The sequence below is a fragment of the Gilliamella sp. B3023 genome (genome assembly GCF_026536845.1).
GTDB classification, from domain to species: domain Bacteria; phylum Pseudomonadota; class Gammaproteobacteria; order Enterobacterales; family Orbaceae; genus Gilliamella; species Gilliamella apicola_E.
In genome coordinates, this window is the sequence record NZ_JAFNNH010000018.1 from 1 (window position 1) to 57,671 (window position 57,671).

Here is a 57,671-nt window from a genome sequence, read left to right on the forward strand (position 1 = left end):
AAATCTAAGGCTACAATTTTTTCATAGTAATTATTTATCTGATCCCAATCATCTGGATAAAAACTTGGGTCATCTTTATATTTTTCATAAATGTATGACATTAATTCATTGAGTTCTTGTAAATATTTATCATACTGTTCTTGAGTAATTAAGTTAAACTTCAATGCATATCTAAACTCAGCTTTTGTCAATCTTTCAATACTATAAATTCTTTCTTTTTGGTCCCGCATATTGCGCTCCTTAGGTAGTTTTGGTGATATTGACGGCTGAATTATAAATAATTTTTAAAAGGGGTCCAAGCGGAAAAGAAAGCATAGGGAGCCTTTTGATTTGTACGCCATTAAAAATATATTCTATAATCTAAACTGTTTATTAATTTAATACAGAAAAGGAAAAATTTATGGCGACTTTTGACGAAAAAGAGTTTTTATGGGAAGAAATGTATAACAGTGTTCGAATTTGCATTTCAAAAGCAAAGGGCTATGGCAATGAATATACATCAGATATGTTAGAAGATATTAAAAAATTAAGAGAATTTAGAAAAAAAATTGCAGATACTTCTTATGAAGAAATTGATTATGAAGCTGCATTAAAATTTTTCCAGTTAATCGAAAATAAATATAATTAACTAATATGAAAAACAATGAACAATTATCCCATGTATCTAATCAATAAAAGAATCATATCGTTAATGACATATGGATTGATATTCATATAGAACAGCCCGAATGAATAGACATCACAACAAAACCCAAAGCTTATGTTGTAGGCGGACAACCAGGAGCTGGTAAATCTACCTTTACAAATAAACTTCAAACTGAATTCAGTAATAATAGTCTAATTATTGAATTAAATTCTTATCGAAAACGTATCCCGCGCTATGTTCCCAAAAATGTGCATGATCAAGTTATTGAAGCAAACTAAGTCAATCAACGCAAATTGAATCATTAACCGTTTATAATCGATAAGAAAAAATTTATGATTCCAAGATTGATAAAGGTTTACCATCTGTATCTATTCAATATGAAATTAATAAAGATGAAAATAAACTATCACAAGATTAGAGCCTTGCTAAACTACTTCAAACTGCTAAGCAGAATGTGGCAAATAAAAAATCGATCAGACAAATAAAGATAACGATATGGAAAGATAGTGTAGATACATTTTTAAGTAAATTAAGTTTATTTAAAATAAACCATCAATCTATTGATATTTTTTAGTTAAATTAATTTAGTATACATAATGTGAAATGCGTTATGTTGAGTAGCTCAGTATATTAATTTGTAATGAGATTTATCACTTATTTTCAATTATTACGCGCCTAATTAATTATATTTAATAAAATCATAACATTAAAGTTCCAATAATGTATATTATGTTAAATAATAACATTATTACGAACTAAAATAACACCTTTTGCATTACTATTTATCGCTAATATTTTTTATTAATTAGATATAAACCCATAATAATCAACATGTTAATTATTATTTGTCAGTAAAATAACTTCACTACCAAGCACTGGGATTTTTAAAATATGTTTTTTGATTTTGCCCCAAACCTGCATTTCACAAGCTTTACAGTTGAATTTTAAAATTAATTCTTCATTATTATTTTGAATTAATTTCATTGGTGTTACTTTAGTTTTAACTCCTTGAATCCCTTTAGCTTGTTTTGGACATAAATTAAATGCAAATCTTAGACAATGCTTTGTAGTCATTAAAGGAACGTCATCTTTAACTTCGTGAGCTTCAAATGCACTCTCGATTAGTTTTACACCATGTTGAGCATAAAATTCACGAGCTTTGTGATTATAAACATTAGCTAAAAAACTTAATTGTTGTTCAGGATATATCGGTATTGGATTTACTTGAGGTTTACGAATATTTCTTCGATAATTATTTAATCGCTCTAGAGTTAATTTATCAATAATATCTCGTCTTAACTGATTTAATTGACTGTTGGGAACAAAATAAGCTTGGTTTAAATCTATAATTAACTCCGCTAAATAATAGGTTGTCTGACCTAACTTAGATAAACTATCTCTTATATTATTGAGAGCTTTATCCTGTTGCTTAGCTAACTCAAATGGGCCTTTCAATTCAATTTTAACGCAACTACCCTCTTCACTCGATGCAATTAACTCCAAACCGTTTGCTATATTTTTAAGCCTAAATGTTACACCGATACGACGGCAACAAGATTCTTTTAATAAAATTTGTTGCCAATTATGATCTAAATTGCGATTAATTTGATAAGGTAATTTTATCGAATATAATGCTTTAGGTATTTCATTAGGAAATACTTGATAATGATTATTATCAATTTTTTCTACTTTATCAGCTCTAAAACCTATAATTTCCCTTTTGATTAAAACATTTAATCCATCACCATTAGTTAACGCTTGTTCTGATTTTATTACGATAGATTGTTTAGTAATTTTTATAACTTCACCAATTGTTAAGCCAATAAATTTGGGTGAATCAAATGCACCAATATTGGCTTGTCTACCTCGAACAAAATAATCGGTAGATCCTCTGTGGAATGTTCTATTTGGATCTGGGGTAAAAAAGTGTTCAGTTTTACCACTCGATGCAGCAACAAAATCTGTGTTTTTTTCTAAAATATTATCTAATTTTTTACGATAAAATGCGGTTATATTTTTAACATAACTCAAATCTTTGTATCTGCCTTCAATCTTGAAAGATCTCACTCCGGCTTGTATCAACTCTATTAAATTATCAGACTGATTATTATCCTTCATTGATAAAAGATGTTTTTCATAAGCGACGATGCGACCTTGTTCGTCTTTTAATGTAAATGGCAATCGACAAGCTTGAGAACAGTCGCCTCGATTAGCGCTTCGACCCGTTTGTGCATGAGAAATATAACATTGACCAGAAAATGCAACACATAATGCGCCATGAATAAAAAATTCAATATTTGCATCAATTTGTTGATGTATGTTTGCTATTTCGGTTAAATTTAATTCTCTCGCTAAAACTATTTGAGAAAAACCTACATCGGAAAGAAATTTAGCTTTTTCTGACGTTCTAATATCCATTTGGGTACTAGCATGTAAATCGATTGGTGGGATATCCATAGCTAATATTCCCATATCTTGAACTATCAAAGCATCCACACCAGCATTATATAATTGCCAAATTAGTTGTCTTGCAGCTTCAAGCTCATTGTCATGAAGAATTGTGTTTAAAGTTACAAAAACCTTAGCGTAAAAATGATGAGCAAATTCTACTAGTTTAGCAATATCACTTACTGAATTACCAGCATTATGACGAGCACCAAATTGAGGACCGCCAATATAAATAGCATCAGCTCCATGTAAGATAGCTTCTTTTGCAATTTCTATATTTTTTGCGGGGCTAAGTAATTCTAATTTAGTAGTGTGTTGCCTATACATGAGAGATTCTCTGAGAAAAAATTAGGATGGTATATTAAATTTTAATTAAAAAATGGCAAATACAATTAATATTTGCCATTGAAGTTTTTAAATATTATTTATTAAAGAATATTAGATTGATTACGCAATGCTTCAATACGTTTATCTAAAGGTGGATGAGATAAGAATAGTTGAGAAAATCTTGCTTTCTTCTCACCATTAATACAGAATGCCAAAATTGATGCTTCTTCACTTGGCTCATGACTCAATTTTAATTTTTCTAAAGCAGCAATCATTTTAGTAGACCCTACTAATTTCGCTGAGCCTGCATCAGCATGGAACTCTCGATAACGTGAAAACCACATAGCAATGATGCTTGCTAAAATACCAAATACAGTTTCAAAAATCATTACGATGAAATAATAAGCAAAAGTAGATAATCCTTCACTTCTATCTTCCAAAGCTTTTGTTACGATTGAAGCAAAAATTCGTGAAATGAAAATAACAAAAGTATTAAGTACACCTTGTAAAAGTGCCATTGTCACCATATCACCATTTGCAACGTGACTCATTTCATGTCCAATTACAGCTTCCGCTTCATCTTGAGTCATAGCGGCTAAAAGACCCGAGCTAACAGCTACTAGAGAATTATTTTTAGTTGCTCCTGTTGCAAAAGCATTAATATCTTCTGCTTGATAAATCGCAACTTGTGGTGTTTTTAATTTCAATTCATTTGCTTGACGATTAACTACATCTAAAAGCCATTGCTCTTGAGCGTTGCGAGGATGAGTAATTATTTTCCCACCAACAGAGCTTAAAGCCATTCTTTTAGATAAAAGAAGTGAAATAAAAGACCCTCCAAAACCAAATATAGCCGCAAATATAAGCAATCCTAATGTACTATGAGCATCAACGCCACAAATACTTAAAATAATACCAAATACAAACATAACAGCTAAGTTAGTTAGGATAAATAATCCAACTCGCATCATAAATAATTCCTCATTACTGTTTTTCTAATATGAATAATTTTACTTAAGAAGATAAATAAAATTTGATATATGATCGCAAAAATGTTGCATCTCTACAACCTCTTTAATATGAAATTTTGAAAGGATAAATTAAGTGACTATTTAATAGCCATTAAAGACAATGGTAAGTTAATAGCAATATTAATTTAGAGAATTTTGGAGGAGACCCTATCAGCCACATCCCACACACATATTTTTTACTTTGGCTGCTTCCTTCCGGACCTGACCTGATGAGCAAAAAAATGTTGCAAGAGGACCCATAGAGCCTCCATTGAAGAGGCGTTATTATGCTTTAATTAGCAAATTATTACAATATTTATAACGAAAAAAGAACTAACCTTCCTGTCTTGTAATAACAACAGAAAGGCTATTACATATCAAACGAAATTTAAAAATGTTTAACTATAGAGTTAAATTTTTCTCAATTCGTTCTCTAAATTTAATACCTGGTCTAAATGTGACAACTCGACGAGCTGAGATATCAACACTTTCGCCTGTTTTTGGATTGCGACCTGGTCGTGAATTTTTATCACGAACAGCGAAATTACCAAATCCAGACAGTTTAACAGGTTCACCTTTTTCTAAAGCAACACGAATTTCTTCGAAAAAAAGTTCAACTAGGACTTTAGCTTCTTGACGATCAATATCAAATTTATCGGCAAGACGATCTGCAATATCAGCTTTAGTTAATGTCATAATTATTATTCTCTTAATAGGGCATTGAAACGGTTTTGTAAAGCAATAACACACTTGCTTACAATGTTTGTTATATCTTCTTCTTCTAGTGTACGTGATTTGTCTTGTAAAATCAAACTGATAGCAAGGCTTTTCTGATCTTTATCTATGTTTTCACCTTGATATACATCAAATAAATTAACTCTTACAAGTTGTTCACCACCAGCATGTTTACACTCAGAAATAATATCTGCTGCTGGTATTGTGTTAGATACAACTACAGCAATATCTCGCTTATTAGACGGATATTTAGATAACTCATGAGCAACTGGTACTCTTTTATCATTAATTTTATCTAAATTTATTTCAAAAACAAGCGTTTTACTATTTAAAGATAATTTTTTTTCAATTTCTGGATGTAAAACACCAAAATTACCAATAAGCTCGCCATTCAAGTAAATAGCAGCACTTTGTCCAGGATGTAATGCATCAAGCTCTGATTTCTGATATACAATTTTTTCATTACAACCTAAAAGAGAAAATAGTAACTCTAAGTCCCCTTTCAAATCATAAAAATCAATATTTTGTTTAGGTAATGACCAATGCTCTTCATAAAGAGTGCCAGTAAGAACACCAGCAAGCATCAATTCCTGGCGAACACCAAATTCACATGAATCATCTGGAATAAAACGTAAGCCAGTTTCAAATAATCTCATCCGAGATTGTTGACGATTTTGATTATATATTACAGCATCTAATAACCCTGACCATAATGATAAACGCATAACAGACATTTCACTCGAAATAGGATTAGGTAATGTAATATGATGCTGCTCTGGGTGGAGAAGTTGTTGAATTTTAGGATCAACAAAACTATAAGTAACCGCCTCTTGATAACCTTTATCTACTAATAAATTTTTTACTCTAGACAAAGGGACTATATTTTCAGGTTTTGGCTTCATTACAGATTCTATTTTCAGATTCACATTAGGAATATTGTTATAGCCATAAATTCGAGCAACTTCCTCAATTAAATCCTCTTCGATTTGCAAATCAAATCGCCAACTTGGTGATTTAACAGTCCAAACATTTTCATTATAAGAAACTTCACAGCCCAATCTAACTAAAATGTCTGTAATTTTTTGAGTTTCAATTACATAACCTATAATTTGATCCACTTTATGTCTACGTAGTTGAATTGTAGCTTGAGAAGGAAGCTCTTTTTCGTTTGTAATTTCAGAGATAGGACCTACATCACCACCACAAATATCAACAATTAATTGAGTTGCTCTTTGCATAGCAGATAATTGTAAATAAGGATCAACACCACGTTCATAACGGTGAGAAGCTTCAGTGTGTAAACCATATTCACGAGCTTTACCAGTTATTGCCAATGGTGCAAAAAAAGCTGATTCAAGGAAGATATCTTTTGTGGAAGTTGTTACGCCAGATTTTTCTCCCCCCATAATACCAGCCATTGCTAATACTTTTTGATGATCTGCAATAACGAGTGTTTTATCGTTTAGTTTGACTTCATTCCCGTTTAATAAAACAAGTTTTTCATCTTGATGAGCATAACGAACAATGATTCCTGAATCGATTTGCGCCAAATCAAATGCGTGCATCGGATGACCTAATTCTAATAACACATAATTAGTAATATCGACAATGGCATCAATTGAACGAATACCACCACGGCGTAATTTCTCTTTCATCCAAAGTGGTGTTGTTGCATTAACATCAATATTTTTTATTACTCGACCAAGATAACGTGGCGCGGCTTTAGGTTCATTTATTTCAATTGACACAGTATCAGCAATAGTTGCTGGAACACTTTCAATATTAAGTTGTTTCATTGGAATATTGTTAACTGCAGAGATATCTCGGGCAACACCAATGATACCAAAACAATCAGCCCGATTAGGCGTAACACTAATCTCAATCATAACATCATTAAGATTTAGATATTCTCGGATATCTTGCCCTAAAGGTGCATCATCAGGCAATTCAATAATGCCACTATGATCTTCAGATATTCCTAATTCAGAGTAAGAACAAAGCATACCTTCTGAAGGTTCACCACGTAATTTAGCGGCTTTAATTTTAAAATCACCTGGTAGAACAGCCCCAATTGTTGCACAAGCAACAGTTAAACCCTGACGACAATTTGGTGCACCACAAACAATATCCAGTAATTCAGGCTTGCCAATATCGACTTTAGTTACACGGAGCTTATCGGCATTAGGATGTTGTTTACACTCAACTACCCTTCCAACAACGACACCTGAAAAATCACCAGCAACTTTTTCAACATCATCGACTTCTAGTCCAGCCATGGTTAATTGATCGGCTAACATTTCGCTACTAATTTCTGGATTGATCCATTCACGTAGCCAACTTTCACTAAATTTCATGTTTTGATCTCCAGAATTAATTAAATTGTTTTAAAAAACGTAAATCATTTTCAAAGAAAGAACGCAAATCAGTGACACCGTAACGCAACATAGTTAACCTTTCAATTCCCATACCAAAGGCAAAACCATTATATATTTCAGGATCTATTCCAACATTACGTAATACATTAGGATGAACCATACCGCATCCTAAAACTTCTAACCATTTGCCATTCTTAGCCTTGATGTCCACTTCTGCTGAAGGTTCTGTAAATGGAAAATATGCAGGTCTAAATCTAATTTCCATATTATCCTCAAAAAAACAATGAAGAAAATCATGCAATAACCCCTTCAAATGGGTAAAACTTACATTTTTATCTATCAATAACCCTTCCATTTGGTGAAACATTGGCGTATGCGTTTGATCATAATCATTACGATAAGTTCTACCTGGAGCAATGATTCGGATTGGCGGTTTTTGATTTTCCATTGTTCTTATTTGAACTGTAGAAGTTTGTGTGCGTAATAAACGTTTTGCATCAAACCAAAATGTATCGTGATCAGCACGTGCAGGATGATGAGCAGGAATATTTAATGCATCAAAGTTATGATAATCGTCCTCGATTTCTGGTCCAGTCTCAACAACAAAGCCCAGTTCTCCAAAAAATTCAACTAAACGATTAATTGTCTTAGTAACTGGATGTAAACCACCTAATTCTAGCGACTTACCTGGTAATGTAATGTCAATTGTTTCATTTGCTAATTTTGCATTAAGAGCCTGACGCTCTAAAAAGTTACGCTTCTGATTTAATAACTCAACAACTTGTTGCTTAGCATCATTAATTTTCTGACCTACAGCGGGGCGTTCATCAGCGGGAACATCACGTAAAGAAGCCATCTGCATTGTAAAATAGCCTTTTTTACCAAAATATTCCACTCGAATTTGTTCTATGGCATTAATATCATTAGCATTTTCAATAGCGGATTTGGCATTGCTTACCAGTTCAACTAATTGAGACATACAGTTCTCCTGCTTATTGTTTATTACATAAAAAAAGCCTCTTCTGAGGCTTTTATAATTATTTTTCGTTTTTTATTTGCCTCACGAACGAATAGCATTATTGAAGCTAAAAAAGAAACGAAAAATAACTAAATTCATAATTAACTCTTAAATAATCTTTTTATAAAACATAAAAGCCGAGATAACTCGGCTCTTATAAAGCTATTAAAGTGCAGCTTTTGCCTTTTCAACTAATGCAGCGAATGCATTTTTATCAAATACAGCAATATCTGCAAGGATCTTACGATCGATTTCAATTGAAGCTTTCTTTAAACCGTTGATGAAACGACTATAAGAAAGACCACATTGACGAGCAGCAGCATTGATACGTACAATCCATAATTGACGGAATTGACGTTTACGTTGACGACGGTCACGATAAGCATATTGTCCTGCTTTAATTACTGCTTGGAAAGCAACACGATATACACGTGAACGAGCACCATAATACCCTTTTGCTTGTTTTAAAATTTTCTTGTGACGTGCACGAGCAATAACACCACGTTTAACACGAGCCATAAACTATATCCTCTAAAAAATTAATCAATAATTAAGCGTATGGAACACACGCCACTACTAAACCTAAATCGCCTTTTGACACAGTAGTCAAACCACGTAAATGACGTTTACGCTTAGTTGATTTTTTAGTTAGGATATGGCTCTTGTTAGCTTGTTTATGCTTAAAGCCACCAGAAGCTGTTTTTTTAAAGCGCTTTGCTGCGCCTCTTACAGTTTTAATTTTAGGCATTTTATAAATTTCCACTTCGCATTGTTAATAAAAATAAAATAATGGTGTAATTTTCAGAAACTAAAAATTAACTTGGAAAACCATTACTTTTTCTTCGGCGCTAACACCATAATCATTTGACGACCTTCAATCTTAGTTGGATAAGATTCAATAACCGCCAAATCAGCTAAGTCTTCTTTAATGCGGTCAAGCATTTCAATACCTAACTGTTGGTGAGCCATTTCACGTCCACGAAAACGCAACGTAACTTTGGCTTTATCGCCATCTTCAAGAAAGCGTATCAGGCTGCGGAGTTTTACCTGATAGTCGCCTTCGTCTGTACCAGGTCGGAATTTAATTTCCTTAACCTGAACAACCTTTTGCTTCTTCTTCTGTTCTTTTGTTGCTTTACTCTTTTCATAGAGGAATTTGCCATAATCCATAATTCGACAAACAGGTGGCTCTGCATTAGGACTTATTTCAACTAAATCCAACGTTGCTTCTTCAGCTTGTTTTAAAGCTTCATCTAAGCTAACAATACCGAGCTGTTCACCATCGACGCCGGTTAACCTCACCTCGCGAGCTGTAATCTCATCGTTAATTTTGTGCGCGCGTGTTGACTGAATTCGCTTACTGACTTTAATATCTCATTCCTCCAAAGTAATTTATCATTAATTCATCTGTTCTAATGAACGACTATGAATTTCATTAAGCAATAATTCTATAACATGTTTCACTTCAAAGCTACCAAGATCTTTACCTTGGCGTGTTCTAACTGAAATTGTTCCTGATTCCATTTCTTTGTCTCCACAAACAAACATATAAGGAACACGTTTTAGAGTATGCTCACGAATTTTAAACCCTATTTTCTCATTTCTCAAGTCTGCTTTTGCTCTAATACCAACTTTTTGTAATTGGCTGGTTAATTGTTTCGCATAATCAGCTTGATTATCGGTAATATTGATAACGGCAACTTGTAATGGTGCTAACCAAGTTGGGAAGAATCCTGCACAATCTTCAGTCAAAATTCCCATAAAACGTTCCATCGAACCTAAAATCGCTCGGTGAATCATAACTGGAACATGACGTTCATTATCTTCACCTACATAAGTTGCATCTAATCTTTCTGGTAACATAAAGTCGAGCTGGACTGTACCACATTGCCATGCACGACCTAAGCAATCATGAAGCGTAAATTCAATTTTTGGCCCATAAAATGCACCTTCGCCAGGTAAATACTCAAATTCAATACCATTTTCAGTTAAACATTCTGCTAAATCTTTCTCGGCTAAGTCCCAAGTTTCATCTTTACCAATACGTTTTTCAGGACGAGTTGATAATTTAACAGTAATGTCTTTGAAACCAAATGTGCTATACATGTCATAAACCATTTTGATACAGTTATTAACTTCACTGCGGATTTGGTTCTCAGTACAAAAGATATGTGCATCATCTTGGGTAAAACCGCGAACACGCATTAAACCGTGTAATGAGCCTGACGGTTCGTTTCGGTGACAACTACCAAACTCAGCCATTCTTAGTGGTAAATCGCGATAAGATTTTAAACCTTGATTGAAAATTTGAACGTGCCCTGGGCAGTTCATCGGTTTAATACAGTATTCACGATTTTCAGATGAAGTAACAAACATCAACTCTTTATAGTTACCCCAGTGACCTGTTTTTTCCCATAAAACCCGATCCATCATAAATGGACCTTTCACTTCTTGATAATCGTATTCTTTTAGTTTAGTGCGAACAAAAACCTCAAGTTCACGGAAAATAATCCAACCATCGTTATGCCAAAACACCATACCAGGTGCTTCTTCCTGCATATGATACAAATCTAGCTGTTTACCAATTTTACGATGGTCTCGCTTAGCTGCTTCTTCTAAAAATTGTAAGTAACTATCAAGTTGTTTTTTATCAGCCCAGGCTGTGCCATAAATACGTTGTAACATTTTATTATCACTATTACCCCGCCAATATGCTCCAGCAATTTTTTGTAATTTAAAATGATGGCAAAAACGCATATTCGGCACATGTGGCCCGCGGCACATGTCAATATATTCTTCATGGTGATAAAGTGCAGGAGTAGAATCTTTTGGAATATTCTCATCTAAAATAGCAATTTTATATGGTTCATGACGCTCCCAGAATACTTCTCTAGCACGTTCCCAACTTACTACTTCTTTTATAACTTCATAATCTTTCTTAGCCAATTCATGCATACGCTTTTCTAGAGCGTCAAGATCTTCCTGAGTTAGAGAGTGATCTAAATCGACATCGTAATAAAAGCCGTTATCAATCGTTGGACCAATTGCCATTTGCGTATTTGGCCAAAGTTGTTTAATTGCATGCCCCAACAAATGAGCGCAAGAGTGACGAATTATTTCAAGCCCATCTTCATCTTTTGATGTAATAATAGATAAAGTTGAATCTTGCTCAATTAAATCACAAGCATCTTTACGTTCACCATTTACTCGCCCAGCAATACATGCTTTGGCAAGACCAGCTCCAATACTTTGAGCAACTTCTAAAACAGTAACAGGCTTATCAAATTGACGTTGACTTCCGTCAGGAAGAGTAATAATTGGCATAATAAATCCTTATAACAGTGGTGCGCCACACGAAAGCGCACATGCGTACATAAAAAATAGTTGTGTATACTACCACTTATCTTAAGGATTTTAAATAGAATATCGAGGGTTTATCACAGATTTTATTATAATAATTTACTAACACTTAATTAGTCATAATTAATTATAAATAGCTGAAATAAAACATAGCCAGCAAAAAAATATTATATATAATAATATAATGTATTAAGATAAATATGTTTAACTACATAATATATAAAGGAATATGAAAGTAATGCATACAAAATATTTTATCGCTATTTTATCTTTATTAACTTTAATTGTAACTGGATGCCAATCTTATCGTAATAGTGATGTTGCATCATCAAATACTGTTACAGAAAGTGCTAATAAAAGCTTAGGGACTCAATGGGGAGATGGCATTGAATCGCATGTTCAACAAGTAAGTATGAAACGTACCGGTTTTTACCCTATTGATGTTATTACTATCAATTATTCAGCACATCAATATAATGGAAAAGCAATTTCAGAAGTTATGTTGAATAATGGTAGAGTTGGTATGGCTTTCCTTGATGATCGTGGCAAAAAATGGCCATTAACTAAGCAAAATAACAACGTTAAGTTACAAGGTAAAGTAGGACAAAGCTACCGATTATTCTATCGTAATTACTCTTCTAATACCTATGAAATTGTAGCAACTATTGATGGATTAGACGTTATTAATGGTAAAGCTGGTTCATTCTCAAACAATGGCTATATTTTAAGACCACATGACACACTTGTGATTGAAGGCTTCCGTAAAAGTAATAATGAAGTAGCTGCTTTTACTTTTTCTGACAGCTCTAGTGCTTATGCTAATCATAATAGTGAAGGTTCAGCAACAAATATAGGTGTAATAGGCACGGCAATATTTCAGTTAGAAGATAATAGTAGAAACTATCAAAAATTAAGTCCAAATGCTTTTCCTGCTGATAATGGTAATTATGCCAAACCTCCGGTTTATTAATTTATGATTAATCATCTTTCCGTCAACATTGTTGACGGAATAGATCTGATACATTTTACATAAAGTCCCTTTTAAATTAAGTTAAAAGACAAATTATATTTTTAAAAATAATTCTCTACTTTTAAATGGTTTTGCACCAACATAAGGTTTTAACGCCATCCTGGTAAAACGTTTTGCCGCTTTAAGTGTATCGATATTGTGAAATTGCCTTTTCCCTAAAGCTAAGACTTCTTCACCAGTGAAAGCGGTACTATTTTGTAACAAACTACAAATAAAACCTTTTTCTGAAATATATTGATAATGCATAGATTCAACAATATCGTCACCTGTTGCACTGCAATGAAAAAAATCAACGTGATAGCCCAAATTTTCAAGTAAGGCCAATTCAAATGCTCGTAACACGTTTTCAGCAGGAACTTGTTGGGCTAATTGTTGTATACTTGCTAGATAATCATCAAACAACGTAGTTATTTCGGTTTCGGCGACTAAAACACGGTGTAATAGTTCATTTAAATAAAAGGCGCTATATAAATAAACAGAAACAAGAGGTAAAGTAAGGGAAACAGCCTCAACTTGACGTAAAGTTTTTATTTCTCCATGACCTGAATATTGAACAATTAGTGGAGTAAAAGGTTGTAAAACACCTTTTAATGCAGAGCGTTTACGCCTAGCACCTTTTGCTAAAATGGTTACTTTCCCAACATTTTCAACGAATAAATCGACTAGCAAACTGCTTTCACTGTATGTTCTGGTATGTAATACAAATGCTCTTCGCCAATTTTCCATCTAACCTGCCCATCAATTAAATTATTACTTTTTTTGATCAATAATAGAGATTGCTTAAAATTTGAGTGATTTTATACAATTTTAACCTGAAATATTCTTAAAAATCCTATATAATAGATAACTATATATGGGATAACTAAAAGAGTAGCTATGGAACTATTTTCAACAATATTACTAATAGTATTAATTGTATCACTTTCTGGTGTCATTATAAAAATGTTACCAATACAGATCCCATTGCCTCTAATGCAAATACTACTAGGTAGTATTCTTGCCGCATTAGGTATTTATTTAGAGTTTAACTCAGACCTATTTCTTGTACTGTTCATTCCTCCTTTACTATTTGCTGATGGACGTAAAACTTCTGTAAAAGATTTTGTCCATAATGTACGAGAAATTGTAGGGCTAGCCTTGGTTCTAGTGGTTATATCAATTGTTGCTCTGGGTTACTTACTACATTGGATGCTACCAGATATTTCAATGCCAGCCGTATTTGCATTAGCAGCAGTATTATCACCTACCGATGCCGTCGCACTTAGTGGTATTGTCGGTAAAGGACGAATTGAAAAAGAGAAGATGGAAATCATTGAAGGTGAAGCCTTAATGAATGACGCTTCTGGCCTTGTTTCCTTAAAATTTGCACTTGCAATTGCAGCGGGTGCATTTGAATTCAACTTATTACAAATCAGTATATCCTTCTTCGTGGTTGCTTTAGGTGGATTAGCTGTTGGGGTGATATTCACTTGGTTATATGCTCGTATTTTGCGTAAAATAAACCAACTAACAAACAATGATCCCGCAATCCAAATCGTACTATTATTCTTACTACCATTTGCCGCTTATATCATTGCTGAAGAATGTCACTGTTCCGGTATTTTAGCTGCAGTAAGTGCTGGTATGACAGTTAACCACTCAGGAATGATGCGTAATGCCCCTTTAACAACTCGCTTACAATCTGATAGTGCATGGTCAATGTTAACGTTCGTATTCAATGGATTTGTTTTTGTTCTATTAGGTATTCAGCTTCCAAGTATTTTAAAAAATACATTTGCTGAAAACCAAACCGATGCATCAATTGAATTATGGCAACTATGCTTAATTGTATTGTTCGTTTTTATAGTATTAATGGGCACTCGATTTGCTTGGCTTTGGGCTATGAAAAAAATGCCAACAATGCCATTTGGCACAAAGCGTCCATTAGCATTTAATTCATATACCACACGTGATTTATGGATATCTACTTTTGCTGGTGTCCGCGGAGCGATAACACTAGCCGGTGTATTATCTATTCCAATAACCATTGCGGGCAGATATCAACTCGTATTTATTGCTGCTGGTATTATATTAGTATCATTAATATCCGCTATTATCATGTTACCAATTTTATTACGAGGTAGTGTGATCTTGGATAACTCCGAACAAGACAACGAAATATTAACCGTAAAAGGACAAATGGCTGAAGAAGCTATCGTTAGTCTTGAAAAAATGCAAACTAGCCTTTTACAAGAAACGTCTGAAGAAGGCCTAGATCAAGAAATTATCCACGAAGTTGGTTCACGTGTTATAGGTTCATTAAGACGTCGAACTGGCTTAAAAGATTTAGAACAAAAAGCTCTTGAAGCTGAAAATCTAGAAAGACGTATGCGTTTAGTCGCAATTGGGGCGGAGCGCACCGCATTACTTCAAATGAAAGTTCGTGATGAAGTTAGTGAAGAAGTTTTCGAGCATCTAAATACCGATTTAGATATTTATGAGAAGATGATCTCTGGAGATGCGTAAATGATTGGCAATAAACACCAATTTCTAGGAAAAATTCATTCACAATTTGTCGATAAAGCGCCACAAATGTTGGGTATGACATTACAATGTATACCCTTTAGCGTTAAAAAAAGAGCTATTGAACAATTATTACAATTGCAATTCAAACATTCACTTGAAGATGGCGAGCTAGATTTTTTAGAAAATCGTTGGCTCAAAATCCAAGTTATCGATCTTCAATTAGTCTGGTTTGTCAGCTTAATTGATAACAAACTTGTGGTTAGCCGTGAAGAAATACCTGATGTAAGCTTCATCGGCAATGCCAATGACTTAATAATGATAGCAACTAGACGGCAAGATCCTGATACATTATTCTTTCAACGTCGACTCATTGTTGAAGGCGATACTGAATTAGGTCTCTATGTAAAAAACTTAATGGACTCGATTGAAATCGAAGCTATGCCAAGGTTCTTAAGATTAACTCTCGAAAAGCTAGCTGATATCATCGAAAGCGCACCCAAAGACTAAAAATTCTATTAAATAACTTCAAGAAAGGGAATTGATAATTCCCTTTTTACTAACTTAAAGAACTTTCCGTTTATACTTAAAATTCATATTCAAATTTAATTATTTAATGTAAATAAACGTATTTTTATTGGATGACTATCATTTAATAAATTATTATAGAAACTAACGTTGGAAAAAATTGATTCAACGTAAATATTACCTTCCTACCCTATCTCTTACACATATGATTCATAACGTAATTATGAAGGAGAGAGCCACATATGAATAATATAAAAAAAGCGCTACTATTTTTTATTTTTCTTGTTTTCGCATCGCAAGGATATTGTTCCGAGTTCTATAACCGAAAAGAAGGTGATTATATTATTGAAAAATTTAAATTTAATGATGGTAACACAATTCAAAATTTGAAAATTCATTATGTCACTATCGGCGATCCTAAAGGAAAGCCAGTATTAGTTTTACATGGCACAACTGGCAATGGAGATTCAATGCTTAATGACAGTTTTGGTCATGCCTTATTCGATAAAGGAATGCCGTTGGATGCTGAAAAATATTTCATAATATTGCCTGATGCTATTGGTACAGGCCAATCTTCGAAACCCTCTGACGGTTTGAAAGGAAACTTTCCTCATTATGATTATACAGACATGGTTAATGCTCAATACCTACTTTTGAAAAAAGGTTTAAATATAGATCATCTTGAACTTATTATTGGTAACTCGATGGGTGGAATGAATACATGGCAATGGGTAACTATGTATCCTAATTACATGAAAGCAGCAATTGCAATGGCAGCAACCCCTGCGCCAATGTCTAGTCGAAATTGGATAATGAGAAAGATGATAATTAATTCAATTAAAGACGATCCTGATTGGAATAATGGCTTTTATAGCAAACAACCTGAAAAATTCCAAACTGTTTATAATTACTACGATATCGCGACTAACGGAGGTGATATTGCCTGGCAAAATAACGCTTATAACACCCAGAAAACAGAAGAAATATTAGCAAATAAGTTAAAAGAACGAACAACAATGGACGCGAATGATTTTTTATATCAATGGGATGCAGCCAGAAACTTTGATCCAACAAAAGAGCTAACAAAAATTAAAGCATTTATGTTAGTTATCAATTCAGAAGATGATGAAAGAAACCCACCAAACACAGGTTTAATGGAAAAAGCCCTCAAGGATGTTGTTGCTGCTAAATATTATCTAATTCCAGCAAGTGATAAGACCCGAGGCCATGGTACAACCATGAATGCTGAATTATGGATAGAAGAGTTAAAAATATTTCTAAAAGAACTCGATAATTATTACTAATTTAGGAGGATTAGAAAAGTGAATATATTATTATATTCACTATTTTATTTGAGCTTATCTTTCAATAATTTTATTTTATCCCACATTACTCTCATTAAATCTGATATAATATAAAATATATAACTATCGATATTTAGTTAATATTTTTCAATATCAGACTTAAATATAATCCTAAAGCCGATAAACAAAACAGCTTGATTTAATAAATTAAAATACAAAAAATTATAAAATAATGAAAAATAATTCACAGCAGATAACCTTTTATTTTCACGATTATGAAACTTTTGGCATAAATCCAGCTTTAGATCGCCCTGCTCAGTTTGCTGGTGTTCGAACTGACAGTGATTTTAATATTATTGAAGAACCTTTAGTCATCTATTGTCAAATAGCCCAAGATTATCTTCCCAACCCTGAAGCTGTGCTAATAACTGGAATAACACCACAAAAAGCAAATCAACAAGGTATATGTGAAGCCGAATTCACCAAACAAATACATGAAGCATTTAGCCAACCTAACACGTGTATCTTAGGCTATAATAATATTCGTTTTGATGATGAAGTGACTCGCAACATCTTATACCGTAACTTTTATGACCCTTATGCTTATAGTTGGCGAAACGGTAATTCAAGATGGGACCTACTAGATGTCGTCCGAGCTTGTTATGCATTAAGACCGGAAGGGATTAATTGGCCAATAAATGAATCTGGTTTCCCTAGTTTTCGATTAGAAGATCTCACTAAAGCTAATAATATTAAACATGAACATGCGCATGATGCTATGTCTGATGTCTACGCCACCATTGCGATGGCAAAATTAATTAAGCAAGTACAACCAAAGTTATTCAATTACTTCTTCACACTACGTAATAAAAATAAAGTTGTCGAGCTTATCGATATTGCCAACATGACGCCAATAATTCACGTTTCTGGCATGTTAGGTAGTTATCGCGGTAACATGTCATTAGTTAGCCCTATTGCATGGCACGCAAATCAAAAAAATGCAGTGATTGTTTGTGATCTTACTGGAGATATCGATTCACTGATTAATTTACCAGTCGAAACTATTCGAGAGAAACTCTACACTAAAACTGAAGATCTTGATGTTGATGAACAACGTATCCCATTAAAACTAATTCATATTAACAAATGCCCAATCATTGCGCCATTGAGTACACTATTACCCGATAATGCAAAGCGTTTTGATCTTGATAAACAAAAATGCTTAGAAAATCAACAAAAACTACTGGAAAATCAAAGTTTATTACAAAGTAAAATGCGTGAACTATTTGTCATGGATAATGAATACTCAAATAACAATAGTGATGTCGATGCGCAAATATATGCAGGCTTTTTAAATGGAAATGATTTATTAAATTGTGAAACGATTCGAACTACTCCCCCCCAATTATTAGATAGTTTATCGTTAACTTTTGATGATCCAAGATTAGCAAAATTACTGTTTCGTTATAAAGCTAGAAACTATCCAGAAACGTTAACTGAACAAGAGTTACGAATCTGGCAAGATCATTGTCGTGATAAACTAGATGCAACTAAAGTTCAAGATTATATGCAAACCCTTGAACAACTTGCTGAGATTTATATACAAAAACCTGAAAAGCTGGCATTACTAAAACAACTATATCAATATTGTCATTATTTAGTTGGATAATTAAATGTTACGGGCGTATCATATACGCCTGTTCAAAGTACAATGCCATCTCTTACTATAGAATTGGTAATCATAATTTAAGTTTTAAACAATTAGCATTTAATTTATGAAACACTTTTTAGCCAAACATGCAACCATTAAGCATCGACTTTATTCTTTATACTACACACTATTTAGCTACGGTCGAGGCTTGATTATCCTAACCATTTGCTTATGGGCAGGAAATGTCGTATCTGCAATCTTACCAATCATGATCCCTGGAAGTATTATTGGTTTATTGATTTTGTTCATTTTATTAACTTTTCAATTAATACCAACGTGTTGGATAAAAAATAGTTGTAATCTTTTCATGCGATACATGACGGTACTCTTTATTCCTGCGGCGATGGGGATAATGGATAATTATTCATTACTCTTAGATAATTGGATACCGATAATTTTTGCTAGTGTTGGTGGTTCAGTTATTGTCTTATATTTAACCGCTTTTTTAACTGAACATCTGCATAAAAAAGTCGTTAAAACCTCCGATAATAGGGAGAACCAATCATGATATGGATGCTACCATTAACCGTTTTGGTTTTTTTAATTATTAGAAGAATTTCATTTAAAATTAAAAATCCGTTATTTAACCCATTAGTCATTTCGGTTATTGTATTAATCCCTATTTTATTAATTACAAATACCGAGTATGTTGAATATGTTAAAAACGTAAAAATTATTAACGATCTACTCCCTTACTCTGTCGTTGCTTTAGCTTATCCTTTATATGAACTCATTCCACAAATAAAAGCCCGTTGGAAGTCAATCATGATTATCACCTTCACAGCCTCCATAGCGTCTATGGTAACCGGTGTGTTTATTGCATTATGGTTAGGGGGTAGTAAAGAAATTGCTGCATCAGTATTACCTAAATCAGTGACAACAGCCATCGCGGTCACCATCGCTGGTAATGAGGGTGGCGTTCAATCAATCGCTGCATTATGCGTAATACTTGTTGGAACACTAGGTGGTATTTTCGGTCATCAATTACTGAACGTTGCTAGAATAAAAACACCTTCAGCAAGGGGGTTATCAATTGGCGCAGTATCTCATGCTGTAGGTACAGCGCGTTGTATTGAAGTCAATTATAACGAAGGGGCTTATAGCTCCCTATCTCTAGTTTTATGTGGTATTATGACCTCATTAACAGCACCATTTTTATTCCCAATAATGGTATTTATTTTTGATTGGTTTTAGTATGAAGTTAAAAAAACTTATTGCTTATTTTATTGCTTTTTTTTCATTACTACTTGCCTTAGTAATTGGACTCGACTTTTGGATAAGCTATAAGACAGCACCTTACATTTATCACGATGAAAACAAACTTCCCTACCGAACAATTGGTGTTGTATTAGGAACATCTAAATATGTAAAAAATGGCGGAATCAATGGTTTTTATCGCAGCCGAATAGATGGTGCGATTGATCTCTATTGGCAAGGTAAAGTTGATTATTTATTGCTTAGTGGAGACAATGCGCAATTAAATTATAACGAACCCATTATGATGCAGAAAGATCTCATAAAAGCAGGCATCCCTAAAGATGCCATTGTGTTAGATTTTGCTGGATTTAGAACCTTCGATTCAATTGTTCGTGCAAATAAAGTCTTTGACGCAGATGAATTTACTATTATTACTCAAGAATTCCATTGTGAACGAGCAATGTTTATTGCGTTAGCGCAAGGTATTCAAGCTCAATGTTTTGCTGTCCCTGCGCCCAAAAGTATGAAGTTAGTTCGAATTAGAGAGATGTTTGCACGAGTAAGTGCTTTTATTGATCTTTACATCCTGAACAAAGAACCTAAATTTCTTGGTCCTACCATTCCAATCATTAATAATCAAAATTAATAACATTATATAAATCTAAAAAAAGTTGAGGAACGGGGTTTTTGAACTAAGTATATGGTCATATATCTCACATTAGTATTTAATCTTCATGTTTTTTATAATTCTAAGTACTGATGATTATACAAACAACTTGATACAACACTAAAATAACGACAATAAAAAAAGTTGAGGAGCCGGGTTTTTAGCTTAAAAATCAAGCTAAAATATCGTTGTCTAATAATTTAGATTGCATTTTTATGCAAAAAAAAGTAATATTTAGTCAATTAAAATTTAAATAGTTTATCTAATACTAATGAATATCGAATTAAACCATATTAACTGTTTTTATGGTAAACATCAGGCATTAAATGATGTCTCTTTATGTTACCCTTTAGGTGAAACAATTGTTTTACTTGGTCAGAGCGGTGCAGGTAAAAGTTCTTTACTGAAAGTGTTTAACTTACTTGAAATACCAACGTCTGGTGAAATGACAATTGCGGATTCACATTTTGATTTTTCCAAAAAAATAAGTGAATCAACTATTCGAACTTTGCGCAAAAATGTTGGCATGGTTTTTCAAAATTACAACTTATGGCCACATTTAACTGTTTTAGAGAACTTAATTGAAGCCCCTTGCCAAGTTTTGAAACTATCGAAAAAAGAAGCAAGTGAAAAAGCCATGTCAATTTTGGCTCGCTTACAAATTGATGAAATGGCCCATCGTTACCCTCTTCACCTTTCAGGTGGTCAACAGCAACGAGTGGCTATTGCGAGAGCCTTAATGATGGAACCTAAAATTTTGCTATTTGATGAGCCAACCGCAGCTTTAGATCCTGCAATCACATCTCAAATTGCAGAAATCATTAATGAACTGTCACAGACAGGAATTACACAGATTATTGTTACGCATGAAGTCGATTTTGCACGTAAAGTTGCTTCACAAGTGATTTACATGGAACATGGTAAGATTGTTGAACAAGGTCAAATTGAGTGTTTTGCTCATCCAAAAACTGAAGAGTTCAAAGCTTATCTATCGCATTAATATTAATAAAAATCTGATTGGGTGGATATATGAAAAAAACATTACTAGCTATTATACTTGCAGGATCTGCATTTGCAGCTCAAGCAACTGAAACGTTAACCATTGGTACCGAAGCGACTTATGCACCTTTCGAATTTACTAATGATAAAAACGAAATCATCGGTTTTGATATTGACGTCATGAATAAACTTTGTGATGAAATGAAAGTAACTTGTAACATTGTAAATCAATCATTTGATGGATTAATTCCTAGTTTAAAAACTCGTCGAATCGATGCGGCTATTGCTGGTATAGATGTTACGCCTGAACGTCAAAAGCAAGTTGCATTTACTAAAATCTATTATGATGATAGCTCAATCCAATTTGTTACATTAAAAGATTCCTTAACAAGTCTTGATCAGCTAAAAGGTAAGAAAGTTGGTATTCAAAAAGGTACAACTTATTTAAAATATTTAAATGAAAAATATCCTGATGTTAAAGCAGTAAGCTATGATAGCTACCAATTTGCTTTCTTAGATTTAAAAGCTAAACGTATTGATGCTATTGTTTCAAGCTCTTTTGTTGCTGGTGAATGGTTAGGTAAAGATGCTGATATCGTTGCTTTAGGCGATAAAATTACCGATCATGAATTTTTTGGTGAAGGTTTAGGTATTGCTTTACGCCAAGGCAATGATCAATTACTTGAACAATTTAATCAAGCAATCGATAAACTAAAAGCAAATGGCGAATTAGATGCTATTTATAAAAAATGGTTTAGTAAATAATTATTAATAACAAAATCAGTTCTTATTTATCTCGCCGCATATTCTGCGGCGAGTTTATTTTTTAAATTTAACTACGGTTCTTTTATGTCAGAATTTTTTGCACACGGTATAGACTTGTTACTCTCTTCTATGGATGGGTATATTTTGCCGCTTACGAAAGCTACCGCGATTACGTTATCATTAGCATTTGTATCGTTAGTCGTTGGAATGTTTTTTGCGTTCATTTTTACTATTTTAGAATCAGTACCATTCAAACCCGTTGCATGGCTAATGTCGCTATTCAATTTAACCATTCGAGCTTTACCCGAATTATTAATTGTGGTTGCGATTTATACTGGTTTACCACTGCTATTGATGGCATTAGATGATGGCTTTACCGTTCCTCTCGGCTTTACATCGTTTACCGTAAAAATGAGTATTCATAATACCCAACCAGACCCATTTTTATGCGGTGTTTTTGCTTTATCATTACTCTACGCTGTTTATGCCTCACAAACGTTACGCGGTGCATTTAAAGCGATTTCAAGCGGACAAAAACAGGCAGCTCAAGTTTTAGGATTAAGCAAATCTCGAACTTTCTTTCGTATTATCATGCCACAAATGTGGCGACACGCATTACCCGGTTTGAGTAACCAATGGTTAATCTTATTAAAAGATACTGCCCTTGTTTCAGCAATCGCGATAGATGATTTAATGATGCAAACCAAAACAATAGTTGCCCGAACCAATCAGCCTTTTTTATGGTACTTTGTTGCGATGATTATTTATTTAGTGATATCAATTTTAAGTCAAAAAATTATTTCACGTATTGAAAAACGTGCAACCCATTTTGAACCATCAGCCAATAGTCAGTAAGGTTATTTTATGTCTGATAATTTTATTTTTTATCTAAAAATCATTCTTCAAGGTCTACCTGATACATTAAGTCTAAGTATATTCGGTATATTAACGGCTGGTATTTTGGCTATTGTTTTTTCATGTCTTTTATCGTTAAATTCTAAGCTATTAACGAAAACAATTCGCGCTTATATCATTATTTTTACTGGTTCACCATTATTAGTACAGCTGTTTTTAATCTATTATGGACCATCACAATTTGGTGAATATTTAAGTAAATTTCCTGCTTTTTATGATTTTATTTCTTCACCTTGGTTTTGTGCTTATTTAGCTTTAACGCTTAATAGTGCCGCTTATACTACACAAATATTTTATGGTGCATTAAAATCTGTTCCACAAGGACAGTGGCAAGCATGTAGCGCTTTAGGTATGAACAAAAGACAAACTCTTAAAATTGTCATGCCATATGCATTAAAACGTGCTCTTTCTACTTATTCTAACGAAGTCGTTTTTGTGGTAAAAGGAACAGCCTTAGCTTCAATGATTCCTGTTATGGATTTAATGGGATATAGTAATGCATTAAATGGTGAATACTATGACTTCTCAATTTTTATGGTTGCAGGGCTCATTTACCTCTTGATAAATGGTATTTTAAGCACCATTATGAGGATAATAGAGAAAAAAGCCCTCACCTTTGAAAACTAATATGAGCCAATTTGATACAGCATCTTTTCTAAAAACAGTCCCACATAAACCAGGTATCTATCAAATGTTTAATGATAAAGATACCATTATTTATGTGGGAAAAGCGAAAGATCTCAATAATCGCTTAAAAAGCTATTTCAATAGCAGTAAAAAAACGATCAAAACCGATCGATTGGTAAGTCATATTCATCGAGTTGAATTTACCATCACCAATACAGAGACTGAAGCATTATTACTCGAACAAACTTATATCAAAAAATATCAACCAAAATACAATGTATTGCTCAAAGATGATAAAAGCTACCCGTTTATCAAATTAAGTAAAGAAAGACATCCTCAATTGTCTTTGTATCGAGGTGCAATTAATCGAAAAAAAGATGAGTTTTTTGGCCCTTATCCGAGTGGATATGCGGTAAAACAAATTCTTGCCTTATTACAAAAAACATTTCCAATAAGACAATGTTTAAATAGCACTTATCGTAATCGAACTCGTCCTTGTTTACAGTACCAAATCAAACGCTGTTTAGGGCCTTGTGTACCAGGCTTAGTTAGCGACGAAGATTATAATGAACAAGTTAATTATGTAAGGTTATTTCTCTCCGGACAATCAGACCAAATATTGCAAAAAATTACTGCGGATATGCAAAAAGCCAGTAGTGAACTTAATTTTGAAAAAGCAGCCGCATTACGAGATCAGCTACAAGCGATCAAACACATAAATGAAAAACAAGCTATCTATAACAATAATGATAATTTAGATGTGATTGGTTTCCATTACGAACTCGGCTTAGCTTGTATCTATGTACTCTTTATTCGAAATGGTCAAACATTTGGACATCGTTCTTATTTTCCAAAAGTGCCATCTAATACTGAACTAGAAGAAGTGATCGAGACATTTTTAGGGCAATTTTATTTACAAGGAAATCAAAATAGAAATATTCCGAAGAAAATTCTTCTCAATTTTTCATTATCTGATAAGCAAGCAATGGAAGATACTTTATCTATTGTCGCTGAACATCAAGTAAAAATAGTTGATGAACCAAAAGGTGATAACCTTAAACTATTAAATATTGCAACAGTTAATGCTCAAACTGAAGTAAAAAATAAACTACTCGAAAACTCAACCATTAAACAACGATATGATGCACTAAAAGAGTTTTTGGGCATTGATAAAATCAATCGAATGGAATGTTTTGATATAAGCCATTTTATGGGTAAAAACACAATTGCATCTTGTGTCGTTTTTGATGATAAAGGTCCCGTTAAATCTGAGTTTCGTCGCTACAATATAAATGGTATCACACCTGGAGACGATTATGCGGCAATGGAGCAAGTCTTAACCCGTCGTTATAGTAAGAAAGATCTTCCTGAAGATAAGATCCCAGACATCATCTTTATAGATGGAGGAAAAGGTCAACTTAACCAAGCGTTAAGGGTTTTTGATAATTTAGACGTAAACTGGGATAAAAACCACCCTATTTTAATTGGTGTGGCCAAAGGTGCTGAACGTAAAGAAGGATTAGAAACACTATTCTTTGAAGCTCATGGAAAAGGATATTATCTGGATTATCATTCCCCTGCTTTACTGCTTATTCAACAAATTCGAAATGCATCGCACGATCATGCAATTGTTGGTCAACGTAAAAAAGGCGTTAAGCAGTTAACTGACAGCGCTTTAGAGCATATTGAAGGCGTTGGTGGAAAAAGACGGCAAGCATTACTCAAGCATTTTGGTGGGCTTAGAGAGTTGAAAAATGCCAGTATAGACGAAATTGCACAAGTTCAAGGTATTTCAAAATCATTAGCTGAAAAAATTTATCTAAATTTACAGCAATAACACATTGAAAAATTAACATTTTTCAGGCAACATAATCAATGAGAAAACCCTGTTTTTTTAATTGTCGCTAACCATTTGATTAATAAAACAATATGAGCTAATGTCACATGAAAATTAACTTACCTACATTCTTAACATTATTTCGAGTAATACTGATCCCATTTTTTGTGTTGGCATTTTATTTAATCCCTCATGAATGGTCAGGCTTTTTTTCGGCATTAATCTTCCTAATAGCCGCAGTTACAGATGTTTTTGACGGTTACCTTGCCCGCCGATTAGGTCAAACAACTAAATTTGGTGCTTTTTTAGATCCTGTTGCCGACAAAATAATGGTAACAATCGCATTGGTACTTATAACGCAATATTATCAAGCGTGGTGGATTTCTATTCCTGCAATAATAATCGTCTCTCGTGAACTTATTATCTCTGCATTACGAGAATGGATGGCTGAAATTGGCAAACGAGGAAATGTTGCAGTATCTTCAATTGGCAAAATTAAAACAATTGCTCAAATGACAGCATTAACTTGGTTACTTTGGCGTCCTTGCGATCTTGTTATATATGCGGGGCTAGCTGCACTTTTTTTAGCCACAATTTTAACGTTATTATCCATGTTCCAATATTTATGGATAGCGCAAAGTGACTTATTAGATGAAGAATAATTTATCAAAAACTCGATAACCGTTACTTTTAGTGTAATTTTGTTATCTTCTGTAAGTTCACAAAATTACACTTCTCAATCCCCAAAAACTCAATATTAAACCAACAATAAGCTAAACATTGAGCAATTAAACAATTAATCCAAAATTTATGTTGACTGAAATCTCAAGATAGGTAAAATGCACTGCATTCAAAGCGGATTACCTTACGTAATAAGTTTTGAGCCCGGGTGGTGAAATCGGTAGACACAAGGGATTTAAAATCCCTCGGCCTTTTTGGCCGTGCGAGTTCAAGTCTCGCCCCGGGCACCATTTAAAACACTTCTCTTATGCGGGAATAGCTCAGTTGGTAGAGCGCAACCTTGCCAAGGTTGAGGTCGCGAGTTCGAACCTCGTTTCCCGCTCCAATATTGAATCAACTACAAACCATTGAAGCCCAAAAAGATCAAATTTTGATTAATGCCTAACTAGTTCTAAACTTGAATGAAATTTGAGAAATATACTTGTTTAAATACAATTAATTTATTAATGTTTATTGCAACTGAAATTATCACCGCAAGCTCAATCAGATTCTTCCTATACGAAATCAAATCCACGAGATGCTCGGGTGCTCCCCCCCTATCTTTTATGAAGTTAATTCCTCATAAACAATGGCTACATAATAAAACACCAATTGTCTTAATTTCTTAAAACATTATTTCACTCAAATTTTGAAGTGTCGGTAGCACAAACACGGAGTCGATGACCATCAGGATCTTTTCCTACAAATGTGTATCCGAAATCGAGCATTTGAGGTTCGAGTTCAATTTTGACGTTTAGTTCTTTCCATGTCGCATAAATCTCATCTACTTCATTTTTTGTTACATCACTAAATGACAGCTCAAAACCACCGTAATGATTAGGTGCCTTTGGTGTTATTTTATCGGCCTCTTGAAGTCCCAAAATAAAACCATCATTCAATAAAAATACAGCAAAGCCAGGATAAGTTTTAGCTGGTGGACGCCCTAGTATTTTTGTGTAAAACTCTGTGCTAGCATCGACATCTTTGACATAAACAATAACGCTATTAGGTTTAAACATTTTTCTTTCCTTTTAGTGATAAAAATTAGTTCAATTAATTTTAGTTATCTCTATTTTGATGTAGCATTGATGACAACTGTATGTCATATTTAAAATTCAATCTAAATTATTTTGCAAACATAAAGCATGAAAATTAATCGTATAATTACTACCATCATGGTATTGCTACAAAGAGAAAAAATAACTGGTAAAGAATTAGCAGAAAAATTAAATGTATCATTGCGTACTATTTACCGAGATATACAAGTTATAGAGGGAGCGGGAATACCCATTATTACCTATCAAGGAAGTGCCGGTGGAATAAGTATTTTAAAAAATTATAAAATTAGTAAAGGTCTATTCACTAAAGAAGATGTCATTGTTTTATTAAAAGGCCTCAACTTATTATCCTCACCGGTTTTAAAAGAAAGTGAAAATTCAATAATACTCGAGAAAATAAAGAGTTTTTTATCAGAACAAGAACTTGATGAAGTGACAAATAACTTAAATCAACTTATTGTTGATTTATCGCCTTGGTTTTCTAAACAAAATATTGATAACAAAATATCTATTATAAGACTGGCACTGAAAGAGCAAATGCTTTTATCGTTTGATTATTTAAGTGTTAGGAATAAACAAGCCTCACGTTTAATTGAGCCATATAAACTTATTTTTAAGGAAAAAGAATGGTATTTACAAGCTTTTTGTCTAACTAAAAATGACTTTCGTGTTTTTAAATTGTCAAAAATGTCAAACATTAGAAAAACAAACACTAAATTTATTAAGCAGACAACGCCTGAAGCATTCTCTTTATTCCAAGCGGATATGAAAAAAAAGATTTTTAAAATAAAATTGCTAATAGATGAATCGCTTTTGGAACGTATTTTAGATTTTTGTGATGAAAAAGATATTAAGAAATTAAATGGACAACAGTATCTTGTAGATTTTAACTTTATTGATGATGACTACAGTTATGGCATTTTACTAAGCTTAGGTCATAAATGTATTTGTTTAGAGCCTGAGCATATACGTCAAAAACTCGTTGAACGAGCGGAAAAATTAGTTAAATCTTACAAAGAAACTGTCAATCAATTTATGTCAAATTAGCCTCAATAACTAAAAATTTAAACATTTAATCTCCGGCTGGTTAACCATTTTACTTTTTGCGGATCTCGATGATCAAAAAATTGACTTGTATTTGTATCAAGCGCTGCTATTTGTTGCATATCTTTATCCGAAAGCTCAAAATCCCAGATATCTTGATTTTCAATTATACGCTCTTTACGCACAGATTTAGCCAAGCTTGCAATACCCCGTTGTGCTAACCAACGTAATACCACTTGCCCTATTGTTTTACCATATTTAACGGCAATTTGACCTAACACCGGATGGGTAAATAAACCATTTTTCCCTTCAGCAAACGGTGCCCAGGCTTGAGGAGTTATGCTCTCTTTTTGCATATAAGGCACGGCTTCAAGCTGTTGTTGGAATGGGTTAACTTCAATCTGATTTACGGCAGGAATAATGGAATGAAATGCAGTTAAATCAGCTAATCTATCAGGTTGAAAATTACTTACGCCAATAGCACGAGTTTTACCTGCTGAATAAAGCTCTTGCATTGCTTGCCAAGCACCATGAACATCACCATAAGGTTGATGAATTAAATATAAGTCAACATAGTCTAATTGCAAACGATTTAATGAACGTTCAAATTGAGCCTTAGCACCATTGTAATTGGCATCTTGCAACCATAACTTAGTCGTAATAAATAATTCTGCTCGATCAATCCCATGTGCACGAATAGCATTACCAACTTTAGTTTCATTTTGGTAACTTGCAGCTGTATCAATCAACCGATAACCAGAATCAATTGCATCATGTACGGCTGTTTCACACTCTTTCTTATCGGTCATTTGAAAAACACCAAACCCTAAGATAGGCATTTCGATACCATTATTTAATGTTATTGTTTTTTTCATAGCCCATACCTCAGTTATTGTAGTTAGCCTATTATTAAACAGCTTACTACAATGATAAAGTAGGTAAAACAACATGCACTAATGAAAAATTTTCATTAATTAGCTTAGGTTTTTTATTAAAATATCACGATATTCAAGCTTGATGAAAAGCCCGATAAGGTCATTAAAAAAAATGACAAGTAATTTCAATATCGAAAATTATTTAATTTGAGATATGTATGAAGCTAATATAATTCATATATCAATCAGCACTCACACCCCTCTTTTAATCGTTTAATGCAGATTCAATCGGATGTGGCGGATCATATTAGATCTTTTTGAAATGCTTATTATGTGTTTAACAACTCAGTGATTTTTATTGATGCCTTATTTATATAAGGCATCAATACTATTTTTTTAATAGTTTAACCTGCAAGACTTTTTAACTGTTTAAACTTATCAACTTAACGCTAGATAAGTATTAAAATTTATATGAAAAACTTGCTTTAAAGTTGCGTGCTAAACCATAAGTATTTTCACCTAAATATAGTCGATAATCTTTGTTAAAGATATTATCAACGGCCAGTTTAACTTCAGCTTTTGGCAAAAATGTTGGCTGCCAGGTTGCAAATAAATTATGTAATGAATAACCTGATGAACGACCTAAACCATACGCGCCAAGATCAGCAAGTCCATCATGATTTCTATCTTCTGACCCTGTTCGATCTTGTTTTCTGACAAATTGAGCATTCCAACCTGCTCTTAAATTCCATTGAGGAATTTTAAAACCGGTAGTTAAAGTTGCTGTACGAGGTGAAATTGTCGCAACATAAGTTTTGTTATGCATCCATGGAGCTTGTGGCGCGGTGTCTCGCTCTCCTTTTTGAATTGAGTACGTTGCACTGGCAAACCAATATTTACTATCATAAAAGGTTTCTAGTTCAAATCCTTTTACCACTAACTTACCGGGCAGATTTCGATAATTAGATTGGCCAACCGGACACAATTTACCCGGTCCACAAATAGAGCCATTAAAACCACGAGTAACAAAAATTTCGTTAGTAACACGCTGTCTAAATAATGTGCTTCGAACTTGTAATTTATCATCATTTAACATTAGATTATTGAAATCGAGGATATTTCCCAATCGGATTGATAAATCACGCTCTTTTTTCAAATTGCGACTGGTTGCAGAGATTTTACCACTACCGCCATTTTTAGGGGTGAATTGAACCTCATAAGTTTCATCAACAGTCGGCGCTTGCCATGCATAACTGATATCACCAAAAAACCCGATATTTTCTGTCGCTTGCCAATATGAACCGAGTCTTGGCGTCCAACCAGTATAGGTAACAGGCGCATAATTGTGTCCATAACGCGGATCGGGATCATTATAAGCTGATGCATAATTTTTCTTACCATGATTACGAACATAATCGTATCGAAGGCTTGGCGTTAAGACAAAATTGCTAATCGATAATTCATCTTGTAGATAAAAACTATAAGTTTGTTGTTTTCCCGAAGGCATATAAGCAGGTTGGAAATAACCATGATTATAATTTGGTTTTTTCTCGTAATTTTTGTAATACATCAAGGTATCACGATCATGCAAATGCACTTGCGCACCAATTTTTAGAAGATTATCAATTGGTCCTGTAGTAAAAATACTGTTATTTTCAAGCTCAACAGTTTTATCAGTGTAACTGACCCAACTCTCATTGCCCATGGTACCTAAAGAAGCAACCGGATTATATTTGGCCGGCCTCATATCATGTTGCTTTGTTTTTGAATATGTGGTGCGTAAGGTAAAATCGACTAATGGATTATAAGTTGGTTGATAGTTCCATTTAAATTGTGCTGATTCATCTGTTTGATCACGTTTGACTAATTTTCGTAACCAAGCTGCTCTATATCCATATTTTTTAATTTGGGCAGCAGTTGGTGGCGTCATCTTTTCAACATATTTTGCTGCCCATGGTTGCCATGAATCTCGTTTTGATCGGATACCGGATATCGTGAACGTATGCTCTTCATTGGGTCTAAAATTTAATTTCCCCATATAAGTGTCCATATCATCTTCTGAGAATTCAAATCGAGAACCATCCGGTCTTTTAAAATTGCCACTATCGCGGTTAGTGTAGTAAAACAGCCCATCAAACATATCATCTTTTGTTCTACCATAAACAGCACTTGTTACCATATTTTGATGATTATTTGAATGGAAACTATATTTAACCAAAGCGCCAACATATTTATCAGGATCGAGTAAATCAATCGCATCTTTAGTTTCCATTGTTACTACCCCACCAAAGCCACCATTACCAAATTTGACATCATGCGGGCCTTTATTCACTTCCACCCGTTTAAGTAATTCCGGCTCAACAAAAACCGAACCTTGTTGGTATTTTTGGAAACCTTTTTGCGCACCATCAACAATGATTTTTACATCTTCTACTTTACCAAATCCCCAAATATTTAATGTCTGTCCACCCGGTCTAACCGAACCGGCGGCGCTCACGCCTGGTAATGTATTGAGTAATTCGGCTACATTATCCGCTTGCTTTTGTTCTATCAAACCGGATGTAAGTGTTGATCGTCCGGCAATAACACTATTAATTTTTTTCAATTGATCTTGTGATCTTGCTATAACGGTAATCACATCATCAATATCTTCACTACTTACGTTATCTTTATTTCTTTTTATTTGTGATTCTTGTTCATCTTCTGGTGAAGTATTCTCGCCACTTGAAGGTTCCGCTTGAAGAGAAAAACTCATACAGAGCAATAATATACTTATTTTTTTATATCCCATACCTAGTTCCTTTTAAAAAGCATAGTTATTAAATAAACACGACTAAATTAATATTACCCACATAAATAGTAATGATAATCATTATCATGTAAGGGTTAGGAAGTATAGTTTTTTTGGGTATAAATAAATAGCAAAATTTGAATTTAATTTATCTCTCGATAAATTGAAAAGTAAGCACCTAAGTCGTTTAGCTAGCAACTTTAGTTGTAAAACAACAGATTATCTTTTTTTAGTAATCTATTTTTAATTTTTTACACTCGTTTTTATTGAATTAAGTATTTTATACTGTATATTTATACATATATCTTTTTTTTATGCGAATAGATCTCCGCTATTCGTTTTTTATTGTTTTTTAGGAGTGTTTTCTTGAATAAATATTGTGTTGTTCTTGGGCAAGCTAATAGCTCTCTTGCGACTTATTTGCCTTTAGTTGATACGCCAGTAAGAGCCGGATTTCCCTCACCTGCTGATGATTATTTAGAAACAAAACTAGATTTAACTAGCCATTTAGTTAAGCACCCTAGTGCGACTTATTATATTAAAGCGATTGGTGACTCAATGATTGATTACGGTATTTACAGTGGTGATCTGCTTGTTGTTGACCGATCTTTAGAACCGAAAATAGATGATATTGTTGTCGCAGCTGTTGACGGTGAACTAACTTGTAAGTGTTTAAGTTTTATTAATGGCGAACATCATTTAGTATCAGGCAATAGACTTTATCCACCTATTTCACTAGCAGGGAAAGAAGTCCATATTTGGGGAGTCGTAATACATACGATTCACTCCCTACGAAAGCGAGGACATTCATGATTGGGCTAATTGATTGTAATAATTTTTATGCATCATGTGAACGAGTCTTTAATCCCAAATTAGAAGGAAAACCTATTGGTATCTTATCTAATAATGATGGTTGCGTAATCGCCCGTTCTAATGAATTAAAACCCTTAGTACCAATGGGAATGCCTGCCTACAAAATTGAACCCAAAATTAGAAAAAAAATTAAATTATTGAGTTCTAATTATGAACTTTATGGCGATATGAGTCAGCGGGTATTTGATACCGTTCGTCATTATACTGCAGATATTGAACCTTACTCTATCGATGAAGCATTCATCCATTTAAATGGATTTAACAATGTGTTAACTCATTGTCAAAATTTAAAAACAATAGTAAAGCGTGATACAGGTATCCCGGTGAGTATTGGTATTGCACCAACTCGAACGTTAGCAAAATTAGCTAATCATATCGCCAAAAAACAGCCTATTCATCAAGGTGTTTATTGTTTACCGACTAATCAAGAAGCGATAAAGACGATATTAAAGCAATTCTCAATTGAAGATATATGGGGCGTTGGTTGGCGAATTGCTCAACGGTTAAAAGTATTAGATATTCATACCGCTTGGGACTTACATCAAGCTAATTTGAAACAAATTAGACAGTTATTTTCTGTTGTCCTTGAACGTACAGTACTTGAACTACGTGGTATTAACTGCATTGAATTAGATGATTTATCTACACCTAAAAAAAATATTATGACATCGCGTAGCTTTGGTCATTTAACGAGTGATCTATTTGATATACAAGAAGCAATTCGAGTACATGCAAGCCGTGGTGCAGAAAAACTAAGAAAGCAAAAATCAGTTGCTAGTGCAGTACTGGTCTTTTTAAAGACTAATCGATTTCGGCCAGAATTACCTCAATATAATCCATCAATTGTTGTTCCATTATTGTCAACAACTGATGATTCGAGATTAATCATTCATGCCGCTCAAAAAGGATTACAATCCATTTATAAAAAAGGCTTTTTATTTATGAAATCAGGTGTGATGCTACTTGATCTAAAAGCTAAAGATGATTATTGCCAATCCGATTTATTTATTCCTGACATATCAGAAACGCAAAAAAGTGAACAGCTAATGAAAACAATGGATTACATTAATCAAAAGATGGGAAAAAATACTATTCACTTAGGCGGTATAAGACAAACCGCAGCTTGGCAAATCAAGCGAGATATGCTTAGCCAGCGGTATACAACGCGTTGGGAAGAGTTACCTTTTGCTAAATAGATAATTAATAATAATTTAAACAATGGATATATTTGATCATTTCAAACAAGTATATCCATATTTTTAAGTGCTGAACAAAACCGATTGAATCTTATGTTCAGCACGTTTATTCTAAGAACCCATATTAACAATTGAACTACGAAAGCGTTTAAGCGCAATAAGAAAGAACACACTACCAATAGCTAATAACCAAGCATAAGATGTCCAAACAACACTAAAGCCAGCTCCTCGATACAAAATTGCTTGCCCTAATTCAACAAAATGCGTTGTTGGTGCAAACAGCATGATATTTTGGACCACCTCAGGCATACTTTCACGTGGTGTACTACCACCAGAAAGCATCTGTAAAGGTAGAAGGATCAAAATAAATAACATGGCAAATTGTGCTGTTGATTTAGCGACAGTAGCCATAAAAATACCAAGTGACGTTGTCACGAATAAATGTAGAGCAGCCCCAATTAAAAACAAGGTAATCGAGCCTTCAATTGGAACATTTAGCCAACCATGAACAACAACTAAGAGTGCCCCCCATGTTGAAACAAGCACGACAAGCCCCATCGACCAAACTTTTGATATCATGATTTGAAGTGGTGTAACTGGCATTGAAAGCAAGTGATCGATAGTACCATGTTCACGCTCCTTCATTAAAGCTGCGCCAGTTAAAATAATCGACAACGTGGTCACAATATTGATGATTTCCATAACGGAACCAAACCAAGAACGGGTCAAGTTTGGATTAAATGCAGCATGAACTTCAATATTCACCGGCAAACTGGTGGGTTTATCGATTTGATTGAAATATTTTGTTATTTCGTTGGTCACAATTTGGGTAATATAACCATTCCCAACAAAAGCCTGCCCCATTCGTGTTGCATCAATATTAAGTTGAATTTCTGGACTTTGATTATTTAACACATCACGTTGAAAGTTAGGCGGAATATTCAATGCAAAAGTATAACTATCGGTATCCATACCTCGATCAACTTCATCCATAGAGTTTAGTTTTACCGGTTGGTTAAACATGGGTGGATAAAACGCCGCAATAATTTGTCTGGATAATGGCGAATCATCTTCATCAACTACCGCAATCGACGCATGATGAAGCGAGTCTGAAGTTGCTGTTGCTGCAGTATAGATATCAAGCGTAAAACAGTAGGCAATTAACAGCAACATAATTGGATCACGAATCAATCCCCATAACTCTTTAATGCCTAAGCGATAAATATTAATAAAACTTTGCATAATATCTATCCTTCTTGTTTCTTGAGGAGGAATATACTTGCACCAAGTATAATCGGTATGGTGATCAGCAAGGCAAATATTGAGTTATGTAAATCAAAAAATCCTAATGCCTTATTAAATACTCCTCGAGCAATAATAAGCATATGGGTGGTTGGATAAACCTCACCAATATATCGTCCACTACCTTCTAAAGATGCAACCGGATTAAGCAAACCAGAAAATTGTATCGCTGGTAACATGGTACCAACACAGGTTAAAAAGATAACCGCAATTTGACTGCGTGTTACTGTCGAAGCAAGTAATCCAAAGCCTGTTGCAATAATACAATAAGCTAATCCAGCCAAACACAAAGTTAACAAGCTGCCTTTAATTGGTACGCCAAATATTGTCACCGCCATAAGCAGCAATAATAAAAAGCTAAGCATCGAAATCACAATATATGGAACCTGCTTACCTAATAAAAATTCAGTTTTGGTAACAGGCGTAACATATAAGTTAATTATCGACCCCATCTCTTTTTCACGCACTACGGATAGTGCAGCTAACATCGATGGAATCATTAATAATAAAATAGGAATAACCGCCGGTACCATAGCTTGTAAACTTTTGATATCGGGATTATAACGATATCGAGTTTCGATATTTGCCAATGAACTTGATGTTGTTCCGGTAGTCATTTTAATTTTGTCACTTAACCAAGCAAGATGCATTCCTTGTACATATCCTTTAATCGTATCGGCACGCAAAGGCATTGCACCATCAATCCATATTCCAATACTAACCGGATCACCACGTTGAATATCTCGACCAAAATTTGGTGGAATCTCAATAGCTAATGCTATCTCATTACTTCTCATCCTATGATCCATATCATCATAATCAAGGATTGGAGGTTTCTCGATAAAATAGCGCTTAGATCCAGAAAGATTGGTAATATAATTTTGACTGGTAATAGTTTGATCACGATCTAACACCGCAAAATTTAAATCTTCTACATCCATGGTGATACCATAGCCCATTACCAACATTAAGATAGCTGAACCTAAAAGTGCTAACAAAGCTCGCAATGGATCGCGCGATAGCTCTAAAGTTTCACGCCACATACACCCAATCATCCGAGTTAAGCTAAATCCCTGTAGGTGAGCATCTTGCGTTGTATTAGCTTGTTTATTGGTTAAAGTTTTAGGCTCTTCACTTGCCTTTTCATCACTATGGGTATCATCTGCACCAGCATCAACTAAATAACGAATAAAAGCTTCTTCCAGTGTTTTAGCATTTTTGGAATGGATGATATTATCAGGAGTATCACTGGCTAATACTTTACCAGCATGCATGAGTGAAATCCTATCACAGCGTGCCGCCTCATTCATAAAATGGGTAGTAATAAATACTGTAACTTTATCTTTTCGGGAAAGTTCGATAATTAAACGCCAAAAGTCATCCCGAGCAATGGGATCAACCCCGGAAGTCGGTTCATCTAGGATAAGAATCTCAGGATTATGAACCACCGCAACAGATAAAGAAAGTCTTTGCTTAACCCCTAACGGTAGACTATCTGGTAAACTTTTTAATTCATTTTCCAAGCCAAAACGCTTAACTAACTCCTCAACTCTTGCAGGAATTTTGCTTTCTTCAATACCAAATAGACGGGCATGTAAAACTAAGTTTTGTTCAACCGTTAATTCACTGTAAAGCGAAAAAGCCTGAGACATATAACCTAAATGACGTCTAACATTAATATCACTTGCATCAACCGGTTTACCAAATAACCAAGCTTCACCTGAGGATATTGGTAATAACCCTGTTAACATCTTCATCGTTGTGGATTTACCGCAACCATTAGATCCTAAAAAACCAAATATTTCGCCTTGTTTGATTGAAAAGTTAACATGGTCAACCGCAACAAAATCACCAAATTGCTTGGTTAAACCTTTTGCCTCAATCGCCACTTGTAAATCTTTATTTAAATCTAATGGGGGAATTTCAACCGATTCATAACCTTCTCTAGCATCTTCTGGCATCAATTGAATAAAGGCATCATCTAAATTATCTTTACCTGTTTTAGCTAATAAAGCTTGAGGCGTGCCTGTTTCAAGAATCTTACCGCCATACATTGCAACCAGCCAATCAAAGTTTTGCGCTTCATCCATATAAGCTGTTGCAACAATCACGCTCATTTGTGGTCGTTGTTCACGAATTTTATTGATTAATTGCCAGAATTGCGCGCGAGAAAGAGGATCGACCCCTGTTGTTGGTTCATCAAGAATAAGTAAATCAGGATCATGAATCAAGGCAGAACATAAGCTGACTTTTTGTTTCATCCCTCCAGAAAGGCGACCAGCGGGTCTAGATAAAAAAGGATACAACCCAGTGCTTTTAGTTAACTCATCAATACGACGTCGCCTTTCAGCAGCATCGTTACCAAATAAACGAGCAAAAAATTGCAAATTTTCTTCGACTGAAAGTGTAGGATAAAGGTTTTTCCCTAACCCTTGTGGCATATAAGCAATACGGGTACAGACGTTTTTACGATGGGATTTATCTTTCATGTCACCATCTAAAACGTAAACTAATCCCTCTTGAATGACATGTGCGCCCGCTATTAATGATAATAAGCTAGATTTACCAACACCATCAGGACCAATTAGTCCCACCATACATCTAGGCGGGATGGCAATACTAACATCATTAAGCGCACACGTTTTTTTATAATGTAACGATACATTACTTACATTTACAACAGCATCATCAATGGCCTTACCTTCAGCAAGTAACGTCAAATCCTTTTTATTTGACTCTGACATATGCTATCTCCAATTATTTAGTTTGGCATTTTGCAACATCAGATAAACCTGAAGGCCACTCCGTATTAGGATCTAGTCTTACCCAAGCCACACCAGGAAGGCCGGTTTTAACATGAGTTATATAGCATTTTAACAATTCTGGACTTAATTGTGCTTTCACTCTAAACATGAGTTTTTGACGTTCATCTTTAGTTTCAACAGTTTTAGGTGTAAATTGCGCAACGCTTGAGACAAATGAAATTTTGGCTGAAATTGCTTTATTGGGTAAAGCATCAAGAACCAATCTTACTTCGTCACCAATTCCGACTTTACCTGCAATTGTTTCTGGTAAAAAGAAAGTTAAATAAACATCTGAAAGATTAACCAGATTTAACACTTTACCGCCTGAAGGTAAAACCTCACCTGGTTGAGCAATGCGATATTGAATACGTCCATCAACAGGCGCAGTTAATGTACTGTCATCAATATCCGCTTGGATTTGATTAATATTAGCTTGCGCTACGTTTATAGCTGATTTAGCACTTTCTACTCCGGCTTGTGCAGCTTCAATGGCTGCATCGGCAGCGGTAACTTGTGATTTAGCAGAGTCTAATGCTGCTTTTGCACTATTTACTTTAGCGGTATCATCATCAAATTGTTGAACTGAAATTGCCCCTTTTTGATAAAGGGCTTTTGTTCGTTCTAAATGCTTATTGGCAATATCTAAATCACTTTCTCTTTGAGTAACGCCAGCTAAAGCCGCCACTTTATCACTCATTTTTAAGGCAACTTGAGCTCTAGATGTTGCTTCATTACTCAAGGCTTGTCGATATTGTGCTTGAGCTTCATTTAACTGAGCTTGTAATGTATCTGTTTGCATAACAACTAAAGGTTGACCCGCCTTAACAAAATCACCCTCATCAACATTAATTTTTTCAATTCTACCGGCTAACTTGGCTGAGATATTGATTTCAGTTGCTTCGATACGTCCATTACCGCTAGTAAAATCTGAACCATATCCATCAGGCTTAAATTGTTGCCATAAGATAAATCCAATAGCAACAACTACAACTGCGATAATAATCCATTTTTTATTTATTTGTTTCATGAATAACACCTATTCTAAAGTAACAATTTATAATAAATATTAACGAAAAATTTAAACGTTATAATCTATTTATTTTCAATTTACGCATAATAGCAAATGTTTTTTACAAATAGAATCGACTCTAAATGTAAACGCAGTAAATGCTAAAAATCAGTAAATTACTATTGGGAAAAGTTAGCATTAGAAAATCATCACCATAAATCTCTCTAATTCGATCTAAAAAAGTGTTATCACAACTAATAAATTCTTTTATAACGCATCAATATCGGTCTCAACTTTAAATGGAAAGTGATGTACATTCACTAATATGGCAACCTAAAATAATTTAATCTTCACTTCCTATTATTTTATAAGTGATTAATAATTAATTTTTTAATTCATGCTGATATAAAATAAGCTATCATGTAAACCATTTTGAATTATCGTATTTTGAATCTTAGTATTTTGCATTCTAGTATTAACGCAAAGCACATTGAACAAAGAATGATGAAAACTAAACGTTATTATTTAATAAGGTGAATTTATGGCAATCCCCTCTTTTTTGACAATTTATAATGAATTGATATCCACTCCAACTATTAGTAATGTCACCAACGAAAAATTGGATTATTCCAATAAACCTTTAATAGACAAATTAGCGACATGGTTTGCGGATTTAGGATTTATTGTTGATGTTCAAGCCGTCCCAAACACACGTCATAAATTCAATATGCTGGCAACTTATTCAAATAGTGAAAATAAAAGCCAAGGAGGCCTACTACTAAGTGGCCATACCGATACCGTTCCTTTTGATGATGGACAATGGAGCAAAGATCCATTTAAGTTAACGGAAGATAATAACAAGCTTTACGGATTAGGCACGGCTGATATGAAAGGATTTTTTGCTTTTATTCTAGATGCTTTGCGAGATATTGATCTAAAAAAACTCACCAAACCAATTTATGTACTAGCTACCGCAGATGAAGAAACCTCAATGGCTGGTGCATCATTTTTTGCCAAACAAACTCAATTAAAACCTGATTGCACCATAATTGGTGAGCCTACTTCACTAATTCCTATACGAGCACATAAAGGATTTATTTCTAATTCAATAAAGGTGATAGGAAAATCAGGTCACTCAAGCGATCCAGACAAAGGTATTAATGCTATAGAAATTATGCATTTAGTCATTGAACGTCTATTAATCCTTAAACAAAAATTCAAAGAACAATATCATAATGAAGGCTTTAGTGTCCCCTATCCAACCTTAAATTTAGGTGTGATTCATGGCGGTGATGCTGCAAACCGAATATGCGGATGTTGTGAATTAATTATTGATATAAGAGTATTGCCTGATAATGATGTTGACTCGATCTATAACGCATTATGTGAAACATTAAAACCCGTCATGGATAAATACCCTAATCGTATTTCATTAGAATATGAAGTATCACCCATTCCAGGATACGAATGTAAAAAAGATCACCCCGCATTGCAACACATTGAAAATTTAGTGGGTCATCAAGCACAAACTGTCAATTACAGTACTGAAGCGCCTTATTTAAATCAAATTGCGCCAACCATAGTTTTAGGTCCTGGCTCTATTGAACAAGCTCATCAACCAGACGAGTTTATTTCAATGGACTTTATAAAACCAACAAAATTAACGATAGAAAATTTGATCAAAGATTTCTGCCTCTAATCATATAAAAACGCCGACATCGTCGGCGAATAAAATTGCTTTAAATTAGGATAATTTGTCATCTTTATGGTTATTTCCCCATTGGCAAAGCATATCTAAAATCGGTACCAAAGATTTACCTCGGTCTAATAACCCATATTCCACTTTAGGGGGAATTTGCGGATATTCTTTTCTGAAAATCAATTTATCCCTTTCCATCTCTTTTAAAGTATTACTTAGCGTTTTAAATGAAATGTCATTAATACTTCGTTTAAGTTCATTAAATCGCATTGATGGTTGATTTTCGTTTAACCAATAAAGAATAACAATCTTGTACTTTCCTCGAATCATTGAGAGTGTGTAATTAAATCCACTATTCTCAAAATGATCTTCGGCACAATGATGATTTTCCATGTTTACACTCTCCCTAAAGATAGTACATAACTGTAATTACCGTACTTTAAAAATAATTGTATCAATACTATGATGACTCAATTATAAATAGATAAGAGATATTTACAATGAAACGGACTTTAGTGATTATTGCTCACCCAGATTTAGCTTCTTCAAATGTTAACCGATGCTGGTTTAATAAATTAAATCAATATCATGATCAAATAACCTTACATGATCTTTATTCACACTACCCCTCACGTAAAATAGATCCGAGTTTTGAGCAAAACTTAATTGAAAATCATCAAAACTTAGTTATTCAATTTCCAATATATTGGTTTAATTGCCCGCCATTATTAAAACAGTGGCTGGATGAGGTTATGACTTATGGTTGGGCATTTGGTTCTTCAGGAAACAAATTAAAAAATAAAAAAGTAGGATTAGCGGTTTCGGCGGGGATAAAGGAAGCTGATTACTGCGAATCTGGACATTATAAATATACGCTCGAGCAAATTCTAAAACCATTCGAATTAACAATGAATTATGTTCAAGCTGATTATCAGCCCATTTTTGCGATTTATGGCGCGAATAATGAGCCAGATTACCCAGATAAAATCACACAAAACGATATAGAAAAAAGTGCCGATAATTATGTAAATTGGATGAAAAAATTAGGGATATTAATTTAGAATTTATCACTAAACTTTCTTAATACACCTTATTAAGAAATATCCTTGCCTAAAAGATAATAAATATAGCGCATTTTATTCAAGATCTCCCAAGGAGATTTATTAATCTTATTCTGTATAGAAAAATAAGACGGTATAGACTCCTCAATATTATTTACAAAATCGAGGCTTTCGAAAATTCATTATCTTTTTAACATAGGATGTTAACTCATACAGAATCAGCTAACTGGCAAGATTGGCTCATCATACTATATTTGAAAAAAAACGACGGTATAGACTCCTCAATATTTTTTACAAAATCTTGGCTTTTTAAGATTAATTATTTTTTTACGAAGGAAGCTAACTCATACAAAATCAAATAACCGACAAAATTGGCTCATCATATTATATTTGAAAAAAAGTGACGGTATAGATTCCTCAATATTTTTTACAAGATCGTGGCTCTCGAAAATTAATTATCTTTTTAACAAAGGATGTTTACTCATACAGAATCAGCTAACCGACAAAATTGGCTCATCATACTATATTTGAAAAAAAGCAACGGTATAGACTCCTCAATATTTTTTACAAAATTGAGGCTTTTTAAGATGAATTATTTTTTACGAAGGAAGCTAACTTATACAAAATCAACTAGCCGACAAGATCGGCTCATTTTACTATACTTCAAAAGTAGCAAAGTCAGTTGCGATTTCAGTGGACGCAAAAATATTCCTAGCCTCACTGACTAATTTTGTTTTGTCATTCAAGCTATAGCGAGGACTAATATGCGTAATAATAAGGCGCCTTGCATCAGCTTGTTTGGCAATAGTTGCCGCGTGTACAGTTGTGGAATGTCCTCGTTCAAGCGCCTTTTCTTCAAGAGCTTGCTCTTGGGTTGCTTCATGGATTAACAAATCGACATCCTGAGCTAAATCAATTGAAGCCTGACAAGGAATGGTATCGCCTAAAATGGCAATTTTTTTACCTTTTCTAATGGTTTCTAGATAGTCCTTACCATGAATAATCCTACCATCTTCTAACGTAACGGTTCGACCTTCTTTTAAATCACGATAAAAAGAACCAATGTGAATGTTATCCTTTTTTAACTTATCAATGTCCAATGACGCTGGCAGATCTTTTTCAATAATCCGATACCCAAAACACGGAACACGATGCGCTAATAATTTGGCTTCAACGCGAAACTTATTATCCTCAAAAACCAAACCATCTTGCTCAAGTTCAATAATATTTAAAGGATAAGTCAGCCAAGAATAACTAATATCAATAACAGTTTGAATAAATTGCTTAATGCCTTTTGGACCAACTAAGGTCAATGGCGATTGGTTTTGCATCAAAGAACGAGTTGTTAACACGCCAGGTAAACCAAACAGATGATCACCATGTAAATGTGTCAAAAAAATCATCTCTAATTTAGCCAGACTAAATTTGGCCTTTTGCATTTGCATTTGAGTCGCTTCACCGCAATCAAAAAGCCATAAACGCCCTCTTTCCTGCCGGAGATCAAGCATAATACTGCTAACATTGCGTTCAGCTGTTGGTGACCCAGCACTCGTTCCTAAAAAAGTTAATTTCATAAAAGATTAAACGTTTTTGCGCTCAATGGTTTGTTCACCCCAGAAGAGTTTGTCTGCTTTAGTTTTGGAAAAAGCGAGTTTTAAGACTTCATCGCTACCTTCTTCCCAAATTTGCTCAGCGAGTTTTTCATCATTTTTAGCTAATTCAAAAATAGCTTCAGCTATCTCAATAGAAGTTTCACGAATGCTGGCCCAAGATCGAATTTCATGTATTTCTTTTTTGGTACTATTCATATTTGTTCTCCTTATTTGCTAAGATTAGATGTAAAATAAACCCAATTGGTACAAAACACAATAGGTGGTATTTTTTATGCTAACAATTATTTCTCCATCCAAAACGCTTGATTATCAAACGCCTTTAATTACCAAACAACATAGCTTACCCGAATTTTTAGAATCAACTAAACAACTTATTGATATTTGTAAAAAACTTAGCAGTGATGACTTGGCTAAATTAATGTCGATCAGCCCAAAACTTGCCACTACCAATTATGAACGTTTTCAAAACTGGCATACTGACTTCAATTTTGATAATGCAAGGCAAGCTATTCTGGCTTTTAAAGGTGATGTTTATGAGGGTTTGCATGTAGAAGATTTTAATGATGCCGATCTAAAATTTGCACAATCTCATTTACGCATTTTATCAGGATTATATGGCTTATTACGACCACTTGATTTAATTCAACCCTACCGTCTAGAAATGGGTATTCGCCTTAAAAATGGTAATAATACTAATCTATATCAATTTTGGGGTGATAAGTTAACAGAGTGTTTAAATCACGAGTTGGCAAAATCAACCAATCCAACGTTAATTAATTTAGCTTCTAATGAATATTTCAAAGCAATTAAACAACTCAAAGCGAAGGTTATTCAACCCATCTTTTTAGATAAAAGTAAAAATGATTATAAAGTGATCAGCTTTTATGCTAAAAAAGCACGAGGTTTAATGAGTCGATTTATTATAAAAAATAGCATTAATAACAGTGACGATATTAAAAGTTTTAATTTAGAAGGCTACCAATTTGATTCAACACGCTCAACTGAATTAGAATGGTACTTCACCCGAAATCACGCATAAAAGTAACATGGAATTTCTAATCACATTATGGCAACAGTTTTTAACTACATTGCCTCTGTTCGTTTTGATTTTATTAGGCTACATAGCAGTTAGAGCGGGGCGTTGGCAAAAAACGGTGACCGATAGTGTTACCAAATTTACGTTTTATATTGCCTTCCCAATTATGTTATTTCAGATTATGAGCCATTTTTCAGAGCATTCTGAAATTGATGCCAATCTTTTGTTGGTCTTTTTTGGTGGCTCATTTATTGTGTTTGCATTGGGCTGTTTTATTGCGGTTAAATTTTTCAAACTCAATGGCTCGCAAAGTACCATGTTTGCAATGGGTGGAATTTATACCAATACTGTGTTTGTGGGCATACCAATTATCAAAATGTTATTAGGCGAAAAAGCCATTCCGATTGTTGCCATTATTGTGATTTTTAATGCGTTAATTTTGTGGACATTAGCCACGGTATCCATCGAATTTGTCCAGATGGGAAAATTATCGACTAAAGGATTTATAAAAGCATTTAAAAATGTAGCAAAAAATCCGATTATTATTGGTATTTTTGCAGGAATAGTTGTCAATTATGTACACATTCCACTACCTTTCTTCATCAATCAAGCGACGAAGATGGTAAGCGATATGACAGCGCCTCTCTCATTAATCGTTTTAGGAATGGGGCTTGCTGAATATAAGATCCGCGATGATTTACCGATCACCATAGCCATTTGTGTTTTAAAACTATTTATCTTACCGATTGTGACCTATATTTTAGCGATAATAGTCGGATTACCACTTTTAGAACTGCAAGTTATTGTATTACTAAGTTCGGTATCAATTGCGATAAATTGTTATATGATGGCAAGACAGTTTGAGGTATTGCAAGGTCCTATTGCTTCAAGTTTATTGATATCAACGGCATTATCATCCGTGACAACACCGCTAATTCTATCAATAATGTTACAGTTTGCTTAGAAAAATTAATTTGCCTCTAGCTTTTTGAATTTATGATGCAAGATCAAGGCAGAAATAATAATTGCACTACCTAGCGCAAATCGGCCCCAATCAATCGATTGGTGCCAAATAATAACATTAACTAAAATACCAGTTGGAATAACCAAATTATTCATAATGGCAAGCGTACCCGAATCGACTTTGGTTGCGCCATAATTCCATAAAAAATAGCATAATCCAGATGCCACAACCCCAAGCCAAATAATTATCCCCCATTGTAATTGGGTAGTGGGTAGTTTTTCGGGATTGCCAAATAAAAACCAGCCAATACTAGCCACCAGTATTGCGCCTAAATAGACCCATGCAAAAGCTTGATGTTGCGGTAATGGATAAAGCTCCATAATACGTTTATATCCAACCTGTCCCAAGGCAAAAACCATATTAGCGCCCTGAATCAGGAGAAAACCGATAATAAAATCTCGACTAATATGATCGTAACGAATAACGGCTGCGCCAATTACAGCTATAACAGCGGTTAATAGGTAAACAAGTCTGAGTCGATGTCCTTGCAAGAAATCATAAATTAGCGTGACATAAATTGGCGTTGAAATAGTAAATAATAACACTTCAGGCACTGAAATATATTGGAAAGAGTTGTAATAAAAAAAGTACATAATACCTAATTGACAAGCACCAACGCCCATCAACAACACCATCTGTTTTACAGAAATACCTTTAAAGCGTAAAAAAGGAATAAAGGTTATAAAAGCCAGCAAGACGCGCATTACAACTGCAAACCACGTATCAACTTGCCCACTTAAATGAACAGCAATAAAACTAAATGAAAACGACCAAACTATCGTTACAAAAATAAGATAATACATATTAAATTCTTATTGATAAAAGAAAGTTTGGCATAGTATCAATTCGGCTTATTAATGTAAACAGTAATAAGGATGATATGTTTACTAATCAAAAAAAGTTGAGGAGCGGGGTTTTTGAAACATAAATTTAGTAACAAAAGTGCTAAAAATCGCTTTATTATGGCATAATGTGCGCCAAATCACAGTTTAGCCACTTCACTTTAAGCTTATGAAAAATGCTTCAAGTACGAGTTGCACAAATCAATTCGAGAGTAATTATCCGTGTTAACAACAAGTAATATCACAATGCAATTTGGCAGTAAGCCACTATTTGAAAACATTTCAGTAAAATTTGGTAATGGTAATCGTTATGGATTAATCGGCGCAAATGGTAGTGGTAAGTCCACGTTTATGAAAATTATTGGTGGCGATCTTGTCCCAACCGCTGGCAATGTTTCACTTGATCCACATGAACGCTTAGGTAAACTTCGCCAAGATCAATTTGCTTTTGAAGAATATAGCGTACTTGATACCGTCATTATGGGGCACACCGAATTATGGCAAATTAAACAAGAGCGAGACCGTATCTATTCATTACCTGAAATGAGTGAGGAAGATGGTTTTAAGGTTGCAGATTTAGAAACCCAATATGCTGAAATGGACGGTTACAGCGCTGAATCACGCGCGGGTGAATTACTCCTCGGAGTGGGTATACCAATTGAGCAACATTATGGATTAATGAGTGAAATCGCTCCGGGTTGGAAATTGCGAGTATTACTAGCCCAAGCCCTATTTTCTAATCCAGATATTTTATTACTCGATGAACCGACCAATAACTTAGATATCGATACTATTCGCTGGTTAGAAGATACCTTAAATGAACGTGAAAGCACGATGATTATCATATCGCACGATCGTCATTTTCTTAATATGGTCTGTACTCATATGGCTGATATGGATTATGGGGAATTACGTATCTATCCTGGTAATTATGATGATTATATGACCGCCTCTACTCAAGCGAGAGAACGGCTATTAGCAGATAATGCAAAAAAGAAAGCACAAATTAGTGAACTACAATCGTTTGTTAGTCGTTTTAGTGCTAATGCGGCAAAATCCAAACAAGCAACCTCACGTGCAAGACAAATCGAGAAAATCAAATTAGAAGAAGTGAAAGCATCAAGCCGACAAAATCCGTTTATTCGTTTTGAACAGGATAAAAAACTGTTTCGTAATGCTTTGGTCGTTGAAAATCTCACTAAAGGATTTGATAACGGACCACTATTTAAAAATCTCAATTTAATGGTTGAAGTTGGTGAAAAAGTGGCTATTTTGGGGACTAATGGTATTGGTAAAACTACTCTACTAAAAACCCTTATGGGCGAATTAGTGCCAGAGCAAGGTGATATTAAATGGTCAGAAAATGCCAATATTGGCTATTACGCACAGGATCATGAATACGAATTTGACGAGGATCTAACTGTATTTGATTGGATGAGTCAATGGAAACAACCAACCGATGATGAACAAGCAGTGCGCAGCATTTTAGGTCGCTTATTATTTTCACAAGATGACATTAAAAAGCAAGTTAAAGTCCTATCTGGTGGTGAAAAAGGACGTATGTTATTTGGTAAATTAATGATGCAACGTCCAAACATTATTGTCATGGATGAACCAACCAACCATTTGGATATGGAATCAATTGAATCGTTAAATATGGCATTAGAGCTTTATCAAGGAACGCTATTTTTTGTGTCGCACGATCGTGAATTTGTTAGCTCACTTGCAACAAGAATTGTTGAAATCACGCCGGAAAAAGTCATTGATTATACCGGTAATTATGAGGATTATTTGCGTAGCCAAGGAATTGAGTAACGTTAAAATCCATAAAAATAGCCACATTAGTGGCTATTTTAGTATTTATTCAATTTAGAAATTAAAATTCTAATTCATCCCACCAAATATCAATTAAATTGCTGGTTTTGACATTTTTTAAGCCATGGCTTTCAAGCCATTTAGTGACAACGTCACGATTTTCTTCAGTACAATTACCCAATTTTTGCGTACAAATAATACCTTTCCAGTTTAAATACCCGCTACCTTCGTAAGCCAAACCGTTTGCTTGTATTGCTTCAATGATGAATTGATCAACAACGTTATCAATAGTGTCTTCACTCGTCCCTTCGTCAAATGACCAACTTACGGTAAAACCTAACTCTTTAAACTCTTCAATATGTAATTTTTTTCTTAAACGACGACTGCGATTAACCTTAGCCATAATAATATCCTTCTACTTTAGAAAATTTAGTTAGTTTTAGAATATGTATGATGGCTAGATTGCTTCATACTATTCTGATTATTTTTAGAAGATCGAGTTTTATCAACACGTCTTCTTTTTGCTGGAGCAGGCTTGGCTTTTTTTGCTGGCTCCGCTTTAATTCGAGGATCGACTTCAAATCCTTGAGTAAAAATTTCTGGAATCGTTTTTTTAATCAATTTCTCAATTGATTTTAATTGGGAAAGCTCATCAATACAAACTAATGATATTGCCTGCCCCTGATTTTGTGCCCGTCCGGTTCGACCGATACGATGAACATAATCTTCTGCAACTTGAGGTAATTCATAATTAACAACATAAGGCAATAACTCAATATCTAAGCCTCTGGCTGCGATATCGGTAGCAACGAGGGCGCGTATTTGTCCTGACTTAAAATCAGCTAAAGCTTTAGTTCTTGCTCCTTGGCTTTTGTTACCATGAATTGCCGAGGCTTTAATGCCATCTTTAGTAAGCTGTTCGGCAAGATGATTAGCGCCGTATTTCGTTCGCGTAAAAACTAATACCTGTTGCCATTGGTTTTTACCAATTAAATAAGAAAGAAGTTCACGTTTACGGCGTTTATCAACTCGGTGGATATATTGAGTAATTTGCTCAGATGCACTATTGGTTTTGGCTACAGCGATCGATTCAGGTGAATTTAAAATTGTATTAGCTAATGATTTTATTTCATCTGAGAATGTCGCTGAAAAAAGTAAGTTTTGTCGCTTTTTAGGTAATTTAGCGATCACTCGACGAATATCATGAATAAAGCCCATGTCTAACATGCGATCCGCTTCATCAAGTACTAATATTTTTACTGTAGAGAGATCCACCGCATTTTGATGAACCAAATCTAACAACCGACCCGGTGTTGCAATTAAGATATCCACCCCACCTCGAAGTTTCATCATTTGAGGATTGATACTTACTCCACCAAACACCACCAAAGAACGAATAGATAAATATCGGCTATAATCCCGAATATTTTCACCTATTTGTGCAGCTAATTCACGAGTGGGTGCCAAAATTAGCGCATATAAAGGACGCTTTCCTCTTTTAGGTTCTGTATTAAGTTGCTTTTCATACAATTTTTGTAAAATAGGTAAACCAAAACCCGCTGTTTTTCCTGTACCAGTTTGAGCACTCGCCATTAAATCTTTACCTGACAAAATTACTGGAATAGCTTGTTGTTGAATGGGGGTTGGATCGGTATAGTTTTGTTCTTCAATAGCTTTTAAAATCTTGGCATCTAAGCCAAGAGAGTCAAATGACATGCAATGATTCCTAAATAAACGTGAAATAAATTATTCAAATCTATTATAAAGCAATTCAATAATAAATGTTTGAATATTTAACGAGGCATAGAACAGACACCATTTAGCGATTTATATTGGCAATGATTTTCTCTCTTTCTTCTCTATTAAAATTAGATAGATCAATCTAAACTCAATTTTGGGGCTGCCAAACAATGGTAATTAAATGCTTAATTATATTTTTTGTTTATTCATAAAGACTTTTAAAAAGTTTTAAGCTATATTTTTAACTAATCAAGTTAACTTAATTTAGTTTTAAACTTAATTAGATTTAAATCAATTAATAGAATTTGATAAAATGAATGCCATGATTTTTAAAATGTTTTTTATAAAAAACATACAGGTGATATTTATTATCATTCTCATTTATGTTACTATCTCGTTCCTAATCCCAATAAATTAATGGACTAAATATGTTTTTTAATTTCACTCGTATAAAAAATCTACTTTTAGCATTAGTGTTAGCTAGCGTTAGTATTAACTGTTTTGCTAAAGATGATATAACTTTTGCTAATTTTCGTGATATTCGTGACTTAAACCCTCATCTCTATTCCGGTGAAATGTGGGCGCAAAATATGTTGTATGAATCATTGGTTCATTATAACGAAGATGGCACTTTTTCACCTTGGCTTGCAGAAAGCTGGACTATTACTAACGAAGGTAAAACTTACACGTTCAAGCTAAGAAAAGACGTGACATTTAGTGATGGCGCAAAATTTGATGCGCACAGTGCAAAACTGAATTGGGATGCCGTGTTATCAAACAAAGTTCGTCACACTTGGCTTGAAATGGTTCGCTTAATTACTGAAATCAAAGCAGTAGATGATTATACCCTACAAGTTAACCTTTCCGAACCCTATTACCCTTTTATGATTGAAATTGCCGTAACCCGACCGATGCGCTTTATTTCACCTAATTCTATGATTGATGGTGAAACTAAAAATGGCGTTAAATCTTACATTGGTACCGGCCCTTATGTATTAGGTGATCATAAGAAAGATCAATATGCAGTGTTTAACGCTAATCCAACTTATTGGGGAACTAAACCATTACTCAATAAAGTGACCATGAAAGTTATTGCTGATAACCAAAGCCGACTAATGGCACTCGAAAAAGGTGAAATCGATCTCATCTATGGTAAAAATATGGTTGATGCAGATTCATTTGAACGTTTTTCAACAATGGATAAGTTTCAGACTTTAATGTCTAAACCTGTATCTAGTCGAATTGTATTAATGAACACGACTCGTGACCAACTAAGTGATGTTAATGTCCGCCAAGCGATTGAACATATCATTAGTAAAAAAGATGTTTCAGAAGGTATTTTCAATAATAGTGAAGCACCTGCTGATACATTAATGGCAACCAATATTCCTTATGCTAATATTGGGTTAAAACCTTATGTATATGACACTAAATTAGCCGAAACGCTACTTGATAAAGCGGGTTGGGTAAAAGTTAAAGGCCAAAATTATCGTCAAAAAGATGGCAAACCTTTTGAAATCACACTTTATTATGATAGTAACACCGCTTCACAAAAAACAATTGCTCAATATATGCAAGATGAGTTTGAGCAAGTTGGATTAAAGCTTAATATTCACGGTGAAGAAGAGCAAGGTTATCGTGATCGCCAAAAAGCGGGTGATTTTGATATGGTATTTGATATCTCATGGGGTACACCATATGATCCACAATCATTTTTATCTGGTATGAAACTACCTGTTTATGGTGACTATATGGCTCAACAGGGCTTAAAAGAGAAACCGCAAATCGATGCAAGTATTAGTAAAGCATTAATTTCAACAGATGAAAAAGAGCGACAAGATCTATTCCGTTACGTGCTTGAAACATTACATAATGAAGCGGTTTACATACCATTAACTTATGAACGAAATCGGGCTATTGCTGTTAAATCTTTAAAAGGAATTGAATTTGCGCCTTCTCAATTTGATATTCCATTTGAGAAAATGCATTTTTAGTACATAAATATTTTTGATCAATAATGTTAAATTATATTGTTAAACGTTTAACGATGATGATACCGATATTATTCGGTATCTCTTTTATCGCTTTTTTGCTTATCAATCTAGCCCCTTCCGATCCTGCTGAAGTTGCCTTACGCTTAAATGAAATAATGCCAACCCCAGATGCTATTGAAAGTATGCGTCAGGAATTAGGATTAAATAAACCTTTTTTTGAACGATATTTTACTTGGCTATATGACGTTTTACATCTTGATTTTGGGCGTTCGTTTATTCATCGTGACAGATTAGTTTGGGATGAAGTTATCCGTAGCTTAATTCCTACATTAGTTTTAGCAATGTCGTCATTTCTATTTACACTTATTGTCAGTTTAGTTTTAGGTGTGTTATGTGCAATCTTTGCTAATTCAGCATTCGATCATATTGTTCGAATTATTATTTTTTTAGGTACCGCAATGCCTAGTTATTGGTTAGGTTTGCTATTTATTTGGCTGTTTGCTACTTATTTAGATCTATTGCCAACCAACGGGTATGGAACCTGGCAGAACCTGATTTTACCGACGTTAACTTTATCGTTTGTTTACATCTCAACGTATATTCGTTTTATCCGTAATAATATGCTGGAAAATATGCATAATTATTCGATCTTTTATGCCCGTAGTCGAGGTTTGAAAGAGAGAACAATCATTCTTAAGCATGTATTAGTCAATTCACTACATACCACAATTACCGCGTTAGGTATGACCATTCCACAATTAATTGCAGGGTCTTTTGTTGTCGAATATATATTTTCTTGGCCTGGCTTAGGAAGATTATGTATAGCCGCTATTATGAATCGCGACTATCCAGTAATTCAGGCTTACATATTAATTATGGCCATTTTATTTGTAGTATGTAACTTTATTGTTGATGTTATTCATCAATGGTTAGATCCACGATTACGAAGTAATGGTGGCTCTGTATGAATTTAATTAAGCAAGTAATTAGCAATAAAACCGCTTTAGTTTGTTTGATAATCATCATTACAATAATTGTTTTAGGTATATTAGCGCCTTATATTGCACCTTTTGATCCAAATAAAGTTCGCATAGTGCGAAAATATGCCGCTATATCGAGCGAGCATTGGCTTGGTTGTGACCACCTTGGACGTGATATTTTTTCTCGGTTACTTTATGGTATCCGTTCTACCCTATTCTTATCTCTGTTAACCATGATTATCACAATAATTGTTGGTAGTATCATTGGTCTTATTTCTGGTTATCAACGAGGCAAACTTGACGAATGTATTATGCGTCTTTGTGACATCATGTTGTCATTTCCGAGCCAAGTGATGATTTTAGCTATAGTTGGTGTTTTAGGTGTGGGTATTGAAAACATTATTATTGCTAATATTGTAGTCAAATGGGCTTGGTATAGTCGAATGATCCGAAGTTCAGTAATTAAATATAGCAGAAAAAACTATATCCTTTTTTCACGAGCAATTGGTGCACCACATTCTTTTATCATTTATCGTCATTTATTGCCTAATGTCATGTCCGAAGTAGTTATATTGGCTACCTTAGACACTGGCTGGGTGATATTGAATATTTCAGCGTTATCCTTTATAGGATTAGGCGTCCAAGCGCCTACTGCCGAATGGGGACTAATGTTAAGTGAAGCAAAAAACGTAATGACTCAGCACCCTATGCAGATGGTTTATCCTGGTATAGCTATTTTAATTGTTGTAGCGGCATTTAATATGTTAGGTGATTGTTTACGAGATATCTTAGATCCTAAGGAAAAAACAGCATGAGTAGCCCATTGTTAGCAGTAAAGCAACTGACCGTTACGCTTAATAATGGTAACAAGTTACTTGATGATATATCTTTTACCGTCAATCATCATAAATGTTTAGGTATTGTTGGTGAAAGTGGCAGCGGTAAAAGTTTAACCTGCAAAGCAATCATCGGCTTATTAGAATCCTATTTTAGCGTGACAGGACAAATCCTGTTCAAACAGGCTAATTCAACTTTAGATCTGCTAAAACAGAATGAAAAGACATTAAGACCAATTCGCGGTAGTGCTATTTCGATAATATTACAACAACCTATGATTGCTTTTGATCCGCTTTATTGTATTGGTAAACAAGTAGTTGAAACCCTTCAAGCTCACCTCACTATCAATAAAAATGATGCTATTGCTAAAACCTTATTGATGATTGAAAATATAGGGCTCGATAATGCCAAAGAGATTTATAAAAAATACCCGCATCAGTTAAGTGGTGGTATGTTACAACGCATAATGATTGGTATGGCATTAGTACTTGAACCTGAGCTTATTATTGCCGATGAACCAACAACCGCATTAGATTCAATTAGTCAGTTTTATATTTTAAAAATGCTTGAAGAGATAAAATCTAAAACGACTATGATTTTTATTTCTCACGATTTAGGTGTAATTCATCATATTGCCGATGATATTATCGTAATGAATAAAGGTAAAATTGTTGAATCTGGCAGCCGTGATCAGATTTTTTATCATCCCAAACATGAATATACTCGTTACCTGATTGATACTCGCAAGCAATTATTGAATAAATTTAATACGGTTATTTACGCTAATAATCCAAATTTAATCTCGGAGACAATTTGATGCCACCGTTATTGCAAGTTGTAAATGTAAAAAAATCGTTTTTGAAATCTGGTATATTTAGCCATAAAAAAAACACAATTATCAAAAATGTATCATTCGATTTAAAACAAGGTGAGTGTCTTGGTATTATTGGTGAAAGTGGTAGCGGAAAAAGTACATTAGGAAAGCTGATTTTAGGCCTTGAGAAACCTGACAGTGGCAAAATCTATTTTAGCGGGCAAGATATTAACAAACGTACATGGAAAAAAGCAGCTATACGCAAAAATATCAGTGCGGTATTTCAAGATTATAACTCTTCGGTTAATCCATACTTTAATGTCGGCCAAATTATTGCTGAGCCACTTGATATTTACGAAAAGCTATCAAAAGAGGAACGTCAGCATCGTATCAATGCGTTATTAGAACAAGTTGGATTAGACCATTCTTTTTATGAACGGTTTCCTCACGAAATGAGTGGAGGTCAATTACAGCGTGTATGCATTGCCAGAGCAATAGCTTGCTCGCCTCAATTTATTTTATTTGATGAAGCGGTAAGCTCGTTGGATATTTCTGTTCAAAGCCAAATCTTAACATTACTTGCCGATCTACAAAAACAGCTAAATTTGACCAGTATCTTTATCACGCATGATTTAACTACAATTACTTATCTTTGTGATAAAGTTGCATTTTTTTATCAAGGTGAAATCGTGGAATACGTTGATAAAATACAACAACTCAGTCAAGTTAAAAATCCTTATTCTAAACTGTTACTTGAATCAATTTTAGGTTTTTAAACAATGTCATCAACATCAAATTTGCAATATCAGTTTAAAGATTATATTAAATTAGTTATTCCATTTATTTTATCAACCATTACTACCCCTCTTCTTGGCGTGGTCGATACGGCTTTAGTCGGTCATTTACCCAATCCAGCTTTTATTGCTGGAATTGCGATAGGAACAGTAATATTTAATACTATTTATTGGTTATTTGGATTTTTAAGAGTAAGTACCACCGGTTTTGCCGCGCAAGCGTTGGATAATTGTTTGTTATTAAGATCGTCTCTTATACGGCCGCTTTTTATCGCAATCTTTTTAGGTTTGGCATTTATAATTTTTCAAAAATTGATTTTTGTTGCTTCAATGCACATCATCAAACCGAATCAAGATGTTCAACATTATGCTGATATCTATTTTTCTATATTAATTTGGGGGGCACCTTTTGTTCTGATTAATTATGTCCTAGTTGGCTGGTTAATGGGGATATCCAAAATAAAAGCCGTTCTGTTTTTACAAGTGTTTATTAATTTACTCAACATTTTGATGGCAGTAATTTTTGTTTGGTGGTTTCATTGGGACATTAAAGGCGTAGCATTAGCAACATTAGTTGCACAAATATGTTGCACTTTAGTCGGTATTTGGTTTACCTGCCGTTATTTGCCTAAAAGTGAACAAAAAGTGGATTTAAGATCTATTTTGTCATGGCAATCATTAAAAGGTGTAATTCTAGTAAACACTAATTTAATGATTCGGACTATCTGCTTATTAATTGTAACTAACCACTTTATTTCTATTGGTTCAACGTTCAATACTGAAGTTTTAGCCGCCAATGCCATTTTATTCCAAGTTCACTATATGATGGCTTATCTATTTGACGGTTTTGCTAATGCTTCCAGCGTTTTCAGTGGACGAGCTAAAGGAAATAAAAATATCCACCTTTACAATCAAACTTTACGGTGGTCACTACAAGCCTGCATTATTTGCCCAATTATTTTAATTGCAATTTGGCTAACCTTCGATACAACCATCATAAAGTTATTAACCAATCAAACTAATATCATAACGCTATCGCTTCAATATCAATATTGGTTAATCATTTTTCCAATTGTTGCATCGGGTGGATTAATCTATTATGGTGTTTTTTCTGGAATCAGTTATACAACATCAATACGCGACTCAATGCTATTGGCGTTATTGGTTTGGTTTGTAGCACAATACATTGCTGTACCAATCTGGGGAAACCAGGGTTTATGGTTAGCTTATAATCTATTTAGTTTTGGTAGGTCGATATTTTTAATTATCTGGATTAAAAAATCACGAGCCTATATTTAATTAAAAATGATAGCCAAATAGAAAACGTACTGCTATTAAGCTATGTTTTCAGCCCCTTCAATAAGGGAGGAAATTTGCATTCATGATTCAATCATAGACAAATTTCTTTTATTGATAATGTGACAGGAATTTTTCGTTTATCACTAAATTCAAACTGAAAAATAAAGCCGATATCATATGTATTTAATACATTAAATACGTCTGGTTTATCACAAAACTGACCTTTTATTCCTAATCTAACATTTTCTATAAATTCATTTAGTGCGGTATTTTTGCTATCAGTAGGCATTTTATATTCAAAAACAACATTATTGTGATTAGCTGAAATATTAGTTATTTCATAATCTGATTTGACTTTTAAAGGAAACTTTCCTTCATCGCCTAATAAAGATTTCTTTGCACTATCAGCTAATGCTTTGGAAATCTCAGCAGCATTATCTGTTTCAGACG

General features: G+C 34.0%; 54 protein-coding genes, 2 tRNA genes and 1 other RNA gene (1 of these 57 running past the window's edge). 32 read left to right on the plus strand and 25 right to left on the minus strand.

The window, feature by feature from the left end:
• Window positions 1–230: hypothetical protein (locus tag J3U16_RS09885; RefSeq protein ID WP_267342976.1), on the minus strand; the 230-nt coding region annotated here is incomplete at its 3' end.
• A gap of 170 nt (window positions 231–400) precedes the next feature.
• Here J3U16_RS09885 and J3U16_RS09890 point away from each other — a divergent pair.
• Both J3U16_RS09890 and J3U16_RS12135 read left to right on the plus strand, forming a co-directional pair.
• Window positions 401–628 carry a hypothetical protein gene (locus J3U16_RS09890; RefSeq protein ID WP_267331073.1) on the plus strand — a complete coding sequence of 76 codons (228 nt, stop codon included), beginning with the start codon at window positions 401–403 and terminating at the stop codon, window positions 626–628.
• Between the two features lie 110 nt (window positions 629–738).
• Window positions 739–924, plus strand: a complete 186-nt coding sequence (locus J3U16_RS12135; RefSeq protein WP_416380180.1) for a zeta toxin family protein — start codon at window positions 739–741, stop codon at window positions 922–924.
• A 556-nt stretch (window positions 925–1,480) separates the two neighbouring features.
• Here the strand turns inward: J3U16_RS12135 and J3U16_RS09895 are convergent.
• From J3U16_RS09895 to thrS, 10 genes are all read right to left on the minus strand, one after another.
• Window positions 1,481–3,421, minus strand: a complete 1,941-nt coding sequence (locus J3U16_RS09895; RefSeq protein ID WP_267331072.1) for a peptidase U32 family protein — start codon at window positions 3,419–3,421, stop codon at window positions 1,481–1,483.
• A gap of 101 nt (window positions 3,422–3,522) precedes the next feature.
• Entirely contained in the window at window positions 3,523–4,392 is an 870-nt protein-coding gene (htpX, locus tag J3U16_RS09900) for a protease HtpX (protein WP_267342977.1), read from the minus strand.
• Between the two features lie 205 nt (window positions 4,393–4,597).
• Window positions 4,598–4,693, minus strand: an RNA gene (gene ffs, locus J3U16_RS09905) — signal recognition particle sRNA small type.
• A gap of 140 nt (window positions 4,694–4,833) precedes the next feature.
• Entirely contained in the window at window positions 4,834–5,127 is a 294-nt protein-coding gene (locus J3U16_RS09910) for an integration host factor subunit alpha (RefSeq protein WP_034882129.1), read from the minus strand.
• A 5-nt stretch (window positions 5,128–5,132) separates the two neighbouring features.
• Window positions 5,133–7,520, minus strand: coding sequence for a phenylalanine--tRNA ligase subunit beta (gene pheT / locus J3U16_RS09915; RefSeq protein ID WP_065734109.1), 2,388 nt, complete (start codon window positions 7,518–7,520; stop codon window positions 5,133–5,135).
• Between the two features lie 16 nt (window positions 7,521–7,536).
• Complete coding sequence (gene pheS / locus J3U16_RS09920; RefSeq protein WP_065562101.1) at window positions 7,537–8,520, minus strand: phenylalanine--tRNA ligase subunit alpha; 984 nt, start codon at window positions 8,518–8,520, stop codon at window positions 7,537–7,539.
• 204 nt (window positions 8,521–8,724) lie between these two features.
• Window positions 8,725–9,078 (minus strand): 50S ribosomal protein L20, encoded by a 354-nt coding sequence (gene rplT, locus J3U16_RS09925; RefSeq protein ID WP_024496189.1) that lies wholly within the window; start codon window positions 9,076–9,078, stop codon window positions 8,725–8,727.
• Between the two features lie 31 nt (window positions 9,079–9,109).
• Window positions 9,110–9,307, minus strand: coding sequence for a 50S ribosomal protein L35 (gene rpmI, locus J3U16_RS09930; protein WP_034882133.1), 198 nt, complete (start codon window positions 9,305–9,307; stop codon window positions 9,110–9,112).
• Window positions 9,308–9,390: 83 nt separating this feature from the next.
• Window positions 9,391–9,930 (minus strand): translation initiation factor IF-3, encoded by a 540-nt coding sequence (gene infC / locus J3U16_RS09935; RefSeq protein ID WP_065562102.1) that lies wholly within the window; start codon window positions 9,928–9,930, stop codon window positions 9,391–9,393.
• A 27-nt stretch (window positions 9,931–9,957) separates the two neighbouring features.
• Window positions 9,958–11,883: a threonine--tRNA ligase gene (thrS, locus tag J3U16_RS09940; protein WP_065562103.1), complete on the minus strand. Its 1,926-nt coding sequence runs from the start codon at window positions 11,881–11,883 to the stop codon at window positions 9,958–9,960.
• 274 nt (window positions 11,884–12,157) lie between these two features.
• Between thrS and J3U16_RS09945 the strand changes: the two genes are divergently transcribed.
• Window positions 12,158–12,889 carry a hypothetical protein gene (locus J3U16_RS09945; protein ID WP_267342978.1) on the plus strand — a complete coding sequence of 244 codons (732 nt, stop codon included), beginning with the start codon at window positions 12,158–12,160 and terminating at the stop codon, window positions 12,887–12,889.
• A 93-nt stretch (window positions 12,890–12,982) separates the two neighbouring features.
• On the opposite strand, the gene recO is transcribed toward J3U16_RS09945, so the two are convergent.
• Window positions 12,983–13,675 carry a DNA repair protein RecO gene (gene recO / locus J3U16_RS09950; RefSeq protein WP_065562105.1) on the minus strand — a complete coding sequence of 231 codons (693 nt, stop codon included), beginning with the start codon at window positions 13,673–13,675 and terminating at the stop codon, window positions 12,983–12,985.
• 150 nt (window positions 13,676–13,825) lie between these two features.
• Between recO and J3U16_RS09955 the strand changes: the two genes are divergently transcribed.
• From J3U16_RS09955 to J3U16_RS10025, 15 genes are all read left to right on the plus strand, one after another.
• Entirely contained in the window at window positions 13,826–15,454 is a 1,629-nt protein-coding gene (locus tag J3U16_RS09955; RefSeq protein WP_065562106.1) for a Na+/H+ antiporter, read from the plus strand.
• Window positions 15,455–15,961 (plus strand): ubiquinone anaerobic biosynthesis accessory factor UbiT, encoded by a 507-nt coding sequence (gene ubiT / locus J3U16_RS09960; protein WP_267337558.1) that lies wholly within the window; start codon window positions 15,455–15,457, stop codon window positions 15,959–15,961. It abuts the gene before it with no gap.
• Between the two features lie 260 nt (window positions 15,962–16,221).
• Window positions 16,222–17,283, plus strand: a complete 1,062-nt coding sequence (locus J3U16_RS09965; RefSeq protein ID WP_267338652.1) for an alpha/beta fold hydrolase — start codon at window positions 16,222–16,224, stop codon at window positions 17,281–17,283.
• A 232-nt stretch (window positions 17,284–17,515) separates the two neighbouring features.
• Entirely contained in the window at window positions 17,516–18,952 is a 1,437-nt protein-coding gene (sbcB, locus tag J3U16_RS09970) for an exodeoxyribonuclease I (RefSeq protein ID WP_267342979.1), read from the plus strand.
• A 106-nt stretch (window positions 18,953–19,058) separates the two neighbouring features.
• Complete coding sequence (locus tag J3U16_RS09975) at window positions 19,059–19,502, plus strand: CidA/LrgA family protein (protein WP_081303336.1); 444 nt, start codon at window positions 19,059–19,061, stop codon at window positions 19,500–19,502.
• Entirely contained in the window at window positions 19,499–20,188 is a 690-nt protein-coding gene (locus J3U16_RS09980) for a CidB/LrgB family autolysis modulator (RefSeq protein WP_220226032.1), read from the plus strand. Before J3U16_RS09975 ends, J3U16_RS09980 begins: the two co-directional genes overlap by 4 nt.
• 1 nt (window position 20,189) lies before the next feature.
• On the plus strand, window positions 20,190–20,837 hold the full coding sequence (locus J3U16_RS09985; protein WP_065734101.1) for an ElyC/SanA/YdcF family protein: 648 nt from the start codon (window positions 20,190–20,192) through the stop codon (window positions 20,835–20,837).
• Between the two features lie 292 nt (window positions 20,838–21,129).
• Window positions 21,130–21,858, plus strand: a complete 729-nt coding sequence (artP, locus tag J3U16_RS09990) for an arginine ABC transporter ATP-binding protein ArtP (RefSeq protein ID WP_220226030.1) — start codon at window positions 21,130–21,132, stop codon at window positions 21,856–21,858.
• A gap of 29 nt (window positions 21,859–21,887) precedes the next feature.
• A complete protein-coding gene (locus J3U16_RS09995; protein WP_065562113.1) occupies window positions 21,888–22,622 on the plus strand; it encodes a transporter substrate-binding domain-containing protein in 735 nt (244 codons plus the stop codon).
• An 84-nt stretch (window positions 22,623–22,706) separates the two neighbouring features.
• The gene (gene artQ / locus J3U16_RS10000) at window positions 22,707–23,477 is read left to right on the plus strand and encodes an arginine ABC transporter permease ArtQ (protein ID WP_218059990.1); all 771 of its coding nucleotides are present in this window, start codon (window positions 22,707–22,709) and stop codon (window positions 23,475–23,477) included.
• Window positions 23,478–23,486: 9 nt separating this feature from the next.
• The gene (gene artM / locus J3U16_RS10005) at window positions 23,487–24,164 is read left to right on the plus strand and encodes an arginine ABC transporter permease ArtM (protein WP_065562114.1); all 678 of its coding nucleotides are present in this window, start codon (window positions 23,487–23,489) and stop codon (window positions 24,162–24,164) included.
• A gap of 1 nt (window position 24,165) precedes the next feature.
• Window positions 24,166–26,001: an excinuclease ABC subunit UvrC gene (uvrC, locus tag J3U16_RS10010; protein ID WP_065734100.1), complete on the plus strand. Its 1,836-nt coding sequence runs from the start codon at window positions 24,166–24,168 to the stop codon at window positions 25,999–26,001.
• Window positions 26,002–26,108: 107 nt separating this feature from the next.
• Complete coding sequence (pgsA, locus tag J3U16_RS10015) at window positions 26,109–26,663, plus strand: CDP-diacylglycerol--glycerol-3-phosphate 3-phosphatidyltransferase (RefSeq protein ID WP_065562116.1); 555 nt, start codon at window positions 26,109–26,111, stop codon at window positions 26,661–26,663.
• Window positions 26,664–26,884: 221 nt separating this feature from the next.
• Window positions 26,885–26,972: transfer RNA gene (locus J3U16_RS10020), tRNA-Leu, on the plus strand.
• 19 nt (window positions 26,973–26,991) lie between these two features.
• Window positions 26,992–27,067 (plus strand) — tRNA-Gly (locus J3U16_RS10025).
• Between the two features lie 292 nt (window positions 27,068–27,359).
• Here the strand turns inward: J3U16_RS10025 and J3U16_RS10030 are convergent.
• Window positions 27,360–27,740, minus strand: coding sequence for a VOC family protein (locus tag J3U16_RS10030; protein WP_267342980.1), 381 nt, complete (start codon window positions 27,738–27,740; stop codon window positions 27,360–27,362).
• Between the two features lie 126 nt (window positions 27,741–27,866).
• Here J3U16_RS10030 and J3U16_RS10035 point away from each other — a divergent pair, with 126 nt between their 5' ends.
• Window positions 27,867–28,826: a helix-turn-helix transcriptional regulator gene (locus J3U16_RS10035; protein WP_267331065.1), complete on the plus strand. Its 960-nt coding sequence runs from the start codon at window positions 27,867–27,869 to the stop codon at window positions 28,824–28,826.
• Between the two features lie 17 nt (window positions 28,827–28,843).
• On the opposite strand, the gene J3U16_RS10040 is transcribed toward J3U16_RS10035, so the two are convergent.
• Both J3U16_RS10040 and J3U16_RS10045 read right to left on the minus strand, forming a co-directional pair.
• Window positions 28,844–29,698: an aldo/keto reductase gene (locus J3U16_RS10040; protein ID WP_267342981.1), complete on the minus strand. Its 855-nt coding sequence runs from the start codon at window positions 29,696–29,698 to the stop codon at window positions 28,844–28,846.
• 460 nt (window positions 29,699–30,158) lie between these two features.
• On the minus strand, window positions 30,159–32,489 hold the full coding sequence (locus J3U16_RS10045) for a TonB-dependent hemoglobin/transferrin/lactoferrin family receptor (RefSeq protein ID WP_267342982.1): 2,331 nt from the start codon (window positions 32,487–32,489) through the stop codon (window positions 30,159–30,161).
• Window positions 32,490–32,855: 366 nt separating this feature from the next.
• Between J3U16_RS10045 and J3U16_RS10050 the strand changes: the two genes are divergently transcribed.
• A complete protein-coding gene (locus tag J3U16_RS10050; protein WP_220226022.1) occupies window positions 32,856–33,302 on the plus strand; it encodes a LexA family protein in 447 nt (148 codons plus the stop codon).
• On the plus strand, window positions 33,299–34,558 hold the full coding sequence (locus J3U16_RS10055; protein ID WP_267337567.1) for a Y-family DNA polymerase: 1,260 nt from the start codon (window positions 33,299–33,301) through the stop codon (window positions 34,556–34,558). Before J3U16_RS10050 ends, J3U16_RS10055 begins: the two co-directional genes overlap by 4 nt.
• A gap of 111 nt (window positions 34,559–34,669) precedes the next feature.
• On the opposite strand, the gene J3U16_RS10060 is transcribed toward J3U16_RS10055, so the two are convergent.
• The 3 genes from J3U16_RS10060 to J3U16_RS10070 are packed head-to-tail and all read right to left on the minus strand — an operon-like array spanning window position 34,670 to window position 39,691.
• On the minus strand, window positions 34,670–35,800 hold the full coding sequence (locus tag J3U16_RS10060) for an ABC transporter permease (protein ID WP_065562073.1): 1,131 nt from the start codon (window positions 35,798–35,800) through the stop codon (window positions 34,670–34,672).
• 5 nt (window positions 35,801–35,805) lie between these two features.
• On the minus strand, window positions 35,806–38,604 hold the full coding sequence (gene rbbA / locus J3U16_RS10065; protein ID WP_141677466.1) for a ribosome-associated ATPase/putative transporter RbbA: 2,799 nt from the start codon (window positions 38,602–38,604) through the stop codon (window positions 35,806–35,808).
• Between the two features lie 13 nt (window positions 38,605–38,617).
• A complete protein-coding gene (locus tag J3U16_RS10070; protein ID WP_267331058.1) occupies window positions 38,618–39,691 on the minus strand; it encodes an HlyD family secretion protein in 1,074 nt (357 codons plus the stop codon).
• A gap of 523 nt (window positions 39,692–40,214) precedes the next feature.
• Between J3U16_RS10070 and argE the strand changes: the two genes are divergently transcribed.
• Window positions 40,215–41,372, plus strand: a complete 1,158-nt coding sequence (gene argE, locus J3U16_RS10075; protein ID WP_267342983.1) for an acetylornithine deacetylase — start codon at window positions 40,215–40,217, stop codon at window positions 41,370–41,372.
• A gap of 45 nt (window positions 41,373–41,417) precedes the next feature.
• Here argE and J3U16_RS10080 read toward each other — a convergent pair whose 3' ends face one another.
• Window positions 41,418–41,765 carry a winged helix-turn-helix transcriptional regulator gene (locus tag J3U16_RS10080; RefSeq protein ID WP_065734086.1) on the minus strand — a complete coding sequence of 116 codons (348 nt, stop codon included), beginning with the start codon at window positions 41,763–41,765 and terminating at the stop codon, window positions 41,418–41,420.
• Window positions 41,766–41,872: 107 nt separating this feature from the next.
• On the opposite strand from J3U16_RS10080, the gene J3U16_RS10085 reads away from it, so the two are divergent.
• Window positions 41,873–42,433 carry an NAD(P)H-dependent oxidoreductase gene (locus J3U16_RS10085; RefSeq protein WP_267337574.1) on the plus strand — a complete coding sequence of 187 codons (561 nt, stop codon included), beginning with the start codon at window positions 41,873–41,875 and terminating at the stop codon, window positions 42,431–42,433.
• Window positions 42,434–43,089: 656 nt separating this feature from the next.
• Here J3U16_RS10085 and rnz read toward each other — a convergent pair.
• Together rnz and J3U16_RS10095 are read right to left on the minus strand one after the other, a co-directional pair.
• The gene (gene rnz / locus J3U16_RS10090) at window positions 43,090–44,007 is read right to left on the minus strand and encodes a ribonuclease Z (protein WP_267331056.1); all 918 of its coding nucleotides are present in this window, start codon (window positions 44,005–44,007) and stop codon (window positions 43,090–43,092) included.
• A gap of 6 nt (window positions 44,008–44,013) precedes the next feature.
• Window positions 44,014–44,241, minus strand: coding sequence for a YccJ family protein (locus tag J3U16_RS10095; RefSeq protein WP_065562077.1), 228 nt, complete (start codon window positions 44,239–44,241; stop codon window positions 44,014–44,016).
• Between the two features lie 76 nt (window positions 44,242–44,317).
• Between J3U16_RS10095 and yaaA the strand changes: the two genes are divergently transcribed.
• Window positions 44,318–45,085 (plus strand): peroxide stress protein YaaA, encoded by a 768-nt coding sequence (yaaA, locus tag J3U16_RS10100; protein ID WP_267331055.1) that lies wholly within the window; start codon window positions 44,318–44,320, stop codon window positions 45,083–45,085.
• Between the two features lie 7 nt (window positions 45,086–45,092).
• Complete coding sequence (locus J3U16_RS10105; protein WP_065562079.1) at window positions 45,093–46,046, plus strand: AEC family transporter; 954 nt, start codon at window positions 45,093–45,095, stop codon at window positions 46,044–46,046.
• 5 nt (window positions 46,047–46,051) lie between these two features.
• On the opposite strand, the gene J3U16_RS10110 is transcribed toward J3U16_RS10105, so the two are convergent.
• On the minus strand, window positions 46,052–46,909 hold the full coding sequence (locus tag J3U16_RS10110; protein WP_267342985.1) for a carboxylate/amino acid/amine transporter: 858 nt from the start codon (window positions 46,907–46,909) through the stop codon (window positions 46,052–46,054).
• Between the two features lie 261 nt (window positions 46,910–47,170).
• Between J3U16_RS10110 and J3U16_RS10115 the strand changes: the two genes are divergently transcribed.
• Window positions 47,171–48,763 (plus strand): ABC-F family ATPase, encoded by a 1,593-nt coding sequence (locus J3U16_RS10115; protein ID WP_065734081.1) that lies wholly within the window; start codon window positions 47,171–47,173, stop codon window positions 48,761–48,763.
• Window positions 48,764–48,824: 61 nt separating this feature from the next.
• On the opposite strand, the gene J3U16_RS10120 is transcribed toward J3U16_RS10115, so the two are convergent.
• Both J3U16_RS10120 and rhlE read right to left on the minus strand, forming a co-directional pair.
• Window positions 48,825–49,166, minus strand: a complete 342-nt coding sequence (locus tag J3U16_RS10120; protein WP_065562082.1) for a YggL family protein — start codon at window positions 49,164–49,166, stop codon at window positions 48,825–48,827.
• A 26-nt stretch (window positions 49,167–49,192) separates the two neighbouring features.
• Window positions 49,193–50,479: an ATP-dependent RNA helicase RhlE gene (gene rhlE / locus J3U16_RS10125; RefSeq protein WP_267342986.1), complete on the minus strand. Its 1,287-nt coding sequence runs from the start codon at window positions 50,477–50,479 to the stop codon at window positions 49,193–49,195.
• A 452-nt stretch (window positions 50,480–50,931) separates the two neighbouring features.
• On the opposite strand from rhlE, the gene nikA reads away from it, so the two are divergent.
• Genes nikA through J3U16_RS10155 form a run of 6 tightly spaced genes read left to right on the plus strand, consistent with a single transcriptional unit; the run spans window position 50,932 to window position 57,221 of the window.
• Entirely contained in the window at window positions 50,932–52,497 is a 1,566-nt protein-coding gene (gene nikA, locus J3U16_RS10130; protein WP_267342987.1) for a nickel ABC transporter substrate-binding protein, read from the plus strand.
• A 23-nt stretch (window positions 52,498–52,520) separates the two neighbouring features.
• The gene (gene opp1B / locus J3U16_RS10135; RefSeq protein ID WP_065734078.1) at window positions 52,521–53,465 is read left to right on the plus strand and encodes a nickel/cobalt ABC transporter permease; all 945 of its coding nucleotides are present in this window, start codon (window positions 52,521–52,523) and stop codon (window positions 53,463–53,465) included.
• On the plus strand, window positions 53,462–54,292 hold the full coding sequence (gene opp1C / locus J3U16_RS10140; protein WP_065734077.1) for a nickel/cobalt ABC transporter permease: 831 nt from the start codon (window positions 53,462–53,464) through the stop codon (window positions 54,290–54,292). The genes opp1B and opp1C overlap by 4 nt, the downstream gene beginning before the upstream one ends.
• Window positions 54,289–55,131: an ABC transporter ATP-binding protein gene (locus J3U16_RS10145; RefSeq protein WP_065734076.1), complete on the plus strand. Its 843-nt coding sequence runs from the start codon at window positions 54,289–54,291 to the stop codon at window positions 55,129–55,131. The genes opp1C and J3U16_RS10145 overlap by 4 nt, the downstream gene beginning before the upstream one ends.
• A complete protein-coding gene (locus J3U16_RS10150) occupies window positions 55,131–55,904 on the plus strand; it encodes an ABC transporter ATP-binding protein (RefSeq protein ID WP_267342988.1) in 774 nt (257 codons plus the stop codon). The genes J3U16_RS10145 and J3U16_RS10150 overlap by 1 nt, the downstream gene beginning before the upstream one ends.
• 3 nt (window positions 55,905–55,907) lie before the next feature.
• Window positions 55,908–57,221, plus strand: a complete 1,314-nt coding sequence (locus tag J3U16_RS10155) for an MATE family efflux transporter (RefSeq protein WP_267331896.1) — start codon at window positions 55,908–55,910, stop codon at window positions 57,219–57,221.
• Window positions 57,222–57,312: 91 nt separating this feature from the next.
• Here the strand turns inward: J3U16_RS10155 and J3U16_RS10160 are convergent, their stop codons facing one another.
• Window positions 57,313–57,671: the 3' portion of a hypothetical protein gene (locus tag J3U16_RS10160; protein WP_065734073.1), read on the minus strand. It continues 64 nt past the right edge of the window; the window shows 359 of its 423 coding nt (coding positions 65–423); its start codon lies off the right edge, out of view; its stop codon occupies window positions 57,313–57,315.

What these genes read in the sequence shown, in the direction of transcription:
- sbcB (WP_267342979.1), top strand. Translation starts at nt 17,516, where the DNA reads ATGAAAAATAATTCACAGCAGATAACCTTTTATTTTCACGATTATGAA.
- J3U16_RS10155 (WP_267331896.1), top strand. Translation starts at nt 55,908, where the DNA reads ATGTCATCAACATCAAATTTGCAATATCAGTTTAAAGATTATATTAAA.
- J3U16_RS10095 (WP_065562077.1), bottom strand. Translation starts at nt 44,241, where the DNA reads ATGAATAGTACCAAAAAAGAAATACATGAAATTCGATCTTGGGCCAGC.
- opp1B (WP_065734078.1), top strand. Translation starts at nt 52,521, where the DNA reads ATGTTAAATTATATTGTTAAACGTTTAACGATGATGATACCGATATTA.
- argE (WP_267342983.1), top strand. Translation starts at nt 40,215, where the DNA reads ATGGCAATCCCCTCTTTTTTGACAATTTATAATGAATTGATATCCACT.
- J3U16_RS09895 (WP_267331072.1), bottom strand. Translation starts at nt 3,421, where the DNA reads ATGTATAGGCAACACACTACTAAATTAGAATTACTTAGCCCCGCAAAA.
- J3U16_RS10085 (WP_267337574.1), top strand. Translation starts at nt 41,873, where the DNA reads ATGAAACGGACTTTAGTGATTATTGCTCACCCAGATTTAGCTTCTTCA.
- artM (WP_065562114.1), top strand. Translation starts at nt 23,487, where the DNA reads ATGTCTGATAATTTTATTTTTTATCTAAAAATCATTCTTCAAGGTCTA.
- recO (WP_065562105.1), bottom strand. Translation starts at nt 13,675, where the DNA reads ATGGAAAATTGGCGAAGAGCATTTGTATTACATACCAGAACATACAGT.
- J3U16_RS09985 (WP_065734101.1), top strand. Translation starts at nt 20,190, where the DNA reads ATGAAGTTAAAAAAACTTATTGCTTATTTTATTGCTTTTTTTTCATTA.
- J3U16_RS10030 (WP_267342980.1), bottom strand. Translation starts at nt 27,740, where the DNA reads ATGTTTAAACCTAATAGCGTTATTGTTTATGTCAAAGATGTCGATGCT.
- J3U16_RS09945 (WP_267342978.1), top strand. Translation starts at nt 12,158, where the DNA reads ATGCATACAAAATATTTTATCGCTATTTTATCTTTATTAACTTTAATT.
- pheT (WP_065734109.1), bottom strand. Translation starts at nt 7,520, where the DNA reads ATGAAATTTAGTGAAAGTTGGCTACGTGAATGGATCAATCCAGAAATT.
- artP (WP_220226030.1), top strand. Translation starts at nt 21,130, where the DNA reads ATGAATATCGAATTAAACCATATTAACTGTTTTTATGGTAAACATCAG.
- J3U16_RS10045 (WP_267342982.1), bottom strand. Translation starts at nt 32,489, where the DNA reads ATGGGATATAAAAAAATAAGTATATTATTGCTCTGTATGAGTTTTTCT.
- uvrC (WP_065734100.1), top strand. Translation starts at nt 24,166, where the DNA reads ATGAGCCAATTTGATACAGCATCTTTTCTAAAAACAGTCCCACATAAA.
- J3U16_RS10035 (WP_267331065.1), top strand. Translation starts at nt 27,867, where the DNA reads ATGAAAATTAATCGTATAATTACTACCATCATGGTATTGCTACAAAGA.
- J3U16_RS10150 (WP_267342988.1), top strand. Translation starts at nt 55,131, where the DNA reads ATGCCACCGTTATTGCAAGTTGTAAATGTAAAAAAATCGTTTTTGAAA.
- nikA (WP_267342987.1), top strand. Translation starts at nt 50,932, where the DNA reads ATGTTTTTTAATTTCACTCGTATAAAAAATCTACTTTTAGCATTAGTG.
- J3U16_RS09975 (WP_081303336.1), top strand. Translation starts at nt 19,059, where the DNA reads ATGAAACACTTTTTAGCCAAACATGCAACCATTAAGCATCGACTTTAT.
- J3U16_RS09890 (WP_267331073.1), top strand. Translation starts at nt 401, where the DNA reads ATGGCGACTTTTGACGAAAAAGAGTTTTTATGGGAAGAAATGTATAAC.
- rbbA (WP_141677466.1), bottom strand. Translation starts at nt 38,604, where the DNA reads ATGTCAGAGTCAAATAAAAAGGATTTGACGTTACTTGCTGAAGGTAAG.
- J3U16_RS10120 (WP_065562082.1), bottom strand. Translation starts at nt 49,166, where the DNA reads ATGGCTAAGGTTAATCGCAGTCGTCGTTTAAGAAAAAAATTACATATT.
- artQ (WP_218059990.1), top strand. Translation starts at nt 22,707, where the DNA reads ATGTCAGAATTTTTTGCACACGGTATAGACTTGTTACTCTCTTCTATG.
- thrS (WP_065562103.1), bottom strand. Translation starts at nt 11,883, where the DNA reads ATGCCAATTATTACTCTTCCTGACGGAAGTCAACGTCAATTTGATAAG.
- J3U16_RS10105 (WP_065562079.1), top strand. Translation starts at nt 45,093, where the DNA reads ATGGAATTTCTAATCACATTATGGCAACAGTTTTTAACTACATTGCCT.
- J3U16_RS10055 (WP_267337567.1), top strand. Translation starts at nt 33,299, where the DNA reads ATGATTGGGCTAATTGATTGTAATAATTTTTATGCATCATGTGAACGA.
- rplT (WP_024496189.1), bottom strand. Translation starts at nt 9,078, where the DNA reads ATGGCTCGTGTTAAACGTGGTGTTATTGCTCGTGCACGTCACAAGAAA.
- pheS (WP_065562101.1), bottom strand. Translation starts at nt 8,520, where the DNA reads ATGTCTCAATTAGTTGAACTGGTAAGCAATGCCAAATCCGCTATTGAA.
- J3U16_RS09980 (WP_220226032.1), top strand. Translation starts at nt 19,499, where the DNA reads ATGATATGGATGCTACCATTAACCGTTTTGGTTTTTTTAATTATTAGA.
- J3U16_RS09965 (WP_267338652.1), top strand. Translation starts at nt 16,222, where the DNA reads ATGAATAATATAAAAAAAGCGCTACTATTTTTTATTTTTCTTGTTTTC.
- rnz (WP_267331056.1), bottom strand. Translation starts at nt 44,007, where the DNA reads ATGAAATTAACTTTTTTAGGAACGAGTGCTGGGTCACCAACAGCTGAA.
- rhlE (WP_267342986.1), bottom strand. Translation starts at nt 50,479, where the DNA reads ATGTCATTTGACTCTCTTGGCTTAGATGCCAAGATTTTAAAAGCTATT.
- J3U16_RS10060 (WP_065562073.1), bottom strand. Translation starts at nt 35,800, where the DNA reads ATGCAAAGTTTTATTAATATTTATCGCTTAGGCATTAAAGAGTTATGG.
- J3U16_RS09910 (WP_034882129.1), bottom strand. Translation starts at nt 5,127, where the DNA reads ATGACATTAACTAAAGCTGATATTGCAGATCGTCTTGCCGATAAATTT.
- htpX (WP_267342977.1), bottom strand. Translation starts at nt 4,392, where the DNA reads ATGATGCGAGTTGGATTATTTATCCTAACTAACTTAGCTGTTATGTTT.
- J3U16_RS10080 (WP_065734086.1), bottom strand. Translation starts at nt 41,765, where the DNA reads ATGGAAAATCATCATTGTGCCGAAGATCATTTTGAGAATAGTGGATTT.
- opp1C (WP_065734077.1), top strand. Translation starts at nt 53,462, where the DNA reads ATGAATTTAATTAAGCAAGTAATTAGCAATAAAACCGCTTTAGTTTGT.
- yaaA (WP_267331055.1), top strand. Translation starts at nt 44,318, where the DNA reads ATGCTAACAATTATTTCTCCATCCAAAACGCTTGATTATCAAACGCCT.
- J3U16_RS10145 (WP_065734076.1), top strand. Translation starts at nt 54,289, where the DNA reads ATGAGTAGCCCATTGTTAGCAGTAAAGCAACTGACCGTTACGCTTAAT.
- ubiT (WP_267337558.1), top strand. Translation starts at nt 15,455, where the DNA reads ATGATTGGCAATAAACACCAATTTCTAGGAAAAATTCATTCACAATTT.
- J3U16_RS09995 (WP_065562113.1), top strand. Translation starts at nt 21,888, where the DNA reads ATGAAAAAAACATTACTAGCTATTATACTTGCAGGATCTGCATTTGCA.
- J3U16_RS10110 (WP_267342985.1), bottom strand. Translation starts at nt 46,909, where the DNA reads ATGTATTATCTTATTTTTGTAACGATAGTTTGGTCGTTTTCATTTAGT.
- J3U16_RS10040 (WP_267342981.1), bottom strand. Translation starts at nt 29,698, where the DNA reads ATGAAAAAAACAATAACATTAAATAATGGTATCGAAATGCCTATCTTA.
- rpmI (WP_034882133.1), bottom strand. Translation starts at nt 9,307, where the DNA reads ATGCCTAAAATTAAAACTGTAAGAGGCGCAGCAAAGCGCTTTAAAAAA.
- J3U16_RS09955 (WP_065562106.1), top strand. Translation starts at nt 13,826, where the DNA reads ATGGAACTATTTTCAACAATATTACTAATAGTATTAATTGTATCACTT.
- J3U16_RS10070 (WP_267331058.1), bottom strand. Translation starts at nt 39,691, where the DNA reads ATGAAACAAATAAATAAAAAATGGATTATTATCGCAGTTGTAGTTGTT.
- pgsA (WP_065562116.1), top strand. Translation starts at nt 26,109, where the DNA reads ATGAAAATTAACTTACCTACATTCTTAACATTATTTCGAGTAATACTG.